The 55208-nt window shown below is 69.5% G+C and carries 58 protein-coding genes and 1 pseudogene (1 of these 59 running past the window's edge); 25 read left to right on the top strand and 34 right to left on the bottom strand.

From position 1 onward, the window contains the following. On the top strand, nucleotides 1-949 hold the final stretch of the coding sequence (locus tag BM249_RS09990) for a phosphoenolpyruvate carboxylase (RefSeq protein ID WP_091971396.1). It extends 1949 nt beyond the left edge of the window; only the last 949 of its 2898 coding nucleotides appear in the window; its start codon lies beyond the left edge, outside the window; its stop codon occupies nucleotides 947-949. Nucleotides 950-1031: 82 nt separating this feature from the next. On the opposite strand, the gene BM249_RS09985 is transcribed toward BM249_RS09990, so the two are convergent. From BM249_RS09985 to BM249_RS09975, 3 genes are all read right to left on the bottom strand, one after another. After that, a complete protein-coding gene (locus BM249_RS09985) occupies nucleotides 1032-1244 on the bottom strand; it encodes a YjiS-like domain-containing protein (RefSeq protein WP_177232380.1) in 213 nt (70 codons plus the stop codon). A gap of 185 nt (nucleotides 1245-1429) precedes the next feature. Next, a complete protein-coding gene (locus BM249_RS21650) occupies nucleotides 1430-2644 on the bottom strand; it encodes a thermonuclease family protein (RefSeq protein WP_177232379.1) in 1215 nt (404 codons plus the stop codon). A gap of 23 nt (nucleotides 2645-2667) precedes the next feature. Then, nucleotides 2668-3501 (bottom strand): hypothetical protein, encoded by an 834-nt coding sequence (locus BM249_RS09975; RefSeq protein WP_342029853.1) that lies wholly within the window; start codon nucleotides 3499-3501, stop codon nucleotides 2668-2670. A 369-nt stretch (nucleotides 3502-3870) separates the two neighbouring features. Between BM249_RS09975 and BM249_RS09970 the strand changes: the two genes are divergently transcribed. Beyond that, complete coding sequence (locus tag BM249_RS09970) at nucleotides 3871-4800, top strand: lipid kinase (protein WP_091971393.1); 930 nt, start codon at nucleotides 3871-3873, stop codon at nucleotides 4798-4800. Between the two features lie 23 nt (nucleotides 4801-4823). Beyond that, on the top strand, nucleotides 4824-5573 hold the full coding sequence (locus BM249_RS09965) for a TerC family protein (protein WP_091971391.1): 750 nt from the start codon (nucleotides 4824-4826) through the stop codon (nucleotides 5571-5573). A gap of 86 nt (nucleotides 5574-5659) precedes the next feature. On the opposite strand, the gene BM249_RS09960 is transcribed toward BM249_RS09965, so the two are convergent. The 5 genes from BM249_RS09960 to BM249_RS09940 all read right to left on the bottom strand — a co-directional run bounded on the left by BM249_RS09960 (nucleotide 5660) and on the right by BM249_RS09940 (nucleotide 9910). Then, nucleotides 5660-6499, bottom strand: a complete 840-nt coding sequence (locus tag BM249_RS09960; RefSeq protein WP_091971389.1) for an acid phosphatase — start codon at nucleotides 6497-6499, stop codon at nucleotides 5660-5662. Between the two features lie 151 nt (nucleotides 6500-6650). Then, entirely contained in the window at nucleotides 6651-7526 is an 876-nt protein-coding gene (locus BM249_RS09955) for an alpha/beta fold hydrolase (protein WP_143103730.1), read from the bottom strand. A gap of 67 nt (nucleotides 7527-7593) precedes the next feature. Then, a complete protein-coding gene (gene dapD / locus BM249_RS09950; RefSeq protein WP_091971387.1) occupies nucleotides 7594-8448 on the bottom strand; it encodes a 2,3,4,5-tetrahydropyridine-2,6-dicarboxylate N-succinyltransferase in 855 nt (284 codons plus the stop codon). Between the two features lie 55 nt (nucleotides 8449-8503). Further along, entirely contained in the window at nucleotides 8504-9004 is a 501-nt protein-coding gene (locus BM249_RS09945) for a cyclic nucleotide-binding domain-containing protein (RefSeq protein WP_091971385.1), read from the bottom strand. A 219-nt stretch (nucleotides 9005-9223) separates the two neighbouring features. Further along, on the bottom strand, nucleotides 9224-9910 hold the full coding sequence (locus tag BM249_RS09940) for a response regulator transcription factor (protein WP_091971383.1): 687 nt from the start codon (nucleotides 9908-9910) through the stop codon (nucleotides 9224-9226). A gap of 292 nt (nucleotides 9911-10202) precedes the next feature. Here BM249_RS09940 and BM249_RS09935 point away from each other — a divergent pair, with 292 nt between their 5' ends. Together BM249_RS09935 and BM249_RS09930 are read left to right on the top strand one after the other, a co-directional pair. Then, nucleotides 10203-10760, top strand: coding sequence for a L,D-transpeptidase family protein (locus tag BM249_RS09935; protein ID WP_091971381.1), 558 nt, complete (start codon nucleotides 10203-10205; stop codon nucleotides 10758-10760). Between the two features lie 180 nt (nucleotides 10761-10940). Beyond that, entirely contained in the window at nucleotides 10941-11402 is a 462-nt protein-coding gene (locus BM249_RS09930) for a MarR family winged helix-turn-helix transcriptional regulator (RefSeq protein WP_091971379.1), read from the top strand. A gap of 10 nt (nucleotides 11403-11412) precedes the next feature. On the opposite strand, the gene BM249_RS09925 is transcribed toward BM249_RS09930, so the two are convergent. Next, complete coding sequence (locus BM249_RS09925; RefSeq protein ID WP_091971377.1) at nucleotides 11413-12126, bottom strand: YggS family pyridoxal phosphate-dependent enzyme; 714 nt, start codon at nucleotides 12124-12126, stop codon at nucleotides 11413-11415. 181 nt (nucleotides 12127-12307) lie between these two features. On the opposite strand from BM249_RS09925, the gene leuS reads away from it, so the two are divergent. The 3 genes from leuS (at nucleotide 12308) to holA (ending at nucleotide 16630) form a co-directional block, all read left to right on the top strand. Beyond that, entirely contained in the window at nucleotides 12308-14929 is a 2622-nt protein-coding gene (gene leuS, locus BM249_RS09920; protein ID WP_091971375.1) for a leucine--tRNA ligase, read from the top strand. 101 nt (nucleotides 14930-15030) lie between these two features. Then, entirely contained in the window at nucleotides 15031-15588 is a 558-nt protein-coding gene (gene lptE / locus BM249_RS09915) for an LPS assembly lipoprotein LptE (RefSeq protein WP_091971583.1), read from the top strand. 13 nt (nucleotides 15589-15601) lie between these two features. Then, entirely contained in the window at nucleotides 15602-16630 is a 1029-nt protein-coding gene (gene holA, locus BM249_RS09910) for a DNA polymerase III subunit delta (protein ID WP_091971373.1), read from the top strand. Between the two features lie 20 nt (nucleotides 16631-16650). Here the strand turns inward: holA and BM249_RS09905 are convergent, their stop codons facing one another. The 9 genes from BM249_RS09905 to BM249_RS09865 form a co-directional block, all read right to left on the bottom strand. After that, the gene (locus tag BM249_RS09905; protein WP_091971371.1) at nucleotides 16651-17550 is read right to left on the bottom strand and encodes a ParB/RepB/Spo0J family partition protein; all 900 of its coding nucleotides are present in this window, start codon (nucleotides 17548-17550) and stop codon (nucleotides 16651-16653) included. 39 nt (nucleotides 17551-17589) lie between these two features. Further along, nucleotides 17590-18438 (bottom strand): ParA family protein, encoded by an 849-nt coding sequence (locus BM249_RS09900; RefSeq protein WP_091971369.1) that lies wholly within the window; start codon nucleotides 18436-18438, stop codon nucleotides 17590-17592. Then, nucleotides 18435-19073: a 16S rRNA (guanine(527)-N(7))-methyltransferase RsmG gene (rsmG, locus tag BM249_RS09895; RefSeq protein WP_091971367.1), complete on the bottom strand. Its 639-nt coding sequence runs from the start codon at nucleotides 19071-19073 to the stop codon at nucleotides 18435-18437. The genes BM249_RS09900 and rsmG overlap by 4 nt, the downstream gene beginning before the upstream one ends. After that, the gene (gene mnmG, locus BM249_RS09890; RefSeq protein ID WP_091971365.1) at nucleotides 19063-20946 is read right to left on the bottom strand and encodes a tRNA uridine-5-carboxymethylaminomethyl(34) synthesis enzyme MnmG; all 1884 of its coding nucleotides are present in this window, start codon (nucleotides 20944-20946) and stop codon (nucleotides 19063-19065) included. Before mnmG ends, rsmG begins: the two co-directional genes overlap by 11 nt. Before the next feature lie 74 nt (nucleotides 20947-21020). Next, entirely contained in the window at nucleotides 21021-22337 is a 1317-nt protein-coding gene (gene mnmE, locus BM249_RS09885) for a tRNA uridine-5-carboxymethylaminomethyl(34) synthesis GTPase MnmE (protein WP_091971364.1), read from the bottom strand. A gap of 450 nt (nucleotides 22338-22787) precedes the next feature. After that, a complete protein-coding gene (gene rho, locus BM249_RS09880; RefSeq protein ID WP_091971363.1) occupies nucleotides 22788-24131 on the bottom strand; it encodes a transcription termination factor Rho in 1344 nt (447 codons plus the stop codon). Nucleotides 24132-24334: 203 nt separating this feature from the next. Continuing rightward, a complete protein-coding gene (locus BM249_RS09875; protein ID WP_091971362.1) occupies nucleotides 24335-25045 on the bottom strand; it encodes a Smr/MutS family protein in 711 nt (236 codons plus the stop codon). Further along, complete coding sequence (mltA, locus tag BM249_RS09870; protein ID WP_091971361.1) at nucleotides 25042-26220, bottom strand: murein transglycosylase A; 1179 nt, start codon at nucleotides 26218-26220, stop codon at nucleotides 25042-25044. Before mltA ends, BM249_RS09875 begins: the two co-directional genes overlap by 4 nt. Nucleotides 26221-26252: 32 nt before the next feature. Further along, complete coding sequence (locus BM249_RS09865; RefSeq protein ID WP_091971360.1) at nucleotides 26253-26978, bottom strand: Tim44/TimA family putative adaptor protein; 726 nt, start codon at nucleotides 26976-26978, stop codon at nucleotides 26253-26255. A 360-nt stretch (nucleotides 26979-27338) separates the two neighbouring features. On the opposite strand from BM249_RS09865, the gene secB reads away from it, so the two are divergent. Both secB and BM249_RS09855 read left to right on the top strand, forming a co-directional pair. After that, on the top strand, nucleotides 27339-27851 hold the full coding sequence (secB, locus tag BM249_RS09860; RefSeq protein WP_091971359.1) for a protein-export chaperone SecB: 513 nt from the start codon (nucleotides 27339-27341) through the stop codon (nucleotides 27849-27851). Between the two features lie 146 nt (nucleotides 27852-27997). Next, on the top strand, nucleotides 27998-28483 hold the full coding sequence (locus BM249_RS09855) for a DUF3429 domain-containing protein (protein WP_091971358.1): 486 nt from the start codon (nucleotides 27998-28000) through the stop codon (nucleotides 28481-28483). Nucleotides 28484-28574: 91 nt separating this feature from the next. Here BM249_RS09855 and BM249_RS21645 read toward each other — a convergent pair whose 3' ends face one another. Beyond that, complete coding sequence (locus tag BM249_RS21645; protein WP_177232378.1) at nucleotides 28575-28748, bottom strand: hypothetical protein; 174 nt, start codon at nucleotides 28746-28748, stop codon at nucleotides 28575-28577. Nucleotides 28749-28750: 2 nt separating this feature from the next. After that, nucleotides 28751-29011, bottom strand: a complete 261-nt coding sequence (locus tag BM249_RS09850) for a hypothetical protein (RefSeq protein ID WP_143103728.1) — start codon at nucleotides 29009-29011, stop codon at nucleotides 28751-28753. A 178-nt stretch (nucleotides 29012-29189) separates the two neighbouring features. Between BM249_RS09850 and hisS the strand changes: the two genes are divergently transcribed. After that, nucleotides 29190-30722, top strand: coding sequence for a histidine--tRNA ligase (gene hisS / locus BM249_RS09845; RefSeq protein ID WP_091971356.1), 1533 nt, complete (start codon nucleotides 29190-29192; stop codon nucleotides 30720-30722). 408 nt (nucleotides 30723-31130) lie between these two features. Next, nucleotides 31131-31286: a GIY-YIG nuclease family protein gene (locus BM249_RS09835; protein ID WP_244528676.1), complete on the top strand. Its 156-nt coding sequence runs from the start codon at nucleotides 31131-31133 to the stop codon at nucleotides 31284-31286. Nucleotides 31287-31406: 120 nt separating this feature from the next. On the opposite strand, the gene BM249_RS09830 is transcribed toward BM249_RS09835, so the two are convergent. After that, entirely contained in the window at nucleotides 31407-31829 is a 423-nt protein-coding gene (locus BM249_RS09830) for an organic hydroperoxide resistance protein (protein ID WP_091971355.1), read from the bottom strand. A gap of 235 nt (nucleotides 31830-32064) precedes the next feature. Here BM249_RS09830 and BM249_RS09825 point away from each other — a divergent pair, with 235 nt between their 5' ends. After that, nucleotides 32065-32616 carry a MarR family winged helix-turn-helix transcriptional regulator gene (locus BM249_RS09825; protein WP_091971354.1) on the top strand — a complete coding sequence of 184 codons (552 nt, stop codon included), beginning with the start codon at nucleotides 32065-32067 and terminating at the stop codon, nucleotides 32614-32616. A gap of 42 nt (nucleotides 32617-32658) precedes the next feature. Here BM249_RS09825 and BM249_RS09820 read toward each other — a convergent pair whose 3' ends face one another. Then, complete coding sequence (locus BM249_RS09820; protein ID WP_091971351.1) at nucleotides 32659-33021, bottom strand: c-type cytochrome; 363 nt, start codon at nucleotides 33019-33021, stop codon at nucleotides 32659-32661. A gap of 349 nt (nucleotides 33022-33370) precedes the next feature. On the opposite strand from BM249_RS09820, the gene BM249_RS09815 reads away from it, so the two are divergent. Together BM249_RS09815 and BM249_RS09810 are read left to right on the top strand one after the other, a co-directional pair. Further along, entirely contained in the window at nucleotides 33371-34804 is a 1434-nt protein-coding gene (locus BM249_RS09815; protein ID WP_091971349.1) for an FAD-linked oxidase C-terminal domain-containing protein, read from the top strand. A 74-nt stretch (nucleotides 34805-34878) separates the two neighbouring features. Beyond that, the gene (locus BM249_RS09810; protein ID WP_091971347.1) at nucleotides 34879-35148 is read left to right on the top strand and encodes a hypothetical protein; all 270 of its coding nucleotides are present in this window, start codon (nucleotides 34879-34881) and stop codon (nucleotides 35146-35148) included. Between the two features lie 341 nt (nucleotides 35149-35489). Here BM249_RS09810 and BM249_RS09805 read toward each other — a convergent pair whose 3' ends face one another. Together BM249_RS09805 and arsH are read right to left on the bottom strand one after the other, a co-directional pair. Next, entirely contained in the window at nucleotides 35490-36185 is a 696-nt protein-coding gene (locus BM249_RS09805; RefSeq protein ID WP_091971345.1) for a spermidine synthase, read from the bottom strand. Nucleotides 36186-36441: 256 nt separating this feature from the next. Beyond that, a complete protein-coding gene (gene arsH, locus BM249_RS09800) occupies nucleotides 36442-37188 on the bottom strand; it encodes an arsenical resistance protein ArsH (RefSeq protein ID WP_091971343.1) in 747 nt (248 codons plus the stop codon). A 50-nt stretch (nucleotides 37189-37238) separates the two neighbouring features. On the opposite strand from arsH, the gene BM249_RS09795 reads away from it, so the two are divergent. From BM249_RS09795 to BM249_RS09785, 3 genes are read left to right on the top strand one after another with little or no spacing between them, the layout of a single operon-like run. Beyond that, nucleotides 37239-37598, top strand: coding sequence for an ArsR/SmtB family transcription factor (locus tag BM249_RS09795; protein ID WP_425284819.1), 360 nt, complete (start codon nucleotides 37239-37241; stop codon nucleotides 37596-37598). Then, nucleotides 37591-38028 (top strand): arsenate reductase (glutaredoxin), encoded by a 438-nt coding sequence (gene arsC / locus BM249_RS09790; RefSeq protein WP_091971339.1) that lies wholly within the window; start codon nucleotides 37591-37593, stop codon nucleotides 38026-38028. The genes BM249_RS09795 and arsC overlap by 8 nt, the downstream gene beginning before the upstream one ends. A gap of 34 nt (nucleotides 38029-38062) precedes the next feature. Further along, a complete protein-coding gene (locus BM249_RS09785; protein ID WP_091971337.1) occupies nucleotides 38063-39358 on the top strand; it encodes an arsenic transporter in 1296 nt (431 codons plus the stop codon). A 126-nt stretch (nucleotides 39359-39484) separates the two neighbouring features. Here the strand turns inward: BM249_RS09785 and BM249_RS09780 are convergent, their stop codons facing one another. From BM249_RS09780 to BM249_RS09765, 4 genes are all read right to left on the bottom strand, one after another. Further along, on the bottom strand, nucleotides 39485-40330 hold the full coding sequence (locus tag BM249_RS09780) for a 23S rRNA (adenine(2030)-N(6))-methyltransferase RlmJ (RefSeq protein WP_091971335.1): 846 nt from the start codon (nucleotides 40328-40330) through the stop codon (nucleotides 39485-39487). Between the two features lie 210 nt (nucleotides 40331-40540). Beyond that, nucleotides 40541-41206, bottom strand: a complete 666-nt coding sequence (locus BM249_RS09775) for a ribonuclease T2 family protein (protein WP_091971333.1) — start codon at nucleotides 41204-41206, stop codon at nucleotides 40541-40543. Further along, nucleotides 41203-41670 carry a hypothetical protein gene (locus BM249_RS09770; protein WP_091971331.1) on the bottom strand — a complete coding sequence of 156 codons (468 nt, stop codon included), beginning with the start codon at nucleotides 41668-41670 and terminating at the stop codon, nucleotides 41203-41205. Before BM249_RS09770 ends, BM249_RS09775 begins: the two co-directional genes overlap by 4 nt. A gap of 136 nt (nucleotides 41671-41806) precedes the next feature. Then, nucleotides 41807-42817, bottom strand: a complete 1011-nt coding sequence (locus BM249_RS09765) for an extensin-like domain-containing protein (RefSeq protein WP_091971328.1) — start codon at nucleotides 42815-42817, stop codon at nucleotides 41807-41809. Between the two features lie 110 nt (nucleotides 42818-42927). Between BM249_RS09765 and BM249_RS09760 the strand changes: the two genes are divergently transcribed. Next, nucleotides 42928-44175, top strand: coding sequence for an amidase (locus BM249_RS09760; protein WP_091971326.1), 1248 nt, complete (start codon nucleotides 42928-42930; stop codon nucleotides 44173-44175). 15 nt (nucleotides 44176-44190) lie between these two features. Next, the gene (locus BM249_RS09755; protein WP_210186995.1) at nucleotides 44191-45033 is read left to right on the top strand and encodes a methyltransferase domain-containing protein; all 843 of its coding nucleotides are present in this window, start codon (nucleotides 44191-44193) and stop codon (nucleotides 45031-45033) included. 3 nt (nucleotides 45034-45036) lie between these two features. Here the strand turns inward: BM249_RS09755 and metW are convergent, their stop codons facing one another. Beyond that, the gene (metW, locus tag BM249_RS09750; protein WP_244528683.1) at nucleotides 45037-45735 is read right to left on the bottom strand and encodes a methionine biosynthesis protein MetW; all 699 of its coding nucleotides are present in this window, start codon (nucleotides 45733-45735) and stop codon (nucleotides 45037-45039) included. A gap of 5 nt (nucleotides 45736-45740) precedes the next feature. Next, nucleotides 45741-46898 (bottom strand): homoserine O-acetyltransferase MetX, encoded by a 1158-nt coding sequence (gene metX / locus BM249_RS09745; RefSeq protein ID WP_177232377.1) that lies wholly within the window; start codon nucleotides 46896-46898, stop codon nucleotides 45741-45743. A gap of 421 nt (nucleotides 46899-47319) precedes the next feature. On the opposite strand from metX, the gene rsgA reads away from it, so the two are divergent. The 5 genes from rsgA (at nucleotide 47320) to BM249_RS09720 (ending at nucleotide 51370) form a co-directional block, all read left to right on the top strand. After that, nucleotides 47320-48327, top strand: a complete 1008-nt coding sequence (gene rsgA, locus BM249_RS09740; RefSeq protein ID WP_244528675.1) for a ribosome small subunit-dependent GTPase A — start codon at nucleotides 47320-47322, stop codon at nucleotides 48325-48327. A gap of 7 nt (nucleotides 48328-48334) precedes the next feature. Then, entirely contained in the window at nucleotides 48335-48757 is a 423-nt protein-coding gene (locus BM249_RS09735; RefSeq protein WP_091971321.1) for a hypothetical protein, read from the top strand. Nucleotides 48758-48770: 13 nt separating this feature from the next. After that, entirely contained in the window at nucleotides 48771-49220 is a 450-nt protein-coding gene (locus BM249_RS09730) for a GNAT family N-acetyltransferase (RefSeq protein WP_091971317.1), read from the top strand. 70 nt (nucleotides 49221-49290) lie between these two features. Further along, nucleotides 49291-50418 (top strand): pyridoxal phosphate-dependent aminotransferase, encoded by a 1128-nt coding sequence (locus BM249_RS09725; RefSeq protein WP_091971315.1) that lies wholly within the window; start codon nucleotides 49291-49293, stop codon nucleotides 50416-50418. Next, complete coding sequence (locus tag BM249_RS09720; protein WP_091971313.1) at nucleotides 50411-51370, top strand: prephenate/arogenate dehydrogenase family protein; 960 nt, start codon at nucleotides 50411-50413, stop codon at nucleotides 51368-51370. The genes BM249_RS09725 and BM249_RS09720 overlap by 8 nt, the downstream gene beginning before the upstream one ends. A 24-nt stretch (nucleotides 51371-51394) precedes the next feature. On the opposite strand, the gene BM249_RS09715 is transcribed toward BM249_RS09720, so the two are convergent. The 4 genes and pseudogenes from BM249_RS09715 to BM249_RS09700 all read right to left on the bottom strand — a co-directional run. After that, entirely contained in the window at nucleotides 51395-52927 is a 1533-nt protein-coding gene (locus BM249_RS09715) for an acyl--CoA ligase (RefSeq protein ID WP_091971311.1), read from the bottom strand. Between the two features lie 118 nt (nucleotides 52928-53045). Further along, nucleotides 53046-54056 (bottom strand): ketopantoate reductase family protein, encoded by a 1011-nt coding sequence (locus BM249_RS09710; RefSeq protein ID WP_091971309.1) that lies wholly within the window; start codon nucleotides 54054-54056, stop codon nucleotides 53046-53048. A 74-nt stretch (nucleotides 54057-54130) separates the two neighbouring features. Beyond that, a complete protein-coding gene (locus tag BM249_RS09705) occupies nucleotides 54131-54895 on the bottom strand; it encodes a fumarylacetoacetate hydrolase family protein (protein WP_091971307.1) in 765 nt (254 codons plus the stop codon). A gap of 4 nt (nucleotides 54896-54899) precedes the next feature. Then, nucleotides 54900-55208: pseudogene (locus BM249_RS09700) on the bottom strand (oxalate/formate MFS antiporter); the annotation flags it as partial.

The raw sequence follows: 55208 nt of genomic DNA, 5'->3' as shown, positions 1-55208 counted from the left end.
CGACGATCCCATCTACGCCGAGTCCGATTTCTCCGCCGAGTTCTTTACGGTGGTGCGCCAGGACATGGAGGCCCTGGTGGACGATCCGGGCTACGCGGCCCTGCTGGGCACCTTCGGCCCGAGCCTCCTCGACCGCACGGGCTCGCGCCCGGTGGCGCGCCAATCCGATGGCGGCGGTCCGGCGACGATCACCCATCCGCGCCAGATGCGGGCGATCCCGAACAACGCCATCCTGCAGCAACTCGGGTTCCTGGCGAATTCCCTGCACGGCGTCGGCCGGGCGGCGGGCCGGGCGCCGGACCTGTTCCGCGACATGCGCCGCGATTCCGCGCGGTTCTCGCGGGCTTTCCGCCTCGTGCAGCACGCGGCGAGCGTCGGCGATCTCGACGTGCTGCGCGCCTATATCGACACCCTCGATCCGGCGGTGTGGCTGGAGCGCGCGCGCCGCACCCAGCGCGACGACCGGCGCGACGAACTCGTGGTCATCGCCACAGCCCTCGACCGCCTGCGCCTCGCCCCCGATCTCCGCCGGCTGTTCGGCCAACTCACCCGCGACTGGCTCAGCCTGCGGACGGCGGCGCCGGATCTCGGCACAATGTCGCCGCGCCTCACCCTGCTGCACGCCATCCGCCTCGCCCTGATCCACCGGATCTGGTTCCTGGCCGTGCACATTCCGGGCTTCCGGCCGCAATCGGGGATCAGCCGCGAGGCCCTCATCGAGCGCTTCCTGCGCCTCGACATCGACGGCTGCCTGACCCTCCTGGAGGATATCTTCCCGGTGACGCCGGACCCGACGTTGGGCCTCAACTTCGGCGAACCGGCGGGGCCGCGCGACGTCGGCACTTACGAGGCCGAGCACGGCACCCTGTTCGAGCCCATCCGCCGCTCGTTCGCCCGGGTGCGCGAACTCTCGGGCATGATCCAGCACGAGGTCGGGGCGTTCGGGTAACCCCACCGCTCTGTGTTGCAGCGCACATGGAAACGCCGGCCCAGGGGCCGGCGTGTTCAGGCGCGCGAAACGGAGGGGGCGCTCAGCCCGAGGGGAACGAGGCGTAGCGCAGGGGCGTCGGCGTCCGGCGTAGGCCATCGGCGACGCGGTAGTTCTGCACCTTCGTCAGGATGCGGCCGCCGATGCGGTCGGCACCGATATCCGCGAGTTCGCGGTCCGTCAGCAGGGCGATCTGGCGGGCGGTTTCGTTGTCCTTCCAGTGAGACTTGAGGGTGGCGAGGAGGGAGAGGGTCACGGGCTTGGCTTTCCGGATTTGTCATCTGCCGCAAAATTTTGCAGCGCACAAAAGACAAATAGGCTCCCGCCCCGGGGGACGGGAGGGGGAGCGCCCGTAGACCACCCATGCCCCATGGGCATGGTTTGAGCAAAGGTCGCTTAAGATTTGTGCGACCGGGCCGCGCCCCGATTCTCCGACCCGCCCTACCGGGCCCAGACGCCGAGCCGTTCCGTGCGGGCGCGATCCTCGGCGGCCACGAGGTCGGGCGTCGCCTCGGCCGAGGCCCGGCCGCCGCCGTTGAACAGCACCACCTCCGAGAGGTCGCGGCCGTCGACCTCGCACTGGCGCGCTTCACTGCCGGCCACGGGCTGGCAGGTCACGGTCCGCCCGGCGAGGTAGCGCGTCAGCTCGTCGGCCTGGCCGCCGCGCACCCATTCGACGCCGAACAGGCGCACGAGCTTGCCGGCCACGCGCAGGGTTGCGGTGTCGATCACCTCGGCGGAGCCGGTGAGGGCCGTGCCGCCGGCCTTGGCCGCCTCGTCGGCGGGCGGCGTCTCCGCCCGGGTCGGCGGGGTCGGGATGGCTTCGGCCTGGGGCGCCGTCGCCGGGGCGGGTCTGGTGCCCTCCGCGACGGGGGGAATCAGGACCACCACGGCGAGGAGGCCGAGGAGGCCCGCGCCGACGACGAGGACCCGGCGGTCGCGCAGGATACCGCCCTCGCGGCCGGCACCCTGAAGGCGCGCCCCCGCATCGGCGATCCGGCCCCGCAGGCCCCCGGCCGCCCCGCGCACGAACGCACCGGGGCCGCGCGGCGCCTCCAAGATGGAAGCCGTCCCGGCGGGCGTCTGCGTCGGCGTCTCGGCGCGTCGGGCTTCGTAGCGCCGACGCAGATCCTGCCAGCGCGCGGCGGTTCGAACGGATACGGCGCGGCCCCGGGCGGCGGCGCGGTTGAGGAGGGTTCGGGCGAGAACGGTCTGGGCGGCGATCAAGCGGGCCGGTGCCCCCGGCGCGGGCGATTCCCCGGCGGGCGGGGGGCCGGCCTCCACCGGCGCGGGTTCGGGCGCCGGCGGGGCGAACAGGGTCGGGTGCCGCTCGCGCAGCAGGCTCACATACGCGGTCAGGGTCAGGGGCAGGTCGGGCGTCGCCTCGGGGGCGACGGTGCCTTCGGGCGAGGTGACGGGATCGCCGCCGCGTGGTTGCGCACGCCGGTCACGGAAGCGTTCGCCGTTCGCGGATTCCTCGGGCGCCAGGGCCGATTCCACCAGCAACGCGAGGGTCCGCCGCGCCAGGGGATGCCCCCCCTGGCGTTCGACTTCCTCGGCGATCCGCGCCCGCAGGGCGGCACGCGCCCCGTCGGGCGCGTTCGCGGAGTCCGGATCGCGGGGGTTCAAGGCGCTCGCTTCCAAGGCGGTGACCACTTCCAGGGCTCTCGGCGCGGCGCTCAGGCCCCGCGCGTGCGTCCCGCTATAGCGCCGAGCGGCCCAGGACCATAGCGGCGCAGGACGCGGCTGGTTTCCGACACGATGACCGGCCGGTCACCGGACAGGTCGACGGTGAGGACGAGTTCCGACACGCCCTGGGCGCGGGCGCCGCGCGCCGGGTTCTCGGCCCGGTAATCGAAGGTGGTCCGCACGATGCAGGTGGCGGTGGCGGCATGGCAGGCGACGTGGGTCGCGCCGCCCTGCGCCTGATAGGTCCGCACCGGCCAGCGGGCGGCGAAGCTGCGCTTCTCGGCCATCAGCGCCGCCAACGACAGGGTCCGACCGTGGAACCGCACCGTCTCGCCGTAGAAGCGCGGCGCCGCCGTGACGATCCCGAGGCCCGGCGCCGACACGCTGTCGAGGTAATCGTCGGTGAGGCGCGTCGCGGCGGCGGCCCATTCGGGGAAACGCTCGGACGAGGCCATGGGCAGGGGCGGGCGGACGGGCACCTCGGAGAGGCGCCGGGGCGCCGGCTCGGCGAGGCGACGCGGCCGAGCGACCGGCCGGGCACCGCGACGGGGGGCGGCCTCCGGCCTCCGCTCCGCCCGGGTCACGCGCCGCGGCGACTCGGTCCGGGCGGCCGGGCTCGGGGACGCCGCCTGAGACGGTGCGGCTTCGGGCATCGGGCTTGTCTCGGCCTTCGGGGCAGCCTCGACCGCGCCCTTGCCCTCACTCTTGGCCGGCGGATCGACCCAGCCCGGACGGGATTGGGCCAGGGCCGGCCCGGCCACCAGAAGGGCGCCGATCAGCGCGGCGGAGCAGACGGAGCAGGAGCCGTAACGCATGGCAATCATCACCGAAATCGCGACCAGTTCGGAGGAGTGTGGTGGGACCGGTCACCGAAGCATGAACGTTTCCTGAGCACGCTCGGTTTCGCATCATTCCCACAGGCCATTTGCCCACAGGGCATTCGCTCCCCGGAATTGACGTGCGCTTCACTCCGGACGCGAAAGCCAACGGTTTCCCGGGTGGTCCGGTCTTGCCATTGTCGCGCTGCAACCCACCTTGACCGGACTGGGTCCGGGCCCCTCTGGCGGTCGAGGCGTTGACCGTGATGTCGGACCCCTTCTCTGCCTTTGCGCTCACGCGGCGCGAACGCACCGGAGGGTTCGAGACCTCATGACGATACCGTACCGTAGCCCCTTCGCCTCCGGGGCCGTCGCATGAGCGGCGGCGGTCAGGCCCGGCGGGCCCTCCTCCTCGTCAACCCCAAGGCCCGCAACGGCGGCTTTTCCCTCGACGCCGTGCGCGACACCCTGCGCCAGGGCGGCATCGAGCCGTTCGAGCCGCCGGGCGATCCCGATTGCACGGCGGTGATCAAGCGCCATGCCGGCGCGAGCGACCTCGTGATCCTCGGCGGCGGCGACGGCACCCTGAACGCGGCGGCCCCCGCCCTGGTGGAGACCGGCCTGCCGCTCGGCATCCTGCCGCTGGGCACCGCCAACGATCTCGCCCGGTCGCTCGGCCTGCCCACCGACCCCGTGGCCGCCGCCGGCCTCATCACCACGGAGGAGGCCCGGCCCGTCGACCTCGGCCGGGTCAACGGACACTATTATTTCAACGTGGCCAGCATCGGCTTCTCGGCGGAACTCGCCGGCGACCTCACGGCGGAATCGAAGAAGAAGTGGGGCACCCTCGGCTACGCCATCGCCGCCATCCGGGTCCTGCGCCGGGTGAGACCGTTCACGGTCTACCTCGAACACGACGGCCAGACCGAGACCATCACGACCATCCAGGTTTCCGTCGGCAACGGCCGTCACTATGGCGGCGGCATGACCGTGGAGGAGACGGCCACCGTCGACGACGGCAAGCTCGATTTCTACAGCCTGGAGGTGAAGCACTGGTGGCGGCTGCTGGCCCTGCTGCCGGCCCTGCGGCGCGGCACGCAAGGCAAGGCGGCGGATGTGCGGGCCTTCGACACCACCGAGATCGTGGTGAAGACGAAGAAGCCCCGGCCGGTGAACACGGACGGCGAGCTGTCCACCTACACACCCGCCCACTTCAAGGTCTGCCCCAGGGCGGTGCGCATCTTCGCGCCCGAGGCGTCGCAGCGCCCCGGCGTCGCGCGCCCCGGCTTCACCCTGCCCTTCTGAGACCTTCGAAAGTCGGACTTCCCGTGGACAGCATTCTTCCCCTTCTCAGCGATCCCACCGCCTGGGCGGCCCTCGCCACCCTCGTCGTCATGGAGGTGGTGCTCGGCATCGACAACCTGATCTTCATCTCGATCATCACCAACAAGCTGCCGCCCGATCAGCAGACGCGGGCGCGGCGGATCGGCATCGGCCTCGCCCTCATCCTGCGCCTCGGCCTCCTCGGAACCGTCGCCTACATCGTCGCCCTGACGCAGCCGGTCTTCACGGTGTTCGACAAGGCGTTCTCCTGGCGCGATCTCATCCTCATCGGCGGCGGCCTGTTCCTCCTGTGGAAAGCCACGAAGGAGATCCACCACACCATGGAGCCGGAGGACAAGGCGGGCGGCGTCGGCAAGGCGGCCACCCTCGGCTTCGCCGCCGCCATCGGCCAGATCCTCGTCCTCGACCTCGTGTTCTCCATCGACAGCATCATCACCGCCGTCGGCATGACCGAGCACGTCCCGATCATGGTGGTGGCCGTGGTGACGGCCGTCACCGTGATGCTGCTCGCCGCCGACCCGCTCTCGCGCTTCATCGCCGCCAACCCCACGGTGGTGATGCTGGCCCTCGGCTTCCTCATCATGATCGGCATGACGCTGATCGCCGAAGGCTTCGGCGCCCATGTCTCCAAGGGCTACATCTACACCGCCATGGCGTTCTCGGCCGGTGTCGAGGGTCTGAACATCCTGGCCAGGCGGCGCCGGACGAAGCAGGCCACCGCCACGCGGCTCTGAGACCGAGACCCGATTTCACGGGAAACACGAAGGCCCGCCGGAGCGATCCGGCGGGCCTTGTCGTATTCGACGGCTCTCGGCACGCGCTACAGGATCGGGGCGCGTCCCACGGCCTCGCGGGCGCAGATCGCCTGATCGGGGGCTGTGCCGCCGCTGGCGATGAGCTTGGTCACTTCCACCCGGGCGCGCTCCAGATCCGCGCGAAAGCCGGCATCGCCCTGCAGCGCACCGAACACGATGCCGCCCGCGATGGCACCGGCCTGGACATCGCTCATCCAGTGAAGGCCGCACACCACGCGGCTCTCGCCGTAGGACCGCGCGCGCTGGAAGAAGTCCGTCGCCTTCGCGGGCATGATCGCCGCCATGATCGCCGCATAGGCCCAACCCTGCGCCGCGTGGCTCGACGGGAAGCTGAAGGCGTTGCCGATCTCCGCCGAGCGGACGACGCAGATCTCGGCCTCGTTGCCGACGAAGGGACGGATGCGGCGGTAATGGTCTTTCGGTCCCCGGACCGCGTGGGCGATGTCGAGGCGGCTGCGTTCGAGGAGGGTCATGAGGGCCGGCGCACGGGTCTGGTCGATGCGCTGGCCGATGACGCAGGCGAAATCGTCGAGGATCGCCGAGGCGCCATCGGCGACGTCGGTGGCCGCGAGATCCCAGCGGGGGCTGCCCTTGAGCGACCGGGTGGCGGTGAACGCCGCCTTGTCGGCCGTCTCGGCCGCCGATTGCCCCCGGGGCGGCGGCGGCAGGATCGCCGTGGTGTCGGGCGCCATGGCGTCCGACAGGTAGGGCTGGCGCGCGGGCTTGCCCGGAACCACCGGCGTCACCGCCACGGAGGGGGCGGCGGCGGGGGCCTTCGGGGCTTCCTCGGCGCGGGCGGGGGCGATCCCGACGAGCAGGGCGAGGGCGAGGGGCAGGCGGGCCATCGGCGTCTCTCGGGTCCGGTGTGCGGCGCCAAGGTGGGGCGGCGCGTGCGAAAACAAAGCAAGCCTCACGCTATAGGGTTCCCGTGCGACGGTCCCATGGCGTAAGCCGCATCTTATCCACACCCGGCCTGAACGAAAGCCGACGCGCGGCTCAGCCGGCGCGGATCGCCGCCGCCACTTCGCCGGGATATTCCTCGTGCGGGCTGAGGGCGCCGGGAATCGACGCGCGCCCAACATGGCCCGTGGCGACGAGGGCGTCCATCTCGGCGCCGGACCGGCGCGGCGCCCGCTCCGGGCGCAGGACGAGGATCGACGGCAGGGCGTCGTCCGTGAACAGGTCCAGAAAGTCCTTGCGGCTCTCGCAGGGGTCGAGGCCCCCGGTGACGAAGGCGGCGGTGCCGAAGCGGCCACCCGGATGGCGGGTGACGGCGTGCTTGTCGGCGATCACCCCCGGGGTGACATGGGCCGGATCGGCATAGACATGCGCGCGCATCATCCGGCCGATCACCGGCGGGCTGATGTTGAGCCGGTACAGGGCTTCGCCGAGGAGGGGCGCCTCGATGGCCCGGCGGATGCCCGCGATGAGGCCGCGCCGCTCCGGCCCCATCACCGTGGGCAGGGGGCCGCGCCAGGTCGGCGCCACGAGGACGAGGCGGCCGAACAGGCCGGGATGGCGCCGGGCGGCGGCCACGAGGTAGGGCGCCGCATGGCCCGCCGCGACGCCCAGGGCATAGGGGCCGCGCTCCACCGCCAGGAGGGCGTCGAGGAAGGCGTGCATCGTGGCGGGGTTCAGGGGCATCCGCGGCCGGGCCCGGTCGCCGAAGCCCGGCCAATCCGGCACGTGGCAGCGAAAATCGTGGCCCAGATCCCGGGCGAGGGGCCGCATCTCGACCCGGGCCGAGATCGACGACAGGGCCGGCAGCAGCAGGGCGTCGGGGCCGTTGCCGATCACATCGCACGGCGTCGGCATCGGCCGGCCCGCGACGGTCAGGGGCAGGCTACGGGCGGAACAGGCCGGCTCGATCATCGCGATTCTCGGGCGGGGTCGGGGCCAGGGACATGTGCCCGGCCCCGACGGTGACAAGGGTTGAGCCTCAGGTGCGCAGCAGCTCGTTGATGGCGGTCTTCGAGCGGGTGCCGGCATCGACGCGCTTGACGATGACGGCGCAGTACAGGCCCGGACCCGGCGTGCCGTCCGGCAGGTTCTTGCCGGGCGTGGTGCCCGAGACCACGACGGAATAGGGCGGCACCCGGCCGTACATGACCTCGCCGGTGGTGCGGTCGATGATCTTGGTCGAGGCGCCGATATAGACGCCCATGGAGAGCACGCTGCCCTCGCCGACGATCACGCCCTCGGCGACTTCGGCGCGGGCGCCGATGAAGCAATTGTCCTCGATGATCACCGGGTTGGCCTGGAGCGGCTCCAGCACGCCCGCGATGCCGGCGCCGCCGGAGATGTGACAGTTCTTGCCGACCTGCGCGCAGGAGCCGATGGTGACCCAGGTGTCCACCATGGTGCCCTCGCCCACATGGGCGCCGAGGTTGATGAAGGACGGCATCAGCACCGCGCCGGGCGCGATGTAGGAGCCGCGCCGCACGACGCAGCCGGGCACCGCCCGGAAGCCGGCCTCGCGAAAATGCTTCTTCTTCCAGCCCTCGAACTTGGACGGGACCTTGTCCCACCACGTCGCGCCCTCGGGGCCGCCATGGATGATCTCCATGTCGTTGAGGCGGAAGGACAGCAGCACCGCCTTCTTGAGCCACTGGTTGACCTGCCAGTCGTCGCCGACCTTCTCGGCGACGCGGGCCTTGCCGGAATCGAGGAGGTCGAGGGCGTGCTCGACGGCGTCGCGCACGGCACCCTTGGTGCCGGTGTCGATGCCGGCGCGCTCCTCCCAGGCGGTCTCGATGGTGGTGGCCAGATCGGCGTGGGAGGCGGCGTGGGACATGGCGATCTTCCGGCGTGAACGAAGGTCCCGTGCTTACAAAAGCCCGCCTGCCCTGTCACCCTGAACGGATGGTCTCGCCTGCGGTGTCGGGGGACGTCACCGGAACCTCGGCGGACAGGCGCAGGCCGACGCCGTCGAGGTCGTGCTGGAGGTCGGCGAGATCGGCCGCGAGTTCGTCGTGGATCGCCTGCGCGGCCTGGGGGAATTCCGCCAGAATGCGGCGCAGGACCACGGGCGGAATGCGCAGCACCTCCGCCGCCGTCGCCGCATGGGCGTCCGTCGGGCGCTCGCCGGGTAGGAGCAGGGCGAGCCGGCCGATGACGGACGAGGGGCCGACGGTCAGGGGCTCGTCCCCGGCGATCCGGGGCGCGAGGACCAGGGTTCCCGACAGGACGACGAAACCGCCATTCGCCGCCTCGCCCCGGGCGAACAGCCGCTCACCGGGCGCGAGGCTGCGCCGCTCGGCCGCGAACGAGAGAAGGCGCAGCACATCGGCGCCGAGGAAGCCGAGGAGCGGCGCGCCGGCCAGGATCGCGATGTCGTCGTCGAGCCCCAACCGCCCCGCCTCCCGCGTGTCCCGCGCGAACCTAGCGCAAGCGCGGCGGCGGTGAAACGATCGGGGGCCTCGTCGTCCCCCGAAAGCCGGCGGGCGACCTTTCGGGGCGAGACCCTCGTGCTGTGACGCAATCACTTCGTTCCTGTGCCAGAGCACGAGGCTTTTGTTTTGGCATCAAGTTTCCCAGACACGGCTGAAGCCTCCGTCTGGATCGATGCCCTAGGGCAGGAGCTTGTAGCCGCCGCCCTCCGTGACCAGGATCGCCGCGAGGGCGGGGTTCGGCTCGATCTTCTGGCGCAGGCGGTAGATGTGCGTTTCGAGGGTATGGGTGGTCACCTGGGCGTTGTAGCCCCAGACCTCGGCGAGCAGCGTGTCGCGGCCGACCACGGCGGCGCCGGCGCGGTAGAGGAAGCGCAGGATCGCCGTCTCCTTCTCGGTGAGCTTCAGCTTCGAGCCGCGCGCGTCCACGAGGAGCTTCGCGCCGGGCCGGAAGGTGTAGGGTCCGATCTGGAAGACCGCGTCCTCGCTGGCCTCGTGGCTGCGCAGGTGCGCGCGGATGCGGGCGAGGAGCACGGCGAATTTGAACGGCTTCGTCACGTAGTCGTTGGCGCCGGCCTCCAGCCCCTCGACGGTGTCGTCCTCCGAATCCTGGCCCGTGAGCATGATGACCGGCCCGCGATAGCCGTTGCGGCGCATGGCGCGCACGGCCTCGCGACCATCCATGTCCGGCAGGCCGACATCCATGACCGCGAGGTCGATCCGGTCCTCGTTCACGCAGGCGATGGCGCCGCTGCCGTCGCCGATGCCGACGACCCGGAACTCGTCGTAGAGATCGAGCTGCTCGGCCAAGGTTTCCCGCAGTGAGACGTCGTCGTCACAGATGAGCAGGCGATGGGTATTGGGCATCGACCGGGCGACTTTCGGGCAAGGACCGGACCCTCGTCTGTCGCGGGGTGTCCGGGGGAAGAGCAGGATCGAGATGCATGCCGGAAGGGAGCCTCTCGAGCAGGTGAGCCGGCGTCAGTGTGATCTCTCAAAACGGGGGTTCATCTGAACCAGAGACATGATGCCGATGTATGATGACCTCGAACGGATGACGAGGGCTTAAGGTTTCACGCCCCGTGTGTGATGGGGCACCGGAACGTCCCGGAAATGTCTTCGCTGGTGTCCCGCGCAGCCCCGGAGGATAAGGGGCGCCATGAAACGACCGGTGAAACGACCGACCAAGCCCACCACGCTGTCGCGCCTTCGGGTCCGCTCCCTCGTGGGCGACCGCACGCGCGGACAGGTGCTGGCCGGAGCCGTCGTCATGCCCTGCGCCCTGGGCCGGAGCGGGATGGTTCGGCGCAAGCGCGAGGGGGATGGGGGATCGCCCCTGGGCGCGTTCCGCCTGCGCGGCGGTGCCTATCGCCCGGATGTGTTCGCGGTCCGGCCCCGCAGCCTGCTTCCCCTGCGCCCGACGCGGCCGAACGATGGCTGGTGCGACGCGTCGGACGACCGGCGTTACAACCGCCCCGTCACCCTGCCCTGCCCCGTCAGCACGGAGCGGATGTGGCGCGACGACGGCCTCTACGATCTGGTGATCGACCTCGACTACAATCGCGGACCGATCCGTCCGCGTCTCGGTTCGGCGATCTTCTTCCACTGCGCCCGCCCGGGCTACACGCCGACGGAGGGCTGCGTGGCGCTCAAACGCGCGGATCTGGCCCGGCTCCTGCGGCGGCTCGGACCCCGCACGCGGATGCGGATCGGCTGACCGCTTCGCCGCGGCGTGAGCCCGCCGCGACACGACGGCGCGGAAGGAGGCCGCTCCGCCCATGGCTCGCTCGCGTTTTCCGTTGGAACCGCTCGTCATTGTGCGGTTGAATAGGGGTATACACGCGCTTTATTCAAGGGGCACGGCGTCGCGCTCCGGCGTGGGGTGTGGAGGGCTGGGATGACGAAACCGACACCGGGCGCCCTCTGCACCTGCCTGGCGGTTCGGCAGGGGGCGCGGCAACTCACCCAACTCTACGACCGTCACCTCGCGCCGGCCGGTCTGCGGGCGACGCAATACCCGATTCTCGCCTGTCTTCACCGGAGCGGGCCGATGCCCATCGGCGCCCTCGCGGCGGCGCTCGTGATGGACCGGACCACCCTCGGGCGGGCGCTGCGTCCCCTCGAACGGGAGGGGCTGGTGACCCTCGACGTGGGGCGGGACGCCCGCATGCGGGACCTCTCCCTGACCCCCCGGGGCGGGGAACGGCTCGCCGTGGCGAGGCCGCTCTGGCGCGACGCCCAGGCGGCCTTCGAGAAGGGTTACGGGGTCGAGGAGGCCGCCGCCCTGCGCGTGACCATGGCGCGTGTCGTCGAGACCTCCCGCGTGGCCGAGATGACCTCGACGGCAAACATCGCCTGACGCCGGGCCGTCAGGGTCGCGCGGGCGGACGCTCGCCGAAGATGGCGGTGCCGACGCGGACATGGGTGGCGCCCATCTGGATCGCCGCCGGGAAGTCGGCGCTCATGCCCATGGACAGGATCGGCAGGTTGTGGCGCGCGGCGATCGCCGCGAGCAGGGCGAAATGCGCCGAGGGCGGATCGTTCACCGGCGGGATGCACATCAGGCCGTTGATGGCGAGCCCATGGGTCTCGCGACACTCGGAGAGCAGGGCATCCACGTGCGACGGCGCGATGCCGGCCTTCTGCGATTCGTCGCCGGTGTTGACCTGGATCAGCAGCTTCGGCGCGCGCCCGGTCCGGTCGATCTCCTTGGCGAGGGCGGCCGCCAGGGACAGGCGGTCGAGGCCGTGGATCACGTCGAACAACTCAACCGCCTCGCGGGCCTTGTTCGATTGGAGCGGCCCGACGAGGTGCAGTTCCGCATCCGGGAAGCGCTCGCGCAGGGCGGGCCACTTCGCCTTGGCCTCCTGCACGTAATTCTCGCCGAACACCCGGTGGCCGGCCTTCAGGGCCGCCAGGATGCCTTCGGGGGCGATGCGCTTCGAGACCGCCACGAGGGCGATCTCGGCCGGGTCGCGCTCCGAATCCTCGGCGGCCTGCCGGATCTTGGCCTGCACGGCGCCGAGGCCGGCGACGACATCGGCGGGCTTGGGGTGGGCGTAGTCGTCGGGGGCGTCGGCCATGGGGATCTCGCGAAGGGGACGGAAGGTGGGCTCCGACTACCATCCCGAACGCGCGCCGCAAGGCGTGGTGCCCGGCATGACCGTTCGTGTTGACGGGGGGGCGCCGCGTGGTAGTCCGACCACCAACCCCTTCCGGGCGTGCCGCGACGCCGCCCGTTCCTCACCTGGACGGCGCCCAGCCATGACTTCCCCCGAGAACCCGACCTCCCCCGTCCGTCCCGTCGCTCCCGAGCGCTACAACGCCAAGGAGACGGAGCCGCGCTGGCAGCAGGCCTGGGACGCCGCCGGCATCTACGCCACCCAGAACGACGATGCGCGGCCGAAATACTACGTGCTGGAGATGTTCCCCTATCCGTCGGGGCGCATCCATATGGGCCACGTGCGCAACTACGCCATGGGCGACGTGGTGGCCCGCTACAAGCGGGCCCGGGGTTTCAACGTGCTGCATCCCATGGGCTGGGACGCCTTCGGCCTGCCGGCCGAGAATGCCGCCATGGAGCGCAAGGTCAATCCGCGCGACTGGACCTACGCCAACATCGCCACCATGCGGGGCCAGCTCCAGAGTATGGGCCTGTCCCTGGACTGGAGCCGCGAGATCGCGACCTGCGATCCCGACTATTACAAGCACCAGCAGCGCATGTTCCTGGATTTCCTGTCCAAGGGCCTCGTCACCCGCCGCACCGCGAAGGTGAACTGGGACCCCGTGGATCACACGGTGCTGGCCAACGAGCAGGTCATCGACGGGCGCGGCTGGCGTTCCGGCGCCCTCGTGGAGCAGCGCGAGCTGACCCAGTGGTTCTTCAAGATCACCGACTTCGCCCAGGACCTCTACGACGCCCTCGACGGCCTGGAGCGCTGGCCGGAAAAAGTCCGGGTGATGCAGAAGAACTGGATCGGGCGCTCGGAAGGGCTCGAAGTCCGCTTCGTCGTGGAGACCCCTCCCCCCGGCGTCGCGTCGGATGTCACCGTCTACACCACCCGGCCCGACACCCTGTTCGGCGCCAAGTTCCTCGCCATCGCGGCCGACCATCCCATCGCGACGAGCCTGATGCCGTCGCGTCCGGGATTGCAGAGCTTCATCGAGGAATGCCGCCGCACCGGCACGGCCCAGGCCGCCATCGACACGGCCGAAAAACTCGGATTCGACACCGGCCTGAAGGTGCGCCACCCCCTCGATCCGTCCTGGCTGCTGCCGGTCTACGTCGCGAACTTCGTGCTCATGGATTACGGCACCGGCGCGGTGTTCGGCTGCCCGGCCCACGACCAGCGCGACCTCGACTTCGCCAACAAGTACGGCCTCGGCAACACCCCGGTGGTCTGCCCCGAGACGGAGAACGCCGCCAACTTCGTCATCACCGACACGGCCTATGACGGCGACGGGCGGATGATCAATTCGCGCTTCCTCGACGACATGACCCCGGCCGAAGCGTTCGACGCCGTGGCGAACCGCCTCGAAGGCGAGGTGCTCGCCGGCGCCCCGGTGGCGGCCCGCAAGGTGCAGTTCCGGCTGCGCGATTGGGGCGTCTCGCGCCAGCGCTATTGGGGCTGCCCGATCCCGATCATCCATTGCGACGCCTGCGGCCCGGTGCCCGTGCCCGTCGCCGACCTGCCGGTGAAGCTGCCCGAGGAGGTGTCGTTCGACGTGCCGGGCAATCCCCTGGAGCGCGACCACGCCTGGCGCAACGTCCCCTGCCCCCAATGCGGCGCCCCGGCCCGGCGCGAGACCGACACCATGGACACCTTCGTGGATTCGTCCTGGTACTACGCCCGCTTCACGGCGCCCTGGCTTCAGGATGCGCCGACGGACCGCAAGGCCGTCGATCAGTGGCTTGCCGTGGATCAGTACATCGGCGGCATCGAGCACGCGATCCTGCACTTGCTCTACGCCCGGTTCTTCACGCGGGCGATGCAGGCGACGGGGTGGTCCGGCGTGTCCGAGCCCTTCGACGGCCTGTTCACGCAGGGCATGGTGGTCCACGAGACCTACAAGGATGCGGCGGGCGCCTGGGTGCAGCCGGCGGATATCCGCATCGGCACCGAGGCCGGCGAGCGGCAGGCGTTCCACGTGAAAACGGGTGAGCCGATCGGCATCGGCGCCATCGAGAAGATGTCGAAGTCGAAGAAGAACGTCGTCGATCCCGACGACATCATCGCGAGCTACGGCGCCGATACAGCCCGCTGGTTCATGCTCTCCGACTCTCCCCCTGAGCGCGACGTGATCTGGACCGAGGATGGCGTCCAGGGGGCCGCGCGCTTCGTCCAGCGGGTCTGGCGCCTCGTCTCCCTCGCGGCCACGGCGACGGGCGGGGCCGGCGCCCACGATGCCGGCTTGCGTAAGGCCGCTCACAAGGCCCTGGCCTCTGTCGAGGAGGATGTCGAGCGCCTGCGCTTCAACCGCTGCGTCGCCCACATCTACACCCTCGCCAACGCCCTCGACGAAGCCCTGCGGGGCGGCGTCGAGGCGGGGGTTGCCCGCGAAGCCGCCGGGATCCTCACCCAGCTCGTGGCCCCGATGATGCCGCACCTCGCCGAGGAATGCTGGCAGGCCTTGGGCCGCGAGGGGCTGGCCGCTCAGGCCGCATGGCCCGTGGCGGACCGGGCCTTACTGGTGGAGGATTCCATCACCCTCCCCGTCCAGCTCAACGGCAAGAAGCGCGCGGACGTGACCGTGCCGCGCGAGGCCGACAAGGCCGAGGTCGAGCGCCTGACGCTGGCCGACGAGGCCGTGCAGAAGGCCCTCGAAGGCCGGGCGCCGAAGAAGGTGATCGTGGTGCCGGGCCGGATCGTGAACCTCGTTGTATAGGGTGAAGACCGGGGAAACGGAGCGGTAAGGCCACTGCATTTAGGGTGACGGCGGCGCTCGGTTCGCCGTACAACGGCCTCGACCATCGGGACGGCGGAATGATGCGTTTGACCAACGGGACGGAGCGCGGCGGCCTCGCACGCCGGGCGGTGCGGGTGGCCCTCGTCGCCGCCCTCGCCCTCGATCTGTCGGCCTGTTTCCGGCCCCTCTACGGCCCCACGGCGTCGGGCGAGCCCATGGCCGCCCTCCTCGCCTCCGTGCAGGTGGACGACATCAACATGGCCCAGGGCCAGGAGCGCATCGGACATTACTTGCGTAGCGAGTTGATCTTCGACCTCGACGGTTCGGGCCAACCCTCGACCAAGCGCTACCGGCTCAAGATGCAGGGCAGCGAGACGGTACAGACCCCCATCGTGTCGTCCCAGACCGGCCGGGCCGAGGCCGGCACCATCATCGCCAACGTGAAGTACTCGTTGGAGAACCTCGACGGCACCAAGATCATCAGCGAGGGCGTCGCCACCTCCACGGCGACTTACGACCGCTCGGTGCAGCGCTTCGCGTCGCTCCGCGCCGCCCGCGATGCCGAGATCCGCCTCGCCAAGGTGCTGGCCGAGCAGATCAAGACCCGCATCGCATCCGTTCTGGTGACGAAGCCCTGACGGGGCGACAGCCATGACCGCCGTCAAGGCCGGGGATGTCGAGGCGCTGATCCGGCGCGGACCCGATCCCCGCATCGCCGTCCTGCTGCTCTATGGCCCGGATACCGGCCTCGTGTTCGAGCGGGCCAAGCGCCTGGCCGAGGCGTTCGTTTCCGATCCGAACGATCCCTTCGCCATGGTGAAGATCGACGGGGATACGCTAGCGGGCGATCCCGGCCGCCTCGCCGACGAGGCCGGCACCGTCGGCCTGTTCGGCGGCAACCGCACGATTTGGGTGCGAGCCGGCAGCCGCAACTACGCCCCGGCCGTGGACGCCGCCCTGAAGCTGGACATCACCCAGGCCCGCATCGTCGTGGAGGCCGGGGATCTGGCTAAATCCGCACCCCTGCGGACCCTGTGCGAAAAGTCTCCGAAGGCCCTGGCGATTCCCTGCTACCCGGATGACGAGCGGGCGCTGGCCGACCTCATCGAGCGTACGCTCCAGGAGCACGGCCTGCGTATCGCCCGCGAGGCCCGCGACGTCCTCGCCGCCAGCCTCGGAGGCGACCGGGGCGCCAGCCTGTCCGAGATCGAGAAGCTGGCCCTCTATGCCCGGGGGCAGGACATGGTGAGCCTCGACGATGTCGAGGCCATCGGCAGCGATGTGGCCGCGAGCGTGCTCAACACCCTCATCGACGCCGCCTTCTCGGGGCGCAGCGCCGATGTCGAACACGATTATCGGCGCTTCCGCCACGAGGGCATGGACCCCTCGGTGATGCTCGGCTCGGCCCTGCGCCACGCCCTGACGCTGCTGAGCACGCGGCTCGCCGGGGAGGGACAGAGCGCCAGCATGATGGTCGGCAATTGGCGCGGCCTGCATTTTCGGCGCAAGGCCACCGTGGAGACCCAGCTCGCCCGCTGGACGCCCCCTGCCCTCCGGCACGCGATCCAACTGTTGCAGGACGCCGTCCTGGCCTGCCGCCGCTCGCCGCCCGATCTCTCCCATGCCAGCGCGTCGAGCGTGCTCCTGCGCATCGCCTCGGAAGCCGCCCGGCGGCGCTGACGCCGGGGGCATCGCCGCGTTCAGCCCTGGGGCGGGACCTGGAGCAGTCGGCAGAGCCCGTCGAGTTCCTCCGCCGTCTCGTAGCGAATCCGGATCTCGCCGGTCCCGGCGGTCTTGGTCTTCACGGAGACGGGGACGCCGAGCGCCCGGCCCATGGCCTGTTCGAGGGAACGCAAGGTCGCGTCCTTCTCGGCGCCACGGCGGGGGCGGCCGGGGCGGGGCGCGTCGCTGTCCGGAACTTCGGCAGAGGCCAGGGCCTCGACCTCGCGGACGGACAATCCCTCCTCGACGATGCGGCGGGCGACGGCCTCGGGGTCCTTCACGGCGAGCAGGGCCCGCGCGTGTCCCGCCGTGATCTCGCCGGCCACGACGCGATCCTGGATCGACGGCGACAGCTGCAACAGGCGCAGGGTGTTGGCGAGGTGGCTGCGGCTCTTGCCGATGATCTCGGCAAGCTCGCTCTGGTTGTATTGAAACTCGCTCATCAGCCGCTCATAGCCAGCCGCTTCCTCGATGGCGTTGAGATCCGTGCGCTGGACGTTCTCGAGGATCGCGAATTCGAGGGAGGTGCGATCGTCGATCTCGACGGTCACCACCGGCACCTCGGTCAGCCCGGCGCGCTGGGCGGCCCGCCACCGGCGCTCCCCGGCCACGATCTCGAACGTGTCCGGGACACCCGTGAGGGCGCGGACCACGATGGGCTGGATGATCCCCCGAACCTTGATCGAGGCGGCGAGTTCTTCGAGATCGGTCTCGCTGAAGCGCCGGCGCGGGTTGCGCGGGTTCGGTCGCAGGAACTCCACCGCCACCTTGCGCTGGGGCGCCTGCGCCTTGTTGGCGTCCCCGCCCTCGTCGCCGAAATCGCCGATCAGGGCCGCGAGGCCACGCCCGAGCCGGGGCCGCACCACATCTTCCGCCATCGCCACCCGCTCGACTCCGTTACGCATTGGCTTCACTGATTAGGCCGCGACGGGCAAACGCCCCTCGCGCTGGATGATCTCGGAGGCGAGGCGCAGATACGCCTGGCTGCCGGCACATTTGAGGTCGTAGAGCAGCACCGGCTTGCCATGCGACGGCGCCTCCGACACCCGTACGTTGCGCGGAATCATGGTCTCGTAGACCTTCTCGCCCATGAAACTGCGCACATCCGCCTCGACCTGGGCCGAGAGATTGTTGCGCGGATCGAACATCGTCAGGACGATGCCCTGGATGGTCAGGCGGGTGTTGAGGGCGCCGCGAACCTGTTCGACGGTGCGCAGCAACTGGCTCAAGCCCTCCAGGGCGAAGAACTCGCATTGCAGCGGCACCAGCACGGCATCGGCCGCCGCCAGGGCGTTGATGGTCAGGAGATTGAGGGAGGGCGGGCAATCGATGAGGACGTAGGTCACGCCGCGCGTCGCCTCGTCCTTGCCGACATTCCTGAGGACGTTGCGCAGGCGGTGCGCGCGGTCCTGTGCGCTGGCCATTTCCAGTTCCAGGCCGAGCAGATCCATGGTCGAAGGCGCGACCATGAGGCGGGGCACGGCGGTGGCGACACAGGCGGCGCCGAGTTCGGCCTCGCCCGCCAGCACGTGATAGGTCGAGACCTTGCGGTTGCGACGGTCGATGCCCAAACCCGTCGAGGCGTTGCCCTGCGGATCGAGGTCGATCACCAGGACGGATTCGCCGATGGCCGCCAGCGCCGTGCCGAGGTTGATGGCCGTCGTCGTCTTGCCGACGCCGCCCTTCTGGTTGGCGAGGGCGAGAATGCGCAGGGGTTGGGCTGACTTGCCGCCGGCCACTGAATCGTCGGGAGAAGCGCTCGTCATGAATCCACGCGGGAAAGGGCCGTGACGCGGACGATCCGCGCGTCAGAATCGGTACGGCTCGGCAGGAGATCGTAAACGAATTTCCACCGTTGCGCCGCCTCGGTCAATTCGGATTGCACGTCACGCCCCTTGGGAAAAAGCGCGACGGTTCCGGTTTTCAACAGGGGCTCGGTCCAGGCGAGGAGCTGAGTGAGGGGAGCCAGTGCCCGAGCGCAGACGATCTCGGCGCCGATTCGGGTGTCGATGATGTCTTCGATCCGGCTGTTGTGGACGCGGGCCGGAGCCTGCGTCAGTCGGGCGGTCTCCATGAGGAACGCGCATTTGCGCGCGTTGCTCTCCACCAGATCGACGGTGAAATCCGGCCGCTCCCGGCCCGCGATGGCGAGGAGCAGGCCGGGAATGCCGGCGCCCGATCCGAGATCGAGCCAGCGCGTGGCCTCCGGCGCAAGGGCAATGAGTTGCAGGGCATCGGCGACGTGACGGGTCCAGACTTCCCTCAAGGTCGCCGGCCCGACGAGGTTCTTGACCGTCTGCCAACGCCGCAATTGCGCGACGTAGGTATCGAGGCACGCGCCTGTTTCACGTGAAACACCGGCCTCGGCGAGGACGCGGTCGCGCCCAGCCTCAACCGGCATGGTTCGCCCCCATCCGGTCGCCGCGCCGGGCATGGGCGGCGAGGAGGGTCAGGGCGGCGGGCGTGACCCCCTCGATGCGGGCGGCCTGCCCCAGGGTCCCGGGCCGCACGGTTTCGAGCTTCGCCCGCATCTCGTTGGACAGGCCCGGAATGGCGCCATAGTCGAGGCGGACGGGGAGGGCGACGGCCTCGTCACGGCGGAAGGACGCGATGTCGGCCTGCTGCCGATCGAGATAGACCGCGTAGGTCGCATCCGTCCGCAGCCGCTCGGCGATGCGCTGCGGCACATCGGCGAGGTCCGGCCATACGGTGACGAGATGGGACCAGTCGATGGTCGGGTAGGAGAGGAGCTGGAACGCCGTGCGGCGTATCCCGTCGCGGTTCAGGGGAATCCCATGGGCCGCCGCCGCGTCCGGGGTCAGGCTGACGGCATCGAGGCGCGCCCGCGCCGCCTGCAGGGCGCCCTGCGAATCCGCGAAATGCGCGGCCCGCCGCGTTCCGACGCAACCCAGGGCAAGGCCGCGCGGCGTCAAACGCTCGTCGGCATTGTCCACGCGAAGGGACAGGCGATACTCCGAGCGCGAGGTGAACATGCGATAGGGCTCGGATACCCCATGGGTGACGAGGTCGTCGATCATCACCCCGAGATAGGATTCGGCCCGGTCGAACACCGCCAGGGGACTGTCGCCGACCAGGCGCGCGGCATTGAGCCCGGCGACGAGACCTTGCCCAGCCGCCTCCTCGTAGCCGGTGGTGCCGTTGATCTGGCCGGCGAGAAACAGGCCGGGCAGGCGGCGGGTCTGGAGGGTGGTGTCGAGTTCGCGGGGATCGACGTAATCGTATTCGATGGCGTAGCCCGGCCGCACGATGGCGGCCCGTTCCAGGCCCGGAATCAGGGCGATCACCGCCCGCTGGACCTCCTCGGGGAGGGCGGTCGAAATGCCGTTCGGATAGACCGTCGGGTCGTCCAGCCCCTCCGGTTCGAGGAAGATCTGATGCCCCTCGCGATCGCCGAACCGCACCACCTTGTCCTCGATGGAGGGGCAGTAGCGGGGGCCGCGGCTGGCGATGCCGCCGGAATACATCGGCGAACGGTGCAGATTGGCCCGGATCAGGTCGTGCACGGCCTGGGTGGTGCGGGTGATACCGCATTGAATCTGCGGCGTGGTGATCCGATCCGTCAGGGTCGAGAACGGCACCGGATCGTCGTCGGCCGATTGCATCTCCAGGCTCGCCCAATCGATGGTGCGCCCATCGAGGCGTGCCGGAGTTCCGGTCTTCAGGCGACCGAGGCCGAAGCCGTAGCGATCCAGGGTCTCGGCCAAGCCGATGGAGGGGCCTTCGCCGACCCGCCCGGCCGGCGTCCGACGCTCGCCGATATGGATCAGGCCGCGCAGGAAGGTGCCGGTGGTGAGGACGACGGCGCCGCAGGACAGGCTACGCCCGTCACCGAGCACGACGCCCGCGACGCGGTCCGCCCGGGTCAGGAGATCGGCGACCTCGCCTTCGATGACCATCAGATTGGCCGTCTCGGCCACGGCCTGCTGCACGGCTTGGGCGTAGAGTTTGCGGTCGGCCTGCGTCCGCGGTCCGCGAACGGCGGGGCCTTTGCGGCGATTGAGGAGGCGAAACTGGATGCCGGCGGCATCGGCGGCGCGGCCCATGAGACCGTCGAGGGCATCGACCTCGCGCACGAGATGGCCCTTGCCGAGGCCGCCGATGGCGGGGTTGCAGGACATGGCACCGATGGTCGCCGCCCGGTGGGTGACGAGGGCGGTGCGGGCGCCGAAACGCGCGGCGGCGGCGGCGGCTTCGGTGCCCGCGTGACCGCCTCCGACGACGATCACATCATAGGCTTGCGCGGAAGGTTGCATGGGATCGGAGTACGCGGACGGGCGCGGCAGCGTCAACGCATCCCGCCGATTTTCACGTGAAACCGTCGGCGTGTCTATTTCCCGATACAGAAGCCGGAGAACAGCCGATCCAGCATGTCCTCGACCCCGACATGCCCGGCGACTTCGCCCAGGGCGCGGACCGCGAGACGCAGGTCTTCCGCCGCCAGTTCGGGGAGGGCGGTACCCTGCAAGAGGCGATCAAGATGATCGCGACAGCGGGTCAGGCCATCGCGGTGGCGTTCGCGGGTGATGAGCGCCGTGTCGCCGCCGATGGCGTGCGCGGCCCGTTGCGCGATGGCCTCCAGCAGAGCCCCGAGACCGTCGCCGGTCACGGCGGACACGGCGAGACCGGCGCCCGTCATGGAGGAGGCAGACAGGTCGGACTTGGTACGGACTCGGAGGATGGGGGAGGGGGCCGACGGGGCGGTTTCGGCGTCCGTCGTCGCGCCGTCGTCCAGCAGCAGCACGAGATCGGCTTGGTCCATGCGCGACCGGGTGCGCCGAATCCCTTCCGCCTCAATGGGGTCGGCGGCCTCGCGCAGGCCGGCGGTGTCGACGAGGATGACGGGCAGGCCGTGCAGGTCGCATCGCACTTCGATGACATCGCGGGTGGTCCCGGCGACGGGCGACACGATGGCGGCCTCGCGCCGGCTCAGGGCATTCAGGAGCGTGGACTTGCCGGCATTGGGCGGCCCCGCCAGCACGACGGTGAAACCGTCGCGCAGGCGCTCGCCGCAGCGCCCATCGTCCAGCACCGTCGCGATGGCATCGCGCAGGGCCCGTGCCTTCGCGAACAGGGCCGCGTCCAGGGCCTCGTCATCGACATCGCCTTCGTCGGAGAAATCGAGGGCGGCTTCGACGCCGGCGAGAAGATCGATGATGCGGTCCCGCCATTCGGCGACCTGACGTCCGAGGGCGCCATCGAGTTGCCGCAGGGCTTGGCGGCGCTGGGCTTCCGTCTCTGCGTCGATGAGGTCGGCGATGCCCTCGGCTTCCGTCAGACCGATTCGGCCGTTGAGGAAGGCGCGCCGGGTAAATTCGCCGGCTTTGGCCGGACTGCATCCCGGACAGGCGGCGAGGGCCTTCAGGATGGCGGCGCGGATGGCCGGGCCGCCATGGAGGTGGAGTTCCGCCATGTCTTCCCCTGTGAAGGTGCCGGGGCCGGGCAACCACACGACGAGAGCCTGATCGAGGGCGTCACCGGCCGCGTCACGGAGGGGGCGCAGCACCAGCCGGCGCGGCGGGGGGAGGGGACGGTGCGTGAGCCGCCGCAGGGCATCGGCGGCGAGCGGGCCGCTGATCCGGATGACCGCGACGGCGGACCGACCGAACCCGCTGGCGGGGGCGAAGAGGGTGGTGTGGTGATCCATCGAACGCCAGGGCGTGGAGATTATTGAGCCGGCAAGAAATCTATTTTCCGACGGAATTTCTTGATGTTGATGAGACGTTTATGGCGCCTCAAAGAGAGGCTCGGCCTTGCAAGAAAGCTCCAGTTTGCCAGAACGGAAGACGGCAATCGGAGGCGGTACGACGCCTCGGATCGATCGGACTGACTCCATCGGCTGCGAAGGGCTTTTTCCCGAAAGGCACAGAGTCGCATTCGACCCCCCCTGTCGTGCCGGGACGCGATCAGCGAGGCGGCAATGCAGAACCACCGACGGCGTGAGAGCTCGACCGTCTGCGTTTCTGGTGCCTGGGTATCCCCGCTGCGACCCCGGGATGACGGGGGGATCGAGGCCCTTCGATGGCCCCGATCAACGCTGCGGCCACTCTTCTTAGGAGGCGACCCCGTTTCGCAACGGACCCGCCCGAAAGCCGTCTCAGGTATTCATGGAGTCGAAGAAGTCGCTGTTGCTCTTGGTCTGGCGCAGCTTGTCCATGAGGAACTCGATGGCGTCGGTGACGCCCATCGGATTGAGGATGCGGCGCAGCACGTAGGTCTTCTTGAGGGAATCCGGCGGGACCAGCAGCTCTTCCTTGCGGGTGCCCGACCGGGTGATGTCGATGGCCGGGAAGATGCGCTTGTCCGAGACCTTGCGGTCGAGGATGATTTCCGAGTTGCCGGTGCCCTTGAACTCTTCGAAGATCACCTCGTCCATGCGCGAGCCGGTGTCGATGAGCGCCGTGGCGATGATGGAGAGCGAGCCGCCTTCCTCGATGTTGCGGGCGGCACCGAAGAAGCGCTTCGGGCGCTGCAGGGCGTTGGCGTCGACGCCGCCCGTCAGCACCTTGCCGGAGGACGGCACCACGGTGTTGTAGGCGCGGCCGAGACGGGTGATCGAATCGAGGAGGATGACGACGTCGCGACCATGCTCGACGAGGCGTTTCGCCTTCTCGATCACCATCTCGGCGACCTGGACGTGGCGGGTCGCCGGCTCGTCGAAGGTGGAGGCGATGACCTCGCCCTTCACCGAGCGGATCATGTCGGTGACTTCCTCGGGGCGCTCGTCGATGAGCAGCACGATGAGGTAGCATTCCGGGTGGTTGAGGGTGATCGACTGGGCGATGTTCTGCATCAGCACGGTCTTACCCGTGCGCGGCGGCGCCACGATGAGGGCGCGCTGGCCCTTACCGATGGGGGCGACGATATCGATGATCCGCGGGGAGAAATCCTTCTTCGGCGGATTGTCGAGTTCGAGCTTGAAACGCTGCGTCGGGAACAGCGGCGTCAGGTTGTCGAAGTGAACCTTGTGCTTGATCTTCTCCGGGCTCTCGAAGTTGATCGTGTTCACCTTCAGGAGCGCGAAGTAGCGCTCGCCGTCCTTCGGCCCCCGGATCGGACCCTCCACCGTGTCGCCCGTGCGCAGGCCGAAGCGGCGAATTTGCGTGGGCGAGATGTAGATGTCGTCGGGGCCGGGGAGGTAGTTCGAATCCGAGGAGCGCAGGAAGCCGAAGCCGTCCTGCAGCACTTCCACGGTGCCGGCGCCGATGATCTCCACCTCCTTGGCAGCGAGCTGCTTCAGGATCGCGAACATCAGCTCCTGCTTGCGCATGGTCGAGGCGTTCTCGACCTCGACCTCTTCCGCGAAGGCGATGAGATCGGTGGGCGTCTTGGACTTGAGGTCCTGGAGCTTGACCTCGCGCTTGCCGTCGAGATCGGCGGCGACGAGGCCGTCCTCGGCCGGGGCGTCCACGGGTTCAAGGGCGTCGTAGGAGGCTGTCATGGGAATTCTGGATTGTGGAGGACGGAAGGGCGGGATCGTCTGAAGGGAATCGCCGGGCGCTTTCTCAGCGCCTGTGGTCGGACCGTCGACGGGGACGGCTCCGCGCATCGTCTTAGGGGAGCCAAGGGCTCACGGGATGCAGCATGGCGTAACAGGAGGGAACTCAGGTCTATCGAGATTTCGCCCCATTCTCAAGCCCGGAATCAACGGCGGCGCAGGCGGACATAGAGGGCGCCGGCCCCGCCGTGGTGGCGGGCCGCTTCCTCGAAGCCGAGGACGATGCTGCGCAGCTCCGGCGCCCGCAGCCAGTGCGGCACGCTGCGGCGCAGGACGCCGCGCTCCGAGAAGGCGTCGTCATAGTCCATTCCGCCCTTGCCGGTCACGACGAGGACGTGGGTGTGGCCCGCCGCCCGGGCCCGCATGAGGAAGCCCGTCAGTGCGCCATGGGCCTGGGCCTGATACATCCCGTGGAGATCGATCCGGGCATCGACCGTCAGGGCGCCGCGCCGGAGGGCGAGGCGGACGCGCCGCTCCAGCCCCGCGGCCGGGGGAGGGGAGGGGGCCACGGGGGTCGGCGTGGCGGGCGGGGGATTCGGTTTCAGCACGACCCGCTTGGCCGGCGGTTTCGTCGGTGGCTTGGGTGCAGGCGGGGGCGGTTTCACCCCGGGCAACGGCTTCACCCCGGGCGGCGGCTTGGCCACCGTCGCGGGCGACGGCACGGTGGGCGGGAGCGACGATTTGTGAGCCGGCTTCGCGACGGGTTTCGCGGACGCGCTCGCCGAGGGGGGCGCGGCCGCCGGTTTCGGCTTTGACGGGCGGAGGTGGTTGCGCAGGGGCGTGATCAGCCGGGCGATCTCGCCCCAGAGATAGGCATCCTCGCCCGAGAGGCCGCGCGGCCGTCGCGGGGGCCTCACGGCGCGGCCGATGCGGCGGCGCGCGGCAGCAGCACCACGAAGCCGGCGGGGGCGCGAAGATTGCCGGCCGCGACGCCGGCCGCGTCGCCGGTGCCGAGATAGAGGTCGCCCCGCGCCGGGCCGAGAATCGCCGAGCCGGTATCGGCCGCGACGGCGAGCCGTCCCGTGGCGGGATCGTTCGCGGCCTCGATCCAGAACGGCAGACCGTAGCGCCACAGGTTCGAATCGACGGCGAGGCTATGGCCGGGGCTCAAGGGCACGCCGGCCGCGCCGGGCGGCCCCAGGGCGGGATCCTCGATCGCGGCGAGCTTGAAGAAAATGTAGGATTCGTTGCGGCGCATCAGGCGGCGGGCGGTCTCGGGATTGTCGCGCAGCCAGCCGGTCCAGCGCGCCAGGGTCAGGCCCTCGAGCGGCAGATTCCCTTCGGCCACGATGAGCTTGCCGATGGCGGTATAGGGCCGGCCGTTGCGCCCGTCATAGAGCACCCGCACGGTTCGTCCATCGGTGAGGCGTACCCGCCCGGAACCCTGGACCTGCAGCACGAACAGATCGACGGGGTGAAGCCAGAGCAGGGGGATTTCCGAGTCCCCGAGGGCGCCGTCCTCGATGGCGGCCCGGTCGGGATAGGGGGCGAGGCCGGTCTCCGTCCGCCGCGCGGCCCGCAGCGCCGGGTCGAGGCCGGGGCGGGTCTCGCCGGGCTCCAGGCTGACGAGGTCGGGGGGGCGGGCGAGGACCGGCGCGGTGTAGCCCGGCGCCCTCTCGGGCGAGCCCGTGAGTTCGGGTTCGAAATAGCCCGTGAGGAAGCCCGCGCGGCGCTCCGGATGGCCCTCGGCCGCCGGCCGGACGACCCGGTAGGCCTGAAAGGCCGTGGCGAAGAAAGTGGCCGCACCGCCCGGCGGGACGGCGGCGGCTCGGGTGCAGGCGGCGGAGAGCGCGGCCGCGTCCCCCGTGACCGTCGGCGCCAGGGTCACGGGCGGGGCGGCGCAGGTCCGGCGGAAGGCGTCGAGGGCCTTGTCCGGGTCGGGGCCGGGAAAGCCCGGAAGCCGCGCCACGTCCACCGCCTCCAGCACGGCCCCGCCCACGCGCAACGGCTCGGCCGCGTGGGCGACCGAGCCGGCGGAGAGGGCACCGAGACAGGCCGCCAGGGCCGTCAGGGGGGGCAGGATCCGCTGCATCGCGCGGCCGGACCGGCGCCGGGCGGGCCGGGTCAGGCGCCGGCTTCGGTGGCGACGAGCTGCCAGTTCGGATCGCGGGTGCCCAGTGTCCGCGCGAAGGTCCAGACGTCGGGAACCTCGACCACGGTCTCGGCGCTGCCATCCACCACCTGGCCCTGGGCGTTGCGGGTCGCGGTGATGAGATGGGACAGGAACCGCACCGTCACCTGGGCGACGCGGTTCTTGACGTCGACGGCGACGATCTCGGCCTTGTCGAGGGACACGAAGGTGGTCTCCACCACCTCCTTGCGGGCCTCGCGGGCGTCGATCTCGCGCTCGAAGCCCTCGCAGACCTCGCGGGAGAGCAGGCTGCGCAGGGTCTTGCGGTCGCCCTTGGCGAAGGCGATCACGATGGCTTCGTAGGCCGATTTGGCGCCTTCGAGGAAGCTGCGCGGATCGAAGCCGGGCTCCACCTGCACCATCGCTTCGAGGCCGTTGGCGATGGCCGAACCGGGCTCGGCGATGCCGCGCCAGTCGCGCGCCTCGACGCGGGGCGGCGTCTGCGTCCGGTCGGCGGCGACGCGGTCGGCGCCCGGCAGGCGCACCACGTTGTCGCCCTCCGGTCGGCCGGCCGACGGCTCCGTACGGCTGCGGTCCACCGGCTTGAAGGGCGAGCGTTCCGTTCCGGTCTTCTGGCCGAGCACCGAGCGCAGGCGCCAGATCACGAACACCGCCAGGGCGAGGAAGATCAAGGTCGTCAAGTCGAAGGAATCCTGCATCACCGATCCTGATCGTGGCCGTCGTACGGCGGCTGCAATTCGAGGGGGCCGAACAACCCTGTCGAACGTGCTTTAGCCGAGCCCCGCGCCGGGGGCGAGCCGGCTCGCCCGAAAGCATCGATCCCGTCCGTCCGCCGCGGTGGCTCTCGAGAGTCGGGATATGGTGCGTGTCCCGCGCCGGTTCCAGGCGCGCTTGTTCGCACCCGGCGGGCATGATAGCGCGCTCTCGCACCGGACGGGTGGTCCGGCCATCGCCGACGAACGACCGCCCCCGCACGCCCCCGAGGATCGTGCCCCGCTTGCGGATCGTGCTCCCGACGGGAGCATGGCCCCGGGGCACTTGAGAAGGACGAGAACGCCATGGCCAACAGCTCAGCACCGAACGGGAACGGTGGCGCCACGGCGCAGACCGAGGACCAGCTCCCCGCCATCAACGCCCTCGGGCAATACGCCAAGGATCTCTCCTTCGAGAATCCGAACGCCCCGCGCTCGCTCCAGCCCCAGGAGACGGCGCCGCAGATCAACATCCAGGTCAACGTCAACGCCCGGCAGGTCGCCGAGGAGGATTTCGAGGTCGAGCTGACCCTGGAAGGCGACGCCAAGACCAATGGCGAGGTGCTGTTCGCCTTCGAACTCACCTATGCGGGCATCTTCCGGATGCGCAACATCCCGCAGGACCAGCTGCATCCGGCGGTGATGATCGAGTGCCCGCGCCTGCTGTTCCCCTTCGCGCGCCAGATCGTCGCCGAGGCCGTGCGCAACGGCGGCTTCCCGCCCCTCTACATCGATCCCATCGATTTCGTCGGCCTCTACCGCCAGAAGGCCATGGAAGCGCAGGCCCAAGAGGGCGCGCCGGGTCCGCTCGCCTCCTGAGCCTTCGCGCCGCCGCACCGTCCACCGACCCCGGCCTCGCGGCCGGGGTTTTCGTTGGTCGGTCCATGCTCGGCGACCGGCCGCCGCCGGACGGGAACAGTCTTCGATTCCCACGGTTGCCCGCCCGGTGTGATGCGGGAGACCCGATGACGGACAAGAGCAGCCGGACCCTGACCGTCTCGGAGCCCGCCGCCGTGCCCTGGCTCAGCGTGGTGTTCGGCTACGGGCCGATGCTGCCCTTCGTGGCGGGGGCGATGGCCGCGTGGGGGCTCGGCGACCCCTGGGGGGAGGCGATGCTGTCCCTCACCGGCCTGTGGGGCTGCGCGATCCTGCTGTTCCTCTCGGGCGTCCGGCGCGGCCTCAGCTTCCGCACGGAGGGCGGGCCGACCTGGGTCCAGATCGCGACCATGCTCGGCCTGTTCCTCCTTGGCTTCGGCGGCCTCGTTCTGCTGGTCCTCGGCGAGGCACGGTTCGCCCTGGCGCTGCTCATCGCCGGTTTCACGGGCGTCGCCGTCCTCGATCCCATCGCGGCGCGACGGGGCGAGGCGCCGCTGTTCTTCGCACGCCTGCGTCCGGTCCAGATCCCCATCGCCATCCTGAGCCTTTGCGCCCTGTTCGCGCTCACGCTCTGACGGATGTGCTCTCCTCGCTCAAACACCATGGGCGTCCATCAGCCCCACGGCCAAGGTAGCGGGTGAGCGAAAGCCCGGTTCTTGCGAGGCGTCAGGGTGTCTCGCCCGGCCGTCCATCCAACGGGCCGGTCCGATCGGGCAGGGCCGGCGCCCGTGGTCCGAACCGCTTGTCGAAAGCCTGAGCCAGGGCGCGCGCATAGAGGTAGCCCCCCACGCCAATGGCGAGGGCGAGGGCCGCGACTTGAACCGTGAAGAGCCACGTCATGGTCAATCCTCGCTGCGCATGAATGCGAGAACACTCTGGGCCAACAGATGTAGGACGAGGCCCGTCGCGATCCAAGCGAGAGTCTGGAGCGTGATCCGCGTCGGATCGTGGACGCCGGGCACGATCACGCCGGCGCCGATCACCCCGATGCCGAGGGAGTTCAACAGGTTCGCCAGGAGCTTAACGCGTTCATTGATACGCTTGGCCGCGAGCTTTCGCGCGGAGGCATCCAAGGTCTCTGGTAGGCGGTCCCCATCACGCACGTCCGCATCACCTTCCAACCGCCGGCCTGGGCTTGCAACCTATCAGCGATTGTCGGGGACGTGATGAACGCAGTCCGTGCGAAGTTTAACAACCTCTGCCCTCCCGCGCTTGCCGCTCTCCATCCCGCACGATAGAGCCCGCGCAACCCTTATCCACCCGTCCAGAAGCGAAATTCCCATGGCCAAGGCCGCATCCAACAAGGCCGATACCCTCAAGGCGCGCCTTCCGCGCGGCTTCGTCGACCGGCGCGAGGACGAGATCGCGGCCCAGCACCGGATGCTGGAGACCATCCGGCAGAGCTTTGAGCTCTACGGGTTCGAGGCCCTCGAGACCCCGTTCGTCGAGTACACCGAGGCTTTGGGCAAGTTCCTGCCCGACCTCGACCGGCCCAACGAGGGCGTGTTCTCGTTCCAGGACGACGACGAATCCTGGCTGTCGCTGCGCTACGACCTGACCGCGCCGCTCGCCCGCCACGTCGCCGAGCATTTCGACGCCATCCCCAAGCCCTACCGGAGCTTTCGCGCCGGCTACGTCTTCCGCAACGAGAAGCCGGGGCCGGGGCGCTTCCGCCAGTTCATGCAGTTCGACGCCGACATCGTCGGAGCCGGCTCCGTCGCGGCGGATGCCGAGATCTGCATGCTCATGGCCGACACCCTCGAAAAGCTCGGGCTTACCGGGCAGTTCGTCGTCAAGGTCAACAACCGCAAGGTGCTCGACGGCGTGATGGAGGCCATCGGCCTCGCCGGGGCCGACAAGGCCGGCCAGCGCCTCACGGTGCTGCGGGCCATCGACAAGCTCGACCGCCTCGGGGCCGACGGCGTGCGCCAGCTCCTCGGCGCGGGCCGCAAGGACGAGAGCGGCGACTTCACCAAGGGCGCGGGCCTCGACGACGCGGCCGTGGAGCGCATCCTCGCCTACGTGTCGTTCCAGACCGCCCCCGTCGAGGGCGCCGACCGCATGGCGTTCTGGGAGCAGTTCTTCGGCGCCTGGACGGACGTGGTGGGTGAGTCCGTCATCGGCCGCGAGGGCATCGCCGAACTCCACGCGATGATGCGGCTCTGCGCGGCGGCTGGCTACGGGTTCGACCGCATCCGCGCCGACCCCAGCGTGGTGCGCGGCCTCGAATACTACACCGGCCCGGTCTACGAGGCGGAACTCACCTTCCCGGTCGTCAACGAGGAGGGGCAGACCGTGCGCTTCGGCTCCGTGGCGGGCGGCGGGCGCTACGACGGCCTCGTCGGGCGGTTCCGCGCCGAGCCGGTGCCGGCCACGGGCTTCTCCATCGGCGTCTCGCGCCTGTTCTCGGCCCTGCAGCTCATCAAGAGCCCGCTCCTCGAAGGCACGAGGAAGCCCGGCCCCGTGGTGGTCCTCGTCCTGGACCGCGAAAACATCGCCGATTACCAACGTCTGGTCGCGCTCCTGCGCGGTGCCGATATCCGGGCCGAACTCTATCTCGGCGGCTCGGGCATGAAGGCGCAGATGAAGTATGCCGACCGGCGGGGCTCCCCCTGTGCCATCATCCAAGGCTCGAACGAGCGCGAGGCCGGCGAGGTCCAGATCAAGGATCTCATCGAGGGCGCGAAGGCGGCGGAGGGCATCAGCAGCAACGCCGAATGGAAGGCCGCCCGCCCGGCCCAGTTCTCGGTGCCGGAAGCCGAGATGGTCGCGCGGGTGCGCGAGGTGCTGGCGCGGCATTTCCCCGTCGGTTGAAAGCGGACGCTGACGCGGCGTCTTGTGCTGGGTCCCGGATCACCCTCCACTGCGTTCCGGGCGTCCGGGACGAGGGGGCGGGGTGATGCGGTCCGGGGGCTTCGTCAATATGCCGGCGAGTCAGCGCAACGGCACGCTGTATACAGGCTCGACGACGGATCTCGCCCGCCGGGTTTGGGAGCATCATACGGTTTCCGGTTGATCACCTTGGCTTCGCTAAGCGCAACAGGCTCCCTCTCCTGAAAGGAGAGGGCTGGGGTGAGGTGTGTGACTTATCCGGAGAGTTCGCACACCTCACCCTGTCCCTCTCCTTTCAGGAGAGGGGACCCGCGACCGATACCCACCGAAGGAATCGGCCGGAAACCGTATCAGACAGGCGCAGTCCCCGGGTTCACGCAGGATTACGGCGTGACACAGCTCGTCTGGTACGAAGGTTATCCGGAGATCGCGATGGCACGACAACGCGAGCACACGCTCAAGCGCTGGCGCCGTTCTTGGAAGTTAGCCTTGATTGAGGCCATGAACCCAGAATGGCGCGATCTGGCCGCTGACCTGAATGGCTGAACCACCCTGTCCCGGACGCCCGTAGCGAAAGCGGAGGGTGATCCGGGACCCAGCACAAGAAGTGCCGCGAAGTGGCTCGACACCGTCGCGCGGTGCCCAAGACACCGCGCGATCACCGCATCAGCCGACCGAGATACCGACCTCGATGTTGCCGCGGGTGGCGTGCGAGTACGGGCACACCACGTCGGCGCGCTTCACCAGATCCTCGGCCACGGCCCGGTCGACGCCCGGCAGGGTCGCCTTCAGGGTGACGACGAGGCCGAAGCCGGTGCCGTCGTCGCGCTTGCCGATGCCGACGGTGGACTCGACCTTCGAATCCTCGGCGATCTTCACCTTGTCCTGGGCGGCGACGAACTTGATGGCGCCGAGGAAGCAGGCGGCGTAGCCGGCGGCGAAGAGCTGCTCGGGGTTGGCGCCGGGCGCGCCGTTGCCGCCAAGCTCCTTCGGGGTGGTGAGCGTGACGTCGACGGCCTTGTTGTCGCTCGCGGCCGAACCTTCGCGGCCACCGGTGGCATGGGCGTGGGCGGTGTAGAGGGCCTGCATGGGGATCTCCTCGATGGGGACGGGGTGGGATCGGCGTCAGCTCGCCGGGTCGGAACCCGAAATCGATTGCGCGCAACCTTGATCGGCTTATGCCAGAGGGATCGATTGCGCGCAACCGGGTTTCCGCGACAGGAAGATCGATTGTGCGCAATTTGAGTTGGGTCTAAAGTCGTTCCTACCCCGGACCACGGCCCCCCGCGCCGGCCGGACAGACACGAAAAGGATCGATCGCCCGATGTCGGGTCGCGAGAACCCCCCGACCCATCCGGAGCTTGCCGCTCCGCCGTCCCAGGTCGTGCCGGCCTCGGCCCAGAGCCTGGACGGGCAGCTGTGCTTTGCCGTGTACGCGGCGGCCCATGCCTTCGGGCGGGCCTACCGGGCGCTGCTGGCCGCCCACGACCTGACCTATCCGCAATACCTCGTGCTCCTCGTGCTATGGGAGGAGGAGGGGCAAACGGTGAAGGAGATCGGCCAACGCCTGTTCCTCGATTCCGGCACCCTGACGCCGCTCCTGAAGCGCCTGGAGACCTCCGGCCACGTGCGGCGCGCCCGCGACCGGGCGGACGAGCGCCAGGTGAGCGTGTTCCTGACCGAGAAGGGGCGGGATCTGCAGGGCCGGATGGCGTGCGTGCCCGTCGAAGTCGGGGGCCTCACCGGCCTCGACCTCGATGGGCGCCTGGCGCTCCTCGATGCCCTGGTGAACCTGCGCGGCGCCCTTCATGGCGGGGGCGAGGGCGAGGGGGCGCGGGCCACGAAAAAAGCCGCCCCCGTGGGGACGGCTTCGTGAAGGACCGTCTCCCGGCCCGCCGTGACGGGCCGGTGCGGAGCCTCAGGACTTGGTCTTGAGGTAGGCGATGATGTCGTCGACCTTCTTCGGGTCCTTGATGCCGGGGAACACCATCTTGGTGCCGGGCACCTTCTTCTTCGGGTCGGTCAGCCACTCGTGCAGGTTGGCCTCGTCCCAGGTGATGCCGGAGGCCTTCAGGGCCGCCGAGAAGGCGTAGCCGTCGGCGCCTTCGCCGGCCTTGGAGCCGACGACGCCCTTCAGGGTCGGGCCGACGCCGTTCTTCTCGAAGTTGTGGCACGCCTTGCAGGGGGCGAACGCCTTCTCGCCGGCGGCGGCATCGCCCTCGGCATGGGCGGAGAGGGGCAGCAGCATCGCGAATGCGGCGCCGAGGATGAGATGACGCATCGTGTGTTTCCTCCGTGGTGCGGCTTGAGCCAGCCTGGGCTTATGGCAGAGCTTGAGCGTTTAGAACAGATCGAGACAGAAACGTGTGACGGCGTCGAAACGGGTTGCGGCCAAAAGAAGCTTTCCAACCCGCCTACGGTTCCCAACGTTCCATCGCTGCCTGCCTCCGGTCTAAGGGGCCGGAGACGCGGCGATGGGGCCCGCGCGACGAGGCTTGGGAGTTTCGCCGAGCCCGCCTAGTATCCGCTCTCAAGCGCCGACCCTTCCTCCGTCCGTGGCGACCCGCTCGTTGTAGACGGCCAAGGCTGAGCGAATGCTGAAAGCGGCGCGCCATTCGGAAGGATCGCCCATGACCATCGCGTTTCCCGTGCCGGATGCCGGCATCGTCGCCCGCCGCGACGCCATCGTGGCCGGGCTTTCCGCCCTCGTCGCGCCCGAGGCCCTGGTGACGACGGAGGACGAGCGCCGCGCCTTCGAGACCGACGGGCTCACCGCCTATCGCAAGATGCCGCTCGCCGTGGTGCTGCCCTCCACGACGGCGGAAGTCTCGGCCGTGATGGCCTATTGCCATGCCAACGGCGTGCGGGTGGTGCCGCGCGGGGCCGGCACGTCGCTGGCCGGCGGCGCCATCGCGCAGGAGGACGCCATCATCCTCGGGGTCGCCAAGATGAACCGCATCCGCGACATCAGCTACGCCAACCGCACGGCGCGGGTGGAGGCCGGCATCACCAATCTCGCCATCTCGGGCGCGGTCTCCCACGAGGGCTTCTTCTATGCCCCCGACCCGTCGAGCCAGCTCGCCTGCACCATCGCGGGCAACATCGCGATGAATTCCGGCGGGGCGCATTGCCTGAAATACGGGGTGACCACCAACAACCTCCTCGGCGTCACCCTGGTGTTGAACGACGGCACCGTGGTGGAGATCGGCGGCGAGCACCTCGATTCCGGCGGCTACGACCTGCTCGGCCTCGTCTGCGGCTCGGAGGGGCAGCTCGGCATCGTCACGGAAGCCACCGTGCGGATCCTGCGCGGCGCCGAAGGGGCGCGCCCGGCGCTTCTCGGCTTCGCCTCCGTCGAGGATGCCGGCGCCTGCACCGCCGCCATCATCGCCGCCGGCATCATCCCGGTGGCGATGGAATACATGGACCGCGAGGCGATCCTCATCACGGAGGATTTCGCGCAAGCCGGCTATCCGCGCGACGCCGAGGCCATGCTCATCATCGAGGTCGAGGGCTCGGACGCCGAGTGCGAGGCGATGCTCGCCCGCATCGTCGCCATCGCGCAAGCGTTCCGGCCGACGAGTCTCAGGGTGTCGAAATCGGAAGCCGAGAGCGCCGCCATCTGGAAGGGCCGCAAATCCGCCTTCGGCGCCACGGGGCGCATCTCCGACTACATCTGCATGGACGGCACGATTCCCACGGGCCAGCTGCCGGGCGTCCTCGAGCGCATCGGCGCCATCTGTGCCGGCTACGGCCTGCGGGTCGCCAACGTGTTCCATGCCGGCGACGGCAACCTCCACCCGCTCATCCTGTTCGACATCAACAAACCGGGCGAACTCCAGAAGGCGGAAGCGGCCGGGGACGCGATCCTGAAGCTCTGCGTCGAGGTCGGCGGCTGCCTCACGGGGGAGCACGGCGTCGGCATCGAGAAGCGCGATCTCATGCGCTTCCAGTACGAGCAGGTCGATCTCGACCAGCAGATGCGGGTGAAGAACGTGTTCGATCCGCACTGGCTCATGAACCCCGCCAAGGTGTTCCCCCTGGACGGCCGCGTCGCGGCGTAAGCCAAGCGCGGCGGTTTGCCGGGAACGGGGAAACGCGGCCGGTGTTTCTCCCTCCGCAATCGTGGAGGATCACCATGCGGATCGTTTCGACCCTGTCGGCCGTCGCCCTCGCCACTCTCGTCACCGCCGGCGCCGCCGAGGCCAAGGGCTGCATCAAGGGCGCGATCATCGGCGGGCTGGCCGGGCATTATCTGGCCGAGCGCGGCGTCGTCGGCGCCGTGGCGGGCTGCCTCGGCGGCCGCTACCTCGCCAACCGCAAGGCGCGGCGCGACCGGGAGATCGATTACGGCTCGCGGGTCCGCCAGGGCGGGAACGGCTACGGCCAGTGGGGCTACAATTACTGAAGGGCGATCACCCTCGATCGGCCGGAGCCGGCAGCACCGAGTCGAACCTGATGAGATTTGGAACTGTCGAAGGTTTCGATCTCATCGTCATCCCGGGGCCGCGTAGCGGAACCCGGGATCCAGAAACACAGGTGATGCAAGACTTTACGCTGCCGGCGGCTCTGGATTCCGGGTTTGCCCATGGCGCCCCGGAATGACAGGCAGAGCAAGTCGGACATCGCCTTGTTTCCCGTCATTTCCGGATCATCCCTTGGGTCCGTCATGAGCGCGGGTCCCCTCTCCTGGAAGGAGAGGGGGCCTGTTGCGCCCGGTCGATCCGAAGCGATCAACCCGAAACCGTATCAGACCGTCGAGGCAGCAGCGCCCTTTTCCTCCCGCGTGCCGATCCACAGCACGTGGCGCCGGCCGCCCGGATGGGCGGGGAAGCGGATCTCCTCCATGGCGAAGCCGCAGCGCCTGAGCCGGGCCTTGAACCGGCGGTCGGGCGAGCCCGACCACACCGCCAGGAGGCCCCCCGGCCGCAGGGCGTAATGGGCGCGCTTCAACCCCCAGACGTCGTAGAGCCGGTCGTTGGAGCGCCGGGTCATCCCCCGCGGGCCGTTGTCGACATCGAGCAGGATGGCGTCGAACCGGCCCGGCCCCGACTGGATCAGCCGGTTCACGTCGGCCTCGACGAGGCTGACGCGGGGATCGTCGAGGCTCGTGCCGTGGAGATGCGCCAGGGGGCCGCGCGCCCAGGCGATGACGCCCGGCACGAGTTCGGCCACCACCACCTCGGCGCGGGGGCCGAGGACGCCAAGGGCGGCCCGCAGGGTGAAGCCCATGCCGAGGCCGCCGATGAGGATACGGGGCTCCGGGCGATCCGCCAGGCGTTCGCACGGGATCGTCGCCAGGGCCTGCTCCGACCCCCGATCCTGATCGGTCATGAGTTCGGCGGTGCCGACCTGGATCGAGAACGCCTCGCCCCAGCGGCGCAGGTGCAGGGTTTCGCGCGCGCCGGGGATCGGCGTGCTGTCGAGGTCGATCCAGTGCGTCACGCCCGTGTCTCCGCCAAAGCCCCGACGTCGATTTCGCGGCAGGGCCCGTGGTTCTGCGTCAAAACTCCGCGTCATGGACACCGCCTGAATCAGTTCGCATCGGCGCGCAAGCGCGGATGATCGAGAGGGGCGGACCCCCATCGGCTCGACCGTGCCGAAAGCCCCTCGCCGACTCCCGGGAGGCTCGCGTCCAGGGGGCGCGACGGAGGTCGGCGACGAAGCGCGTCGAGGTCCGTCGAACCTGAAAGCGAAGGGTCTAACGTTTCCCGAAACCGACGTCGGCAGCGATGCCCTTCAACCGATTCGGCTCACGCTCCCTCCGCTCGCTATAGCGGTCCACGAGGTAGTCGGCTCGCTCGCGGGTCAGCAGCGTGAACTTCATCAGTTCCTCGCACACGTCCACCACGCGCTCGTAGAGGGGGCCTGGCTTCATGCGGCCGGCGTCGTCAAACTCCTTGTAGGCCATCGGCACGGACGACTGGTTCGGGATCGTGATCATCCGCATCCAGCGTCCGAGCACGCGCAGGGCGTTCACGGCGTTGAACGACTGCGAACCGCCGGACACCTGCATGACGGCGAGGGTGCGCCCTTGTGTCGGACGCACGCTCCCCTCGGACAGTGGCAGCCAGTCGATCTGGCTTTTCATCACGCCCGTGAGATTGCCGTGCCGCTCCGGCGAGACCCACACCTGACCCTCGGACCAAATCGAGAGCTCGCGCAGCTCCCGCACTTTCGGGTGGTCGGCGGTCGTGTCGTCGGGCAGGGGCAGGCCGTGGGCGTCGTAGATACGCACCTCGCCGCCCATGGCCTCGAGCAGGCGGGCGGCTTCGTAGGCCAGAAAGCGGCTGAACGAACGCTCACGCAGTGAGCCGTAGAGGATCAGGAACCGGGGCATGTGGGTGAACGGCTGCGCGGGGTGCAGCCGTTCCGCCGTTGGCACTTCGAAATGGGCCTCGGACAGGTTCGGCAGACCATCGGTGAACGGTTGGGGCGGCTTGTCCAAAAGGGCGCTTTCATCTACATTTCAATGATGATTGAGATATTGCATCAATGATGGATAGCCCGCAAGCCGTCGCGGCCTTCGCCGCCCTCGGCCAGGAGCACCGCCTGCGCATCGTGCGGGCACTCGTCACCGCTGGCCCAGGGGGCTTGGCGGCTGGCGCGCTGGCCGGGGAGGTCGGCGTGTCCGGTACCAACCTGTCCTTCCACGTCAAGGAACTGAGCCGCGCCGGGCTGATCCAGTCCCGGCGAGATGGGCGCTCCATCCTCTACAGCGCCGCCTATCCGGCACTCTCCGGCCTGATCGAGTTCCTGATGCGCGACTGCTGCCAGGGCCGCCCGGAGGTCTGCGCCCCGGCGGTCGTGGCGCTGGCGTCCTGCTGCCCCCCTACCGGAGACATCGCCCATGCCTGAGCCGTTCGACGTCGTGATCTATCACAACCCGGCCTGCGGCACGTCCCGCAACACCCTGGCGATGATCCGCAACGCCGGCATCGAGCCGCACGTGATCGAGTACCTCAAAACCCCGCCTGCGCGGGCGCTGCTCGTGCAGCTCCTCGCCCGTGCCGGCCTGTCGGTGCGCGACGTGCTGCGGGAGAAGGGGACGCCGTTCGCCGAGCTGGGTCTGAGCAACCCGGACCTGACCGACGGGCAGCTCCTCGATACCATCGAGGCGCACCCGATCCTGCTCAACCGCCCGCTGGTGGCCACGCCCAAGGGGGTCGCCCTGTGCCGGCCGTCCGAGGCCGTGCTGGATCTGCTCCCGGCGCAACAGGGCGAGTTCTTCAAGGAAGACGGCGAGCGGGTCGTGGACGAACACGGCCAACGCGTCGCCACCGCCTGAGCGTCTTCATCGACGCCAACAAGAAGCGTTCCCGATGCTCGCGCTCGCCATTTTTCTCATCACGCTCGTGTTCGTCATTTGGCAGCCCAAGGGCCTCGGGATTGGGTGGAGCGCCCTGGCTGGGGCCGCTGTGGCGCTCGCCACAGGGGTGATCCACCCCGGCGATATTCCGGTGGTCTGGCATATCGTCTGGGACGCCACGTTCACCTTCGTCGCGCTCATCATCATCTCCCTGCTCCTCGATGAGGCCGGGTTCTTTCACTGGGCGGCCCTGCACATCGCGCGCTGGGGGGGCGGCCAGGGCCGGCTCCTCTTCCCGCTGGTGATCCTCCTGGGCGCGGCCATCGCGGCGGTGTTCGCCAACGACGGCGCGGCGTTGCTGCTGACCCCGATTGTCCTGGCGATCCTGCTGCGCCTCGCGTTTTCCCCGGCGGCGGCGCTGGCCTTCATCGTCGCCTGCGGGTTCGTAGCCGACAGCACCAGCCTGCCGTTGGTGATCTCCAACCTCGTGAACATCGTCTCGGCCAACTTCTTCGAGGTCACGTTCGGCCGGTACGCCGCCGTGATGGTGCCGGTGAACCTGGTTTCGCTGGCCGTCACACTGGTGGTGCTATGGGCCTACTACCGGCGCGATGTGCCGGTGACCTATCCGGTTGGCGAACTGGAACCGCCTCGGCAGGCGATCCGCGATTCGCTGGTGTTCCGGGCAGCCTTCCCGCTGCTCGGGGGGCTGCTGCTTGCCTACTTCGTCACCGCGCCGTTCGGCGTGCCGGTCTCGGTCGTCACCTGCGCCGGCGCGGCAGGGCTACTCTTGCTCGCCGGTCGCGGCCGAATCATTCCGATCCGCAAGGTGCTGGCCGGCGCCCCCTGGCAAATCGTGCTCTTCAGCCTCGGCATGTATCTGGTGGTCTACGGCCTCGGGAATGCCGGCCTGACCGATGAACTGGCCAAGGGCCTCGTCTGGCTGGGCGGGCAGGGGCCGGTGGTCGCCACGGTCGGTACCGGCTTCGCGGCTGCCCTTATGTCCTCTGTCATGAACAACATGCCGAGCGTGCTGATCGGGGCGCTCTCGATCCAGCAGGCCCCGGACCTCGCGCCGCTGACCCGCGAACTGATGGTTTACGCCAACGTGATCGGCTGCGACCTGGGGCCGAAATTCACCCCCATCGGCAGCCTCGCCACCCTGCTTTGGCTGCACGTGCTGGCGAGCAAGGGTCAGCGCATCACCTGGGGGCAGTACATGAAGGTGGGTTTGGTGATCACCCCACCCGTGCTGCTGATCACGCTGCTGGCGCTGGCCCTGTGGCTCCCGCTCCTCGGCGCCCAGTAGACGGGAGGACAACCCACGTCCACGTTGGAGAAGCACTGGCGGCGGCCCCGACGGCGGAGTCCGGTCGTCTGCGGAACGTCCGCTCTCGGACGAAGGTTCAGGGTCCGCTCACCACCCCCGGCGACCCTACGCCTCCGCCCCGAAGGCCTCGCACCGAAACGCCCCGTAATCCCGCCGCGCCAAGCGTTCGGCCAGCGCCGGCAGGAACAGCATCGCTTCTTCGGCGAGGCGCCAGGGCGGGTTGACGACCACGAGGCCGTTGCCGTTCAGGCGGGTCGGGTCGGGTTCGCTGACGAGGAGATCGAGGCGCAGGGCCGGGCGGTTCAAGGCGCGGTGGAGGTCGGCCACCATGCGGTCGACGTGGGACACGTCCTTGATCGGGTACCAGCCGAGGTAGATCCCCGTTGGCCATTTTGCCACGGCCTTCGCGAGCGCCGCGCCGAGGCGGTCGATCTCGCGGAGTTCCTCGTAGGGCGGGTCGATGAGCACGAGGCCGCGCCGCTCGGGCGGGGGGATCAGGGCGCCCAAAGCCGTCCAGCCGTCGAGATGCATCACCTTCGTGCGCGAATCCTGATTGTAGCGCCCGCGCAGGGTCTCGGCATCGGCCGGGTGCAACTCCACGAACACGCCCTTGTCGGTCGGGCGCAGGAACTCGCGGATGAGCGCGGGCGAGCCCGGATAGGTGGTGGCGCCGTGGCGGGTCTGGGTTGCCGCCACCGCCGCCCGGTAGGGGGCGAGCAGATCCTCCACGGCTTGCGGGAACGGCGCGTCGAGGCGGCCCCAGCCCTCCGCCGCCTCGCCCGTGCGCCCGGCCTCGTCGCCGGTGAGGTCGTAGAAGCCGAGCCCCGCATGGGTGTCGATGGCCCGGAACGGCGTCGCCTTGGCGTGCAGGTGCGTCAGCACCCGCGTCAGGACGAGGTGCTTGAGGACATCGGCGAAATTGCCGGCGTGGAAGGCATGGCGATAGTTCATGCCCCTTGCCTTAAGCCAAGATGCCGGCATCGGCATCGAGATTCGCGCGAGCGACCCGCCGCCGGATGGATGCCGCGAGAGTCCCGGGCCTCGCGGGCAGCACGGGTCCCCTCTCCCCAACGGAAGAGGTAGCCGGTGGCGCCTGACGCGACGTCATGGGGCTGACCGGACGACCATCTCGCGATCACACCCTCGCGAAGGCCACGGCCTTCAGCGCGCGGCGTCGATGGCGACTTCGCCGGCCCGGCAATTCTGGCGCGCCACCTCGGGGCAGGGGGTGAAGCCGCGCAGATCCTTGGAGAAGCAGATCCGCACCTCCTGCAACCGGCCGCGCACGCAGGCGACCGACATCATGTCGGGGCGTAGGCCCTTGTTGGCGAGGACGAACTGGCGGGCGATCTCGATGGGGGCGGCCCGGGTGTCGGCCGTCGGGTTCTGGAACGCGTCCGGGATCGTCACCGCCTCGCGGGCGGTGCGGGTGGCCCGGAAATAGGCCGCCGGATCGAGGCCCGAGCAGGTGCCGTGCTGGCGCCATTCGTGGCGGGCAAGGCCGGGGCTCGGATAAACTTCGCCGGCTAATTCCATCGCCTGCCGGGTCGGCGCCCGCTCGACGCTGGCGCAGTTCGATGGGTAGCCCCTCGTGTATTGCGGCCACAGGCCGTGGACCACGAAGCCGAGGCCCCGGCCCGGCCGGCACTGGCCCTCCGCCTCGCGGCGCCCCCCATCCCCGTCGCAATAGGTCGGCGACCACGACAGGGCGAGGACGTAGAAGTCGAATTCCCCCGGCGTGCCGCGCTGGTCGTAGCCCTGCGCGAAGGCGGCGCCGGAGGCTCCGAACAGAGCGGCCGCGACCGCGAGGGCGCGTCGCCGGCTCACGGACGCGCTTCGCGGCAGGCCGTGGCGTAGGCGTAGGCGAGGTTGCGGTCGAGGCCGTGGACACAGAACTCGACGCCCCAATCGGCCCCGATGATCCCGAGGCCGTCACGCACGGAGTAATCCACCTTGCGGCGCACCCCGTCGGAGGTGGTGGCCACCGCGCTGCAATAGCGGCGGGGCACGAAGTCGAGGCCCCAGGGGCGCCAGGCCGTGCGTTCGATGTGGTCGTAGCTCAGGATGGTGAGCGACGAGTTCCAGAACTTCGCCTCCTTCTCGGCGAAGTGGGTCGAGAGCCGCTCCAGCACCTCGGGGGCCTGACAGCCGGGAATGTTGGCGTCGTAGTTGAACTCGCGCTCCTCGGCGGGGGTGATCTCCTCGCGGCCCGAGCGGGCGAAGGCCGGCTGCAGGGCGCCGGCCAGGGCGAGGCCGAGGGTGAAGGCGGCGAAAAGGCGATTCGGGCGCATGCCGGCAATCTTCTGCTGGAGTCCTTGACGATTGCGCGGAACGGTTGGCCGCTGCACCGTCGGAGTCAAGCTTGGGCGCCGGGGGCGCCGTCGGTTTCACGCCCCCTGGGGTGCGGGGGGCACAGTGGCTTGCCCGTCAGTAGATCGGACCCGACGGACCGGGGGCCGACAGGGACAGGGACTCCTGCTCGAATCCCGGCGCCGGCTCGTCGAAGGTGCGGCCGGTGGCGATCCGGGGCCGGGGCGCCGGCGCGGCGACGTAGGCGGACGGCGCGGGCCGTGCCCGGACCGGGGCCTGACGCGGCGCATGGGCGACCTGGGACGGCGCGGCGCGCAGGTTGTGGGACGTGGGACTCGCGCCGTAGGGATCGTCCTCCTCCACGTCGAGGGGGGCTTGCGGCGGGGCCGGCAGACGATCGACGGGGCGCGGCCGCGTCACGGGCCGGGGCACGCCATCGGCGCCCAGTTGGGGCGTGAATTTGATCAGCGGTTGGCAGATCCGCCGCAGGCCGCGCGGATCGTGGCGGGCGAGATCCACGTGGATGTGGTCGTAGTGGAACACGTTGGAGCCCGGCGCCAGCACCGTGGAGAAGCGGGCGCAGGCGCCCAAAAACACTTCCCGCAGAAAGCCTTGCTCGGCTTCCGTGCCGCGCCAGCCGCCCTTGACGGTGATGACGTAGCCGTCGGCGAGCTTGAACGACATGATGTCGACGGCATTGCCGAAGGAATGCTCGGACAGCTTGGCGCCGACCTGGTTGTTGCGGCCCCGGCAGGCATAGGTGCCGGCGTTGATCTCGGCCACCGGCTGGCCGAAATACAGGTTGGCGGCGGGCTGGATCGTATCCGCCAGCCACGCCTCGGCCTCGGCCAGGGCCGGGCAGGCCAGGGTGACCCGCTGCTTCAGGGCGACGCTGCCCCCCCCCAAACGCGTCACCCGGTAGGGCTGCAGCATGCCGCACACGCCCGGCCCGTCGATGGCCTTGGCCGGGGTGATGAACTCGCTCGGCTGGACTAAGTTCTTGGCGTTGCAGGCCAGTTCGGCCTGGTCGCGCCAGGGCTCGCGCTGCTCAAACTTGTTGAGCGCGCAACCGGTGAGCCCCGCGCCGAACAGCGCCAAGGCGGAGAACGCGAGAACTGGACGCCACATGACGAAGACGATGCGCGGTTTTGCGTAAACGCTCCGTCAACGATGCGGCGAGCTGGCGGGGGCTGTGGATACCTGTTGACAGATCGCAGGCCAGGTCGGACTCACCGCGCATGCTGTCCCTCGTCGATCTTCGCACCCGGATCTCCGCCGGAACCCTCGATCCCGCCGGGGCCGTCGCCCTGTCGCGGGCGGCCATCGCGGCCCGCGAGCCGAGTCTGCAGGCCCTTGCGCATGTGGCGCCCGATCCCGTGATCCCCCGCGACGGCCCCCTCGCCGGCATCGCCGTCGGCCTCAAGGACATCATCGATACGGCCGATATGCCCACCGAAATGGGCTCGCCCCTCTATGCTGGCTGGCGGCCGAAGGCCGACGCGGCCGTCGTCTCCCGCCTGCGGGCGCTCGGGGCCGTGCCCCTCGCCAAGACCGTCACGTGTCCCTTCGCGAGCCGCGACCCCGCCGGAACCGTGAATCCGCACGATCCCCACCACACCCCCGGCGGCTCGTCGGCCGGTTCGGCGGCAGCCGTCGCCGCCGGCCTCCTGCCCCTGGCGCTCGGCACCCAGACGGCCGGTTCGGTGATCCGCCCGGCGGCCTTCTGCGGCGTCGCGGCGATCAAGCCCTCGTTCCGCCTGCTGCCGACGGTGGGGGTGAAGACCTTCTCGTGGGCCCTCGACACGGTCGGTCTGTTCGGCGCCGGCATCCGCGACATCGCCCACGCCCTCGCGCTGCTGGCCAGCCGTCCGGCTCTCGATCTCCAACCCGAGGGAGTCGCCGCGCCCCGGATCGGCTTGGTGCTGCAGGAGTTTGCTGGCCCCGCCGATCCCGACGCCGTCGCGGCCCTGCAGCGCGCGGCGCGCGCGGCCGAGGCCGCCGGGGCGAGGGTCACGGACTTCACCCTGCCGCAACAGTTCGTCGAGGCCTGGGCCATCCACATGACGGTGCAGGGCTTCGAGGCGCGCCAAGCCCTGGCCTGGGAATACGCCCACCATCGCGAGGCCCTGGGGCCGGAACTGCGGGCCGAACTCGACGGGGCCCAGGCCCTCGACGCCTCGGCCTACGACGCGGCCCGCCGCACGGCCCATCGGGCCCGGCGCGTTCTCAAGGACGTATTCTCTGAGTTCGATGCGCTCCTCACCGTCTCGGCCCCCGGCCGGGCTCCGGCCGGGCTCACCAGCACGGGTGACGCGCGCTTCAACCGCCTTTGGACCCTCATGGGTGTGCCTTGCGTCAACGTGCCCGTACCGGGGGACGGCCTGCCCCTCGGTGTGCAGGTCGTCGCGCGCTTCGGTGACGACGGGCGGGCACTCGCCGTGGCGCGACTGATCGAGGCCGCTCTCGCGAAGTCGCGCCGGGGGTGATCCCCGATCGCCTCGATGCCCCCTCATGCGGTCACCGCGCTTGAGCCCTTGAAGTCCGGCGGCTATCGCGACCGCTCGCCCCTCGACGTGAGCCTCCATCCGCCAATGCATTCCTGGAAGCAGGCTGTAGCCCAGGCCTTCGACAGGGCCGAGGGCTACGACGCCGCCGCGGTCATCCAGGCGCGGGTGGCCGAGGGCTTGGCGACCCGCGTCGCGGCCCTGCCCCTCGCGACGGCGCCGCGCGTTCTCGAGATCGGCTGCGGCACCGGGCTCCTGACGGCGGCCCTGCATCAGCGGATCACGCCCGGCGCGTATCTCGCCACGGATCTCGCCCCTGCCATGATCCTGCGTTGCCGCGCGCGTCTCGGATCGGGGCCGCGTTTCGTGGTGATGGACGGTGAGCGTCCGTGCCTCGCGTCCGGCTTCGACCTCGTTTGTTCGAGTCTGGCCGCGCAATGGTTCGAGGATCTGCCCGGCGCCCTGACGCGGCTCGCCGGGCTTCTCGCACCGCGAGGCCATCTCGCCGTGGCGACCCTGGCCGCCGGGACCTTCGCCGAATGGCGCCAAGCCCACGCCGATATCGGCCTCACGGCCGCGACACCGAACTATCCCACGGCAGCGGACCTCGAGGCGCTTCGTATCCCAGGCTGCACCGTCGCGGTCGCGTACGAGCCTTTGGTGGAGGTGCATGCCGATGGGCGTGCCTTCCTCAACGCCCTGCGGGCCATCGGCGCCGGCACGCCGGCCGGCCGCGCACCCCTGTCCCCCGGAAGCTTGCGGCGTGTCCTGCGCCGCTTCGAAGCGGCCGGGGCGCGCGTCACTTACGAGATCGCGACGCTCCTGATCCAACGTAGCTGAGGATCAGACCTGTCTCGGTCCGCCGAAGACTTCGCCGGCCTCCTGGCTCAGCAGGAAGACGCCCTGCGCGCCAAGCAGATTCCAGACCCACCACGGCATCGCGAAGCGCATGGGTCTGCCCCGTGCATCGAGGGCCGTGGCTTTCTCGATCCGCGCCCCCACCGTCCGGCAGAGACCGACGAAATCCCGGATGGTGCAGTGGTGGATGTTCTGGGTCTCGTACCATTCCTCCGGCATCAGGGGCGTGACCGGCATCCGGCCGCGAAAGCCGAGTTCCGCGCGCACGCGCCAATGTCCGAAATTCGGGAACGAGATCACCACCTGCCGCCCGATGCGCAGGAGGTGTTCGAGGACGATGCGTGGGTTGCGCGTCGCCTGGATGGTCTGGGACAGGATCACCACGTCGAAGGCGTCGTCGGGGTAGTTGGCGAGATCCGTATCGGCGTCGCCCTGAATCACCGGCAGGCCGCGTGCGAGACATGCGTTGACGCCGTGGCGCGAGAGTTCGATGCCGCGCCCATCGATGCCACGCCGATCCCGCAGAAGCGCCAGGAGCGTGCCGTCGCCGCAGCCGATATCGAGGACTCGCGCCCCCGGGGGCACGAGTCCTAGGACCACGAGATGGTCGATCCGCGCCCCGTCCCGTTCGCCCTGCGGCAGCGAGGCGGCGGCATCCCAGGGCGCCGGAGGGGTGTCGCGCAGTTGCTTCACAGGCCGCGTGCCCGGGCGGCGGCGTCGATGAAGCCGTGCGCGGCCGCGAACATCACCGGCTCATCCAGCAGGAAGGCGTCGTGCCCCTTGTCGCTCTCGATCTCGACGAAGGCCACCGCCGCCGAGGCCGCGTTGAGGGCGTGCACGATGGCGCGGGAATCGGCCGTGGGGAACAACCAGTCGGAGGTGAAGGACATGACGCAGAACCGAGTCTTCGTGTCCTTGAAGGCCTTGGCGAGGACGCCGCCATGGTCTGCGGCGAGATCGAAGTAATCCATGGCGCGGGTCAGATACAGGTAGGCGTTGGCATCGAATCGCTCGACGAAGCTGAGGCCCTGGTGGCGTAGGTAGCTCTCGATCTGGAAATCGGCATTGAACGAGAAGGTCGGGGCCGAGCCGTCCTGGAACCGTCGCCCGAACTTGCGGTGCAGGGCCGGCTCCGACAGGTAGGTGATGTGCGCGCCCATGCGGGCGACACCGAGCCCCTTGGCCGGACGCGTACCGGCTTCGAGGTAGCGTCCTTCGGCCCAGGCGGGATCGGCCATGATCGCCTGCCGACCGACCTCGTGGAACGCGATGTTCTGGGCCGAGTGGCGTGCCCCCGTGGCGATGGGCATGGCGGCGAACACCCGCTCCGGGTAGAGCGCCGCCCATTGCAGCACTTGCATGCCACCCATCGAGCCGCCGATACACAGGAACAGGTCGCGGATGCCGAGGCGATCCAGCAGCATGGCCTGCGCCCGGACCATGTCGCGGATGGTCACGAGGGGAAAATCGAGGCCGTAGGCCCGGCCCGTCGCCGGATCGGTGGAAGCCGGCCCCGTGGAGCCCATACAGGAACCGACGACGTTGGAGCAGACGACGAAGTAGCGGTTGGTGTCGATGGGCTTGCCCGGCCCCACCAGGGTCTCCCACCAGCCGCGCTTGCCCGTCACCGGATGGGTATGGGCGAAATGCTGGTCCCCCGTGAGCGCGTGGCAGATGAGCACCGCATTGGAGCGGTCGGCATTGAGGGTGCCGGCGGTCTGATAGGCGATCTGGAACGGCGCCAGGAGCACGCCCGCATCCATCGCCAGGGGCTCGTCAGGACCGAACTGCACGATCTGGCCCTGCGTGCTCGGCGCCTCTGCCTCAGCGACGGTGGGGGGGGGCACCGGGACGGCAGACTCGGTGCGGCTCTGGGCGGCGGGATCGAGCGACAGGGTCATGGAGTAAGGGGAGGTGTTGGGATGAGAGTGAGAGTGTTCTCGGGGGTGACGATCTATCCGTGGAGAACACACAGCGGTTCGGCGTGGAGACGGACCGACCCATCGCGCCTGAGTGGATCGGAGGTAGTGTGCGCCCAATCATGCGTCAACGAAACCATGGGCGATGGGATTCTCACCACTTGGCCTTCGGATCGCGCGACAGGGACCGTGAAAATGCGTTTTAGAAGTGCGTTTCTCGCAAAAAATTGCTCCTTCCCGACAACCTCGCCTAGGGTGCCTCTATTGATTTGCCGGCGAAATAGAAACTTTCCTAGCGACATGAATTGGTCTCTGCCGCGTGTCTGCGCGGGGCGTGGAGCCTCATCCCTTGCCTGAATCCCTGGATCATCGGGCCGAATCCCTCGCGGCCCTTGGGTGGACAGCTTACTTCGCCGACCAGGTCGGAGAATGGCCGGGCGAGCCCATGCGCATCGGCATGGTGCATCGCTCGCGAATGAGTGCTATTGGCGCCGAAGGATCGATTAGGCTCGCTCTCCCGCCCCGCACCAACACGGGCGCCTACGCCGTCGGCGACTGGGTCCTCGTCGACCCCCTCACCTGGACGATCCTGATGCGTCTGGAGCGCAAGACTCTTCTCGCCCGGCGCGTGGAGGGCAGCGCGGTGCCACAGCTCGCCGCCGCCAATGTCGATACCCTCTTCATCGCCACATCCTGCAATGCCGACTTCAACGTCGGCCGCCTGGAGCGTTACCTCGCCCTCGCCAATCAGGCCGGGACGGAGCCGGTGATCCTACTCACCAAGGCCGATATGGCGGACGATATTGAAACCTATCGTCTGCAGGCCGAGGCCTTGCAGCGCGACCTGCCCGTGGTGATCCTCAACCCCCGCGAAACGGAGGCGGCCGCTTCCCTCGCACCCTGGTGCGGACCGGGACGGACGGTCGCCCTCGTCGGCTCCTCCGGCGTCGGCAAATCGACCCTGGTCAACACCCTGGTGGGGGAGGGGGCGGGCGAACCCCAGCTGACCGGCGGCATCCGCGAGCACGATGCCAAGGGGCGCCACACCACCACGGCGCGCTCGCTCCACGCCATCGCGGGTGGCGGCTGGGTCATCGACACACCAGGGATGCGCACCCTCCACGTCAGCGATGCGGCAGAGGGGATCGAGACCCTGTTCGCCGAAATCACCGAACTGGCGCCCCTGTGCCGGTTTCGCGATTGCACCCACGAGCACGAGCCGGGTTGCGCCGTCCGGGCGGCGGTGGCCGAGGGAAGTCTCGATCCCGAGCGCCTGTCGCGCTGGCGCAAGCTCCGCGACGAGAACCGGGTGAACACGCCGGTGATGACCGGCCCGCGCGGCAACAAGAAGCGGTGAGCCGGCCATGACCGCTTGGCCGCCCCTCGACCGTGAACGGTTCGCCAAATGCCGCGCCCTCATGGAGCGCGGCGCGACGCCGGGTGAGCGCGCCGCCGGCCGGGCCGCCGCCACCCGTATCGCCGCCGCCGCCGGGCTCACCTTGGCGCAGGCCGAGCGAGCGGGGACGGTGCGTTCGGAGACCGCCAAGCCACGGTCGACCCCGACTTATGCTTGGCAGAGGCCCAAGGCCCCGCCGACTCCGATCACCCTCGAGGAATTGCAAGCTCAGAAGCTTGCGGCGGAGGCGCGCCGCCGCGGACAAGCGGAGCGAGCGGCCAAGCGCCGGCGGGCGGTCCTCGCCGAGCAGGAACGCCAGAACGTCGCTGTCCGCGCCGCGCAGGCCGAGCGTGACCGGATTTGGGCAGAGGCCCGGGGATCAGGGACATAGATCGGACGGAACCGTGGGAAACCGCTACGGCCTCGAAATTCGAAGTGCCTGCGCCGCCGATGCGGCGGGCCTCGCAGTGCTGCTCGCCGAGGCGGGACTTACGCTTCCGGCGGACACCCTCGCCGAACGCCTTGACGCGATGCGGGCCGTGGGCGGTGCGGTGCTCATCGCGCAGGAATGGGGGCCGCCAAGCGGCCTCGTGGTGCTGCACTGGTATCGGACCTTGAGCGAGGCAAGGCTCGTCGCGCAGATCACCACTCTGTTCGTAGGCGTGGAACAACGCCGTCGCGGCGTCGGCCGCCTTCTCCTCAAGTCCGCCTCGCAGGCTGCCCGCATGGCCGAGTGCGACATGCTTCAGATCGTGGCGCCTCCCGATCTGGCCGACCTCGATGCCTTCTGCCGCGCCACCGGTTTCACGCCCGGCGGCCCCGGCTTCGTACGACCGCTGCGGAAGGGACGTTGAGCGCCGTCGCGCTCGTCAAGGCGAGCGAGCTTTGTTAGACGGTGTCCTCGCGATCACCCCGGCCCGTTCCATGTCGTCTTCCGCTTCGCCTGCCTCCATCCGCCCGGTGCCCCGTCCGGGGGTCCTGGCCATCGAGGCCTACGTGCCCGGCAAGAGCGGGGCGCCGGGGGCGCACAAGGTGCACAAGCTCTCCTCCAACGAGACGCCCCTCGGACCGAGCCCGCTCGCCCTCGAGGCCCTGCGGGAGGCGTCCGCCAAACTCGAACTCTACCCGGACGGGACCTCGGCGCGCCTGCGCGAGGCCATCGGTCGCCGCTATGGCCTCGACCCCGCCCGCATCGTCTGCGGCGCCGGCTCCGACGAACTGCTGTCCTTCCTCGCCTACGCCTATATGGGACCGGGCGACGAGGGCATCTTCTGCGCCCACGGCTTCCTCGTCTACCGCATCGCCATCCTGGCGGCCGGCGGCACCCCCGTGGTGGTGCCCGAGCGCGACCTGACGGCCGATGTCGACGCGATGCTGGCCGCCGTGACGCCACGCACGAAGATCGTCTACCTCGCCAACCCCAACAACCCGACGGGCACCTACCTGCCGTTCGACGAGGTTCGCCGCCTGCACGCGGGCTTGCCGCCGCACGTCCTCCTCGTCCTCGACGGGGCCTATGCCGAGTATGTCCGCGCCAACGATTACAGCGCCGGCCTCGACCTCGTGCTCGAGTCCCAGAACGTGGTGATGACCCGGACCTTCTCGAAGATCCACGGTCTCGCCTCTCTGCGGATCGGCTGGATGGTGGCTCCGGCCGAGGTGGCGGATGCCGTGAATCGCATCCGGGGGCCGTTCAACCTCTCGGGACCGGGCATCGCCGCCGGGGCCGCGGCCATTGCCGACGAGGCGCATGTGGCGGCGGCGGTCGCACACAACGACACCTGGCTCGCTTGGATGACGCGAAAGGTGACGGCCCTTGGGCTCACCGTGACACCGAGTGTCGCCAACTTCGTCCTCGTGCATTTCCCCGACGAGGCCGGGCGCGGCGCGGCGGAGGCGGACGCATTCCTGACCGCACACGGTATTATCGCCCGGCGAGTCTCGTCCTACGGCCTGCCCCAGGCCCTGCGCGTCACCGTCGGCAGCGAGGAGGCCAACCGCGCCTTCCTCGCCGCGCTGACGGACTTCGTCGAGGGCGCTCCGCGTGCCTGAAACGAAAGCGCCGCTCGTCGGCACCCTCGCCATCGTTGGCCTCGGGCTCATCGGTTCGTCCATCGCCCGGGGGACGCGGCAGTACGGCCTCGCGAAACGCATCGTGGCCATCGACCGCGATCCGGGCGTGGTGGAGCGGGTCCGGGCGCTCGGCCTCGCCGAGATCGTGACGAGCGATGTCGCCGCCGGCGTCGCCGAAGCCGACCTCGTGATCCTATGCGTGCCCGTGGGCGCCGTGGGCACCGTGGCGGAAGACATGGCAACGGCGTTGAAGCCCGGCGCCATCGTGTCCGATGTCGGCTCGGTGAAGGCCTCCGTAGTGGCGGCCGTGGCGCCGCATCTGCCCAAGGGAGTCGCCTTCGTGCCGGCCCATCCCGTGGCCGGCACCGAATATTCCGGACCGGATGCCGGGTTCTCGACCCTGTTCTCCGGGCGCTGGTGCATCCTCACCCCGCCGGAGGGCACGGATCCGGACGCCGCCGCGCGGGTTCAGACATTCTGGGAGGGCCTCGGCGCCATCGTCGAGACCATGACGCCCGAGCACCACGACCTCGTGCTCGCCATCACCAGCCACGTGCCGCACCTCATCGCCTACAACATCGTCGGCACCGCCGCCGATCTCGAGACGGTGACGCAGTCGGAAGTGATCAAGTTCTCGGCTGGCGGCTTTCGCGATTTCACCCGCATCGCCGCCTCCGACCCGACCATGTGGCGCGACGTGTTCCTCACCAACAAGGACGCGGTGCTGGAGATGCTCGGGCGCTTCAACGAGGATCTCGCGGCGCTCGCCCGCGCCATCCGCTGGGGCGACGGCGAGGCCCTGCACGAGTTGTTCACCCGCACCCGCGCCATCCGCAAGGGCATCGTCGCCATGGGGCAGGAGACGGCGGAAGCGGATTTCGGCCGCGCTCGGTCGGGGCCTACGCCCGAGAAAGTGCCGCCCGTCGCTTGAGGGCGGCACTTCCCAAAGGGCGCCTCAGACGAGGCCGAGTTTCTGCGCCAGTCCGATGCGCTGGAGCTTGCCAGTGGCGCCCTTGGGGATCTCATCGAGGATGAGGATCTTGGCCGGCACCTTGAAGGCGGCCAAGCGCTCCTGGGCAAAGCCCCGTAGTTCCTTCTCCACCAGGGTCTGACCCTCGCGTAGGACGATGGCCGCCGCGACGTCCTCACCGAGCTTGTCGTGCGGCATCGCGAAGGTGACGCATTGCGACACGGCGGGGTGGTCCATGAGGATTTCGTCCACCTCGCGCGGCGAGATTTTTTCGCCGCCCCGATTGATGATCTCCTTGAGGCGTCCCGTGAGCGACAGGTAGCCCTCCGGTGTCAGCGAACCCTGGTCGCCCGTGCGGAACCAGCCCTGCTTCGTGAACGCCTCGGCATTGGCCTTGTCGTTGTTCTCGTAGCCCGCCATCACGTTGTCGCCCCGGATGACGATCTCGCCGATCTCGCCGGCGGGCAGGGGCTCGCCCTCGTCGTCGACGATGGCGATCTCGGGGCCGGCGGCAAGGCCCACCGAACCGGCGTAATGCGGCCGGGGCGGCAGGGGGTTCGAGGCCATCTGGTGCGACGCCTCGGTCATGCCGTAGGCCTCGATGAGGGGCGCGCCGAACACGTCCTCGATCTCCTTCATCACCTGCGGCGGCATGGAGGAGGAGGAGGAGCGGATGAACCGCAGCGGGTTGGCGTCGATGATCTCCTTGTTGCGGCCGGCACGGGCGAGGATTGCCTGGTGCATGGTCGGCACCGCCGTGTACCAGGTCGGGCGCACCTCACCCATCCAGCCGAAGAACTTCAGGGCGTTGAAGCCCGGCGTGCAGGAGACCTGACCGCCGGCCGAGAGTGGCGCCAGGATGCCGGCGATGAGCCCGTGGATGTGGAACAGCGGCATGATGTTGAGGCCGCGATCCTCCGCTGTAAACGCGAGCGTCTCGCGGATATTGCGGGCCGAGGCGCAGACATTCGACTGCTTCAGGGGCACAATCTTCGGGCGCGAGGTGGTGCCGGAGGTGTGGAGCACGAGGGCGATGTCGTCGGGCTCGGCCGGGCCGCCCTTGGCGGCGGGGGCAGCCGCGTCGTTCGCGAAGGTCAGCGTGAAGGAGCCCGCCCCCTCTTCGGGGGTCGGACGCAGGCGCACCACCGGCACGCCGAGCTTTTCGGCCACCGCCACGGCCGGCGTCTCGGAGCCTTCCGCGACCACCAGCAGCTTGGCGTTGAGGTCGGAAAGGTAGAAGTTGAATTCGTCGGCCTTGTAGCTCGGGTTGAGTGGCGCCGAGGTGGCGCCCGCCGCGATGGCGATGAAGGCCGCGGCCATTTCCGGCCCGTTGTCGAGGACGATGCCGACGCGGTCGCCCCGGCCGATCCCTTGGGCATTGAGGGCCGCGATGGTGCGGTCGGTGAGGGCGCGTAAGCCTCCGAAGGTCAGGGGCACGCCGCCGGGGCTCGACAGGGCGGTGGCCGCGTCGGCGCCCGTCTGGATCAGCGCATGCAGGGTGGTGGCGTTCTCGGCCATGGGGACGGTATCCTCAATTGGAGCTGCCTTCGGATTCTCGAAGGCGGTTCGCCGCATGAGCGGCGGTGCGCGGTCACGCTTGCCGGCGATCGCGTGCGACCGCCGGAGAATCTGCTTGTCAGGCGGCCGTGATGACGAGGCGCCCCTGCGCCCGCTCGAGGCTCTGCGACAGCAGGCGCATCAGGGCATAGACCGTGCCGATATGCGGCGTCGGCGTCTCGGTGAGGCGCCCGAGTTCGATGATGGAGCCGACGAGGGCCTCGAGCTCGATGGGCCGTCCGGCCTCGACGTCCTGCAGCATCGAGGTCTTGTGGGCGCCGACCTTTTCCGCCCCGGCGATGCGCTTCTCGATGCCGAGCTTGAAGGTGATCCCGAGCTTGCCCGCGATTTCCTGCGCTTCGCGCATCATGTCGGCGGCCAGAGCCCGCGTCTCGGGGAACTGGCAGATATCCACGAGGGTGGCGTGGCTCAGGGCCGAGATCGGGTTGAAGCTGAGGTTGCCCCAGAGCTTGAGCCAGATCTCGGCCCGGATGTCGGAGGTGACGGGTGCGCGGAACCCGGCCTTGATGAGGCGCTGGGCCAGGGACTGCACGCGTGGGCTCATGGAACCGTCGAGCTCGCCGAGACCGAAGCGGTGGCCTTCGATCACCTGCACCACGCCCGGCTCCGTCAGCACGGCGGCGGGATACACGACGGAGCCGATGACGTGCTTCGGATCGAGGTGCTTGGCGATGAGCGCGCCCGGATCGGCGGTCTCCAAGTGGGTGCCGGTCAGATCCCCACCGTGACCACCCGAAAAATACCACCACGGAATGCCGTTCTGCATGGTCACCACCATGGTGTCGGGACCGATGAGGTGATGCAGGTCGGCGGCGATGGGGCCGACTTGATGCGCCTTGACGGTCAGCAGCACGATGTCGTGCTTGCCGGCCTCGTCCATGGATTTCGTGGCGCGCAAATTCTTGGCGTGGATCTCGGAGCCGTCCTCCTCGATGAGGCGCATGCCGTTCGCCTGGATGGCGTCGAGATTGGCGCCGCGCGCGATGAAGGTGACGTCCTCGCCGACGTTGGCGAGGCGTACGCCCAGGAATCCGCCGATGGCGCCGGCGCCGACGATGGCGATGCTCATATGGGTGTCCCTTGAAATCCGTGTCCGGCAATCGTGTGTCGGGCGGGCCGATGCGTGGCCCGCCGGGGGGAGCGTCAGGCGAAGGGGTTCGAGAGAACGCCGATTCCGTCGATCTCGACCTCGACGGTGGCGCCCTTCGGGATCGGCCCGGCACCGTTGGAGGTTCCGCAGGCGATGAGGTCGCCGGGCTCAAGGGTGATGCCGCGCGAGATCAGGGCGACGATCTCGTGTGGCTTGAAGATCATGTCGGCCACCGGATAACGCTGCCGTTCGCGACCGTTGACCCGAACAGCGACGGAGAGATCGTCGGGCGTGAGGCCCGTGGCGATGACCGGGCCGAAGGGACCGAACCCGTCGAAGCCCTTCGAGCGAGTCCATTGCACGAAGCTCGGATCGGCTTTGAGCACCTCCAGGGCGGTGACGTCGTTGACGCAGGTATAACCGAAGATGTGCTCCGCCGCCGCCTCGGGCGTGAGATCGCGCCCGCGTCGGCCAATCACGATGCCGAGTTCGCCCTCGAACAGGAGGCGGCCGACGCCGTCCGGAACCGTCACGGTCTCGCCGCTCGCCCGGTAGGTGTTGGGGGGCTTCACGAAGAACAGCGGGTTCTCGGGCCGGTCCAGGCCCTGCTTCTCCGCTGCCGCGTGGAAGTTGTTCCACAGGGCGATGAGCTTGGAAGGCCGGCACGGCAGGTCGAGGGTCACGTCGGCAAGGGCGAGGGTTTCGCCCGTGGGGGCCGGATCGGAGAAGAGGTCGCCGGTGTGGACGGCGATCCGATCCCCGTCGAGGCGGCCGAAGCCGCCCCGGCCGTCATGGGTGTAGCGGAGCCAGTGGGCCATGGTCTCAGGCATTCCGAGCGATGACCCGGGCCCGCCAGGGCTTCAACACGGCGATGGCGAGGATCGAGGCGAGGATGTTGGCGCCGGCCGCGACGAGGAACACGCCGTCCCAGCTCGCCGAGCTCTGCTGCAGATAGTTGGCGGCGGGGACGAGGAGGGCGGCCGTGCCCTTGGCGGTGTAGAGCAGGCCGGCATTGGTGGCGGCGAACTTGGTGCCGAAGGTGTCGGTGCAGGTGGAGGGGAACAGGGAGTAGATCTCACCCCAGGCGAAGAACACGAAGCCCGAGAGCAGCACGAACCACAGGGGATCGTG

Source organism: Methylobacterium gossipiicola, assembly GCF_900113485.1.
GTDB lineage: Bacteria > Pseudomonadota > Alphaproteobacteria > Rhizobiales > Beijerinckiaceae > Methylobacterium > Methylobacterium gossipiicola.
The sequence above is the reverse complement of the archived record's forward strand: the minus strand, read 5'-3'. Positions and strand labels throughout refer to the sequence as shown.

What these genes read in the sequence shown, in the direction of transcription:
- BM249_RS09975 (WP_342029853.1), bottom strand. Translation starts at nt 3,501, where the DNA reads ATGATTGCCATGCGTTACGGCTCCTGCTCCGTCTGCTCCGCCGCGCTG.
- BM249_RS09970 (WP_091971393.1), top strand. Translation starts at nt 3,871, where the DNA reads ATGAGCGGCGGCGGTCAGGCCCGGCGGGCCCTCCTCCTCGTCAACCCC.
- BM249_RS09960 (WP_091971389.1), bottom strand. Translation starts at nt 6,499, where the DNA reads ATGGCCCGCCTGCCCCTCGCCCTCGCCCTGCTCGTCGGGATCGCCCCC.
- BM249_RS09955 (WP_143103730.1), bottom strand. Translation starts at nt 7,526, where the DNA reads ATGATCGAGCCGGCCTGTTCCGCCCGTAGCCTGCCCCTGACCGTCGCG.
- dapD (WP_091971387.1), bottom strand. Translation starts at nt 8,448, where the DNA reads ATGTCCCACGCCGCCTCCCACGCCGATCTGGCCACCACCATCGAGACC.
- BM249_RS09940 (WP_091971383.1), bottom strand. Translation starts at nt 9,910, where the DNA reads ATGCCCAATACCCATCGCCTGCTCATCTGTGACGACGACGTCTCACTG.
- BM249_RS09935 (WP_091971381.1), top strand. Translation starts at nt 10,203, where the DNA reads ATGAAACGACCGGTGAAACGACCGACCAAGCCCACCACGCTGTCGCGC.
- BM249_RS09930 (WP_091971379.1), top strand. Translation starts at nt 10,941, where the DNA reads ATGACGAAACCGACACCGGGCGCCCTCTGCACCTGCCTGGCGGTTCGG.
- BM249_RS09925 (WP_091971377.1), bottom strand. Translation starts at nt 12,126, where the DNA reads ATGGCCGACGCCCCCGACGACTACGCCCACCCCAAGCCCGCCGATGTC.
- leuS (WP_091971375.1), top strand. Translation starts at nt 12,308, where the DNA reads ATGACTTCCCCCGAGAACCCGACCTCCCCCGTCCGTCCCGTCGCTCCC.
- lptE (WP_091971583.1), top strand. Translation starts at nt 15,031, where the DNA reads ATGCGTTTGACCAACGGGACGGAGCGCGGCGGCCTCGCACGCCGGGCG.
- holA (WP_091971373.1), top strand. Translation starts at nt 15,602, where the DNA reads ATGACCGCCGTCAAGGCCGGGGATGTCGAGGCGCTGATCCGGCGCGGA.
- BM249_RS09905 (WP_091971371.1), bottom strand. Translation starts at nt 17,550, where the DNA reads ATGGCGGAAGATGTGGTGCGGCCCCGGCTCGGGCGTGGCCTCGCGGCC.
- BM249_RS09900 (WP_091971369.1), bottom strand. Translation starts at nt 18,438, where the DNA reads ATGACGAGCGCTTCTCCCGACGATTCAGTGGCCGGCGGCAAGTCAGCC.
- rsmG (WP_091971367.1), bottom strand. Translation starts at nt 19,073, where the DNA reads ATGCCGGTTGAGGCTGGGCGCGACCGCGTCCTCGCCGAGGCCGGTGTT.
- mnmG (WP_091971365.1), bottom strand. Translation starts at nt 20,946, where the DNA reads ATGCAACCTTCCGCGCAAGCCTATGATGTGATCGTCGTCGGAGGCGGT.
- mnmE (WP_091971364.1), bottom strand. Translation starts at nt 22,337, where the DNA reads ATGGATCACCACACCACCCTCTTCGCCCCCGCCAGCGGGTTCGGTCGG.
- rho (WP_091971363.1), bottom strand. Translation starts at nt 24,131, where the DNA reads ATGACAGCCTCCTACGACGCCCTTGAACCCGTGGACGCCCCGGCCGAG.
- mltA (WP_091971361.1), bottom strand. Translation starts at nt 26,220, where the DNA reads ATGCAGCGGATCCTGCCCCCCCTGACGGCCCTGGCGGCCTGTCTCGGT.
- BM249_RS09865 (WP_091971360.1), bottom strand. Translation starts at nt 26,978, where the DNA reads ATGCAGGATTCCTTCGACTTGACGACCTTGATCTTCCTCGCCCTGGCG.
- secB (WP_091971359.1), top strand. Translation starts at nt 27,339, where the DNA reads ATGGCCAACAGCTCAGCACCGAACGGGAACGGTGGCGCCACGGCGCAG.
- BM249_RS09855 (WP_091971358.1), top strand. Translation starts at nt 27,998, where the DNA reads ATGACGGACAAGAGCAGCCGGACCCTGACCGTCTCGGAGCCCGCCGCC.
- BM249_RS21645 (WP_177232378.1), bottom strand. Translation starts at nt 28,748, where the DNA reads ATGACGTGGCTCTTCACGGTTCAAGTCGCGGCCCTCGCCCTCGCCATT.
- hisS (WP_091971356.1), top strand. Translation starts at nt 29,190, where the DNA reads ATGGCCAAGGCCGCATCCAACAAGGCCGATACCCTCAAGGCGCGCCTT.
- BM249_RS09830 (WP_091971355.1), bottom strand. Translation starts at nt 31,829, where the DNA reads ATGCAGGCCCTCTACACCGCCCACGCCCATGCCACCGGTGGCCGCGAA.
- BM249_RS09825 (WP_091971354.1), top strand. Translation starts at nt 32,065, where the DNA reads ATGTCGGGTCGCGAGAACCCCCCGACCCATCCGGAGCTTGCCGCTCCG.
- BM249_RS09820 (WP_091971351.1), bottom strand. Translation starts at nt 33,021, where the DNA reads ATGCGTCATCTCATCCTCGGCGCCGCATTCGCGATGCTGCTGCCCCTC.
- BM249_RS09815 (WP_091971349.1), top strand. Translation starts at nt 33,371, where the DNA reads ATGACCATCGCGTTTCCCGTGCCGGATGCCGGCATCGTCGCCCGCCGC.
- BM249_RS09810 (WP_091971347.1), top strand. Translation starts at nt 34,879, where the DNA reads ATGCGGATCGTTTCGACCCTGTCGGCCGTCGCCCTCGCCACTCTCGTC.
- BM249_RS09795 (WP_425284819.1), top strand. Translation starts at nt 37,239, where the DNA reads ATGGATAGCCCGCAAGCCGTCGCGGCCTTCGCCGCCCTCGGCCAGGAG.
- arsC (WP_091971339.1), top strand. Translation starts at nt 37,591, where the DNA reads ATGCCTGAGCCGTTCGACGTCGTGATCTATCACAACCCGGCCTGCGGC.
- BM249_RS09785 (WP_091971337.1), top strand. Translation starts at nt 38,063, where the DNA reads ATGCTCGCGCTCGCCATTTTTCTCATCACGCTCGTGTTCGTCATTTGG.
- BM249_RS09780 (WP_091971335.1), bottom strand. Translation starts at nt 40,330, where the DNA reads ATGAACTATCGCCATGCCTTCCACGCCGGCAATTTCGCCGATGTCCTC.
- BM249_RS09770 (WP_091971331.1), bottom strand. Translation starts at nt 41,670, where the DNA reads ATGCGCCCGAATCGCCTTTTCGCCGCCTTCACCCTCGGCCTCGCCCTG.
- BM249_RS09765 (WP_091971328.1), bottom strand. Translation starts at nt 42,817, where the DNA reads ATGTGGCGTCCAGTTCTCGCGTTCTCCGCCTTGGCGCTGTTCGGCGCG.
- BM249_RS09760 (WP_091971326.1), top strand. Translation starts at nt 42,928, where the DNA reads ATGCTGTCCCTCGTCGATCTTCGCACCCGGATCTCCGCCGGAACCCTC.
- BM249_RS09755 (WP_210186995.1), top strand. Translation starts at nt 44,191, where the DNA reads ATGCCCCCTCATGCGGTCACCGCGCTTGAGCCCTTGAAGTCCGGCGGC.
- BM249_RS09735 (WP_091971321.1), top strand. Translation starts at nt 48,335, where the DNA reads ATGACCGCTTGGCCGCCCCTCGACCGTGAACGGTTCGCCAAATGCCGC.
- BM249_RS09725 (WP_091971315.1), top strand. Translation starts at nt 49,291, where the DNA reads ATGTCGTCTTCCGCTTCGCCTGCCTCCATCCGCCCGGTGCCCCGTCCG.
- BM249_RS09715 (WP_091971311.1), bottom strand. Translation starts at nt 52,927, where the DNA reads ATGGCCGAGAACGCCACCACCCTGCATGCGCTGATCCAGACGGGCGCC.
- BM249_RS09710 (WP_091971309.1), bottom strand. Translation starts at nt 54,056, where the DNA reads ATGAGCATCGCCATCGTCGGCGCCGGCGCCATCGGCGGATTCCTGGGC.
- BM249_RS09705 (WP_091971307.1), bottom strand. Translation starts at nt 54,895, where the DNA reads ATGGCCCACTGGCTCCGCTACACCCATGACGGCCGGGGCGGCTTCGGC.